The organism is Streptomyces sp. NPDC027189, assembly GCF_055566975.1.
Genome location: NZ_JBVHRI010000011.1, coordinates 1 through 55806, shown reverse-complemented (window position 1 = coordinate 55806; position 55806 = coordinate 1). Strand labels below are relative to the sequence as shown.

General features: G+C 68.9%; 55 protein-coding genes, 1 tRNA gene and 3 pseudogenes (1 of these 59 only partly in view). 32 read left to right on the top strand and 27 right to left on the bottom strand.

Going from position 1 to position 55806, the window contains the following annotated elements; all coding sequences use genetic code 11:
- The 4 genes from ACZ4RZ_RS25680 to mscL all read left to right on the top strand — a co-directional run.
- Window positions 1-2, top strand: partial view of an FmdB family zinc ribbon protein gene (locus tag ACZ4RZ_RS25680; RefSeq protein ID WP_467747926.1) — a 2-nt sliver only. The gene continues 304 nt to the left of window position 1, outside the view; only 2 of the gene's 306 nt are visible here; its start codon lies off the left edge, out of view; only part of the stop codon is in view: it crosses the left edge, with 2 bases visible at window positions 1-2.
- Window positions 3-111: 109 nt separating this feature from the next.
- Window positions 112-990 carry an S-methyl-5'-thioadenosine phosphorylase gene (locus ACZ4RZ_RS25675; protein ID WP_467747925.1) on the top strand — a complete coding sequence of 293 codons (879 nt, stop codon included), beginning with the start codon at window positions 112-114 and terminating at the stop codon, window positions 988-990.
- Between the two features lie 144 nt (window positions 991-1134).
- Window positions 1135-1662 carry a hypothetical protein gene (locus ACZ4RZ_RS25670; protein ID WP_467747924.1) on the top strand — a complete coding sequence of 176 codons (528 nt, stop codon included), beginning with the start codon at window positions 1135-1137 and terminating at the stop codon, window positions 1660-1662.
- A gap of 114 nt (window positions 1663-1776) precedes the next feature.
- Window positions 1777-2247: a large conductance mechanosensitive channel protein MscL gene (mscL, locus tag ACZ4RZ_RS25665; RefSeq protein ID WP_467747923.1), complete on the top strand. Its 471-nt coding sequence runs from the start codon at window positions 1777-1779 to the stop codon at window positions 2245-2247.
- 112 nt (window positions 2248-2359) lie between these two features.
- On the opposite strand, the gene ACZ4RZ_RS25660 is transcribed toward mscL, so the two are convergent.
- Complete coding sequence (locus ACZ4RZ_RS25660) at window positions 2360-2542, bottom strand: hypothetical protein (RefSeq protein WP_467747922.1); 183 nt, start codon at window positions 2540-2542, stop codon at window positions 2360-2362.
- Window positions 2543-2769: 227 nt separating this feature from the next.
- Between ACZ4RZ_RS25660 and ACZ4RZ_RS25655 the strand changes: the two genes are divergently transcribed.
- The 4 genes from ACZ4RZ_RS25655 to ACZ4RZ_RS25640 all read left to right on the top strand — a co-directional run bounded on the left by ACZ4RZ_RS25655 (window position 2770) and on the right by ACZ4RZ_RS25640 (window position 7450).
- Complete coding sequence (locus tag ACZ4RZ_RS25655) at window positions 2770-3993, top strand: low temperature requirement protein A (protein WP_467747920.1); 1224 nt, start codon at window positions 2770-2772, stop codon at window positions 3991-3993.
- A 119-nt stretch (window positions 3994-4112) separates the two neighbouring features.
- Window positions 4113-5141, top strand: coding sequence for a P1 family peptidase (locus ACZ4RZ_RS25650; RefSeq protein ID WP_467747919.1), 1029 nt, complete (start codon window positions 4113-4115; stop codon window positions 5139-5141).
- Between the two features lie 181 nt (window positions 5142-5322).
- A complete protein-coding gene (locus ACZ4RZ_RS25645) occupies window positions 5323-6543 on the top strand; it encodes a L,D-transpeptidase (protein WP_467747917.1) in 1221 nt (406 codons plus the stop codon).
- A 157-nt stretch (window positions 6544-6700) separates the two neighbouring features.
- A complete protein-coding gene (locus ACZ4RZ_RS25640; RefSeq protein ID WP_467747915.1) occupies window positions 6701-7450 on the top strand; it encodes a DUF6227 family protein in 750 nt (249 codons plus the stop codon).
- Between the two features lie 114 nt (window positions 7451-7564).
- On the opposite strand, the gene ACZ4RZ_RS25635 is transcribed toward ACZ4RZ_RS25640, so the two are convergent.
- From ACZ4RZ_RS25635 to ACZ4RZ_RS25615, 5 genes are all read right to left on the bottom strand, one after another.
- Window positions 7565-7825: a hypothetical protein gene (locus ACZ4RZ_RS25635; RefSeq protein WP_467747914.1), complete on the bottom strand. Its 261-nt coding sequence runs from the start codon at window positions 7823-7825 to the stop codon at window positions 7565-7567.
- Window positions 7826-7951: 126 nt separating this feature from the next.
- Window positions 7952-10051, bottom strand: a complete 2100-nt coding sequence (locus ACZ4RZ_RS25630; protein WP_467747913.1) for a PTS fructose transporter subunit IIABC — start codon at window positions 10049-10051, stop codon at window positions 7952-7954.
- Between the two features lie 550 nt (window positions 10052-10601).
- Window positions 10602-11555, bottom strand: a complete 954-nt coding sequence (gene pfkB, locus ACZ4RZ_RS25625; RefSeq protein WP_467747911.1) for a 1-phosphofructokinase — start codon at window positions 11553-11555, stop codon at window positions 10602-10604.
- Between the two features lie 73 nt (window positions 11556-11628).
- On the bottom strand, window positions 11629-12390 hold the full coding sequence (locus ACZ4RZ_RS25620; RefSeq protein WP_467747909.1) for a DeoR/GlpR family DNA-binding transcription regulator: 762 nt from the start codon (window positions 12388-12390) through the stop codon (window positions 11629-11631).
- Between the two features lie 217 nt (window positions 12391-12607).
- A complete protein-coding gene (locus ACZ4RZ_RS25615; protein ID WP_467747907.1) occupies window positions 12608-14128 on the bottom strand; it encodes an MFS transporter in 1521 nt (506 codons plus the stop codon).
- A 62-nt stretch (window positions 14129-14190) separates the two neighbouring features.
- Here ACZ4RZ_RS25615 and ACZ4RZ_RS25610 point away from each other — a divergent pair, with 62 nt between their 5' ends.
- Window positions 14191-15186, top strand: a complete 996-nt coding sequence (locus tag ACZ4RZ_RS25610) for a helix-turn-helix transcriptional regulator (RefSeq protein ID WP_467747905.1) — start codon at window positions 14191-14193, stop codon at window positions 15184-15186.
- Between the two features lie 34 nt (window positions 15187-15220).
- Here the strand turns inward: ACZ4RZ_RS25610 and ACZ4RZ_RS25605 are convergent, their stop codons facing one another.
- Window positions 15221-16012, bottom strand: a complete 792-nt coding sequence (locus tag ACZ4RZ_RS25605; RefSeq protein ID WP_467747904.1) for a TetR family transcriptional regulator — start codon at window positions 16010-16012, stop codon at window positions 15221-15223.
- Between the two features lie 679 nt (window positions 16013-16691).
- Window positions 16692-17690, bottom strand: coding sequence for a sigma-70 family RNA polymerase sigma factor (locus ACZ4RZ_RS25600; RefSeq protein WP_467747902.1), 999 nt, complete (start codon window positions 17688-17690; stop codon window positions 16692-16694).
- Between the two features lie 169 nt (window positions 17691-17859).
- Here ACZ4RZ_RS25600 and ACZ4RZ_RS25595 point away from each other — a divergent pair, with 169 nt between their 5' ends.
- Complete coding sequence (locus ACZ4RZ_RS25595; RefSeq protein ID WP_467747900.1) at window positions 17860-18387, top strand: GNAT family N-acetyltransferase; 528 nt, start codon at window positions 17860-17862, stop codon at window positions 18385-18387.
- 17 nt (window positions 18388-18404) lie between these two features.
- Here the strand turns inward: ACZ4RZ_RS25595 and ACZ4RZ_RS25590 are convergent, their stop codons facing one another.
- Complete coding sequence (locus tag ACZ4RZ_RS25590) at window positions 18405-19211, bottom strand: dioxygenase family protein (RefSeq protein ID WP_467747899.1); 807 nt, start codon at window positions 19209-19211, stop codon at window positions 18405-18407.
- 109 nt (window positions 19212-19320) lie between these two features.
- Here ACZ4RZ_RS25590 and ACZ4RZ_RS25585 point away from each other — a divergent pair, with 109 nt between their 5' ends.
- Window positions 19321-19833 (top strand): MarR family winged helix-turn-helix transcriptional regulator, encoded by a 513-nt coding sequence (locus ACZ4RZ_RS25585; RefSeq protein ID WP_467747897.1) that lies wholly within the window; start codon window positions 19321-19323, stop codon window positions 19831-19833.
- A 181-nt stretch (window positions 19834-20014) separates the two neighbouring features.
- On the opposite strand, the gene ACZ4RZ_RS25580 is transcribed toward ACZ4RZ_RS25585, so the two are convergent.
- Together ACZ4RZ_RS25580 and ACZ4RZ_RS25575 are read right to left on the bottom strand one after the other, a co-directional pair.
- Window positions 20015-21562, bottom strand: coding sequence for an MFS transporter (locus ACZ4RZ_RS25580; protein WP_467747895.1), 1548 nt, complete (start codon window positions 21560-21562; stop codon window positions 20015-20017).
- Window positions 21563-21702: 140 nt separating this feature from the next.
- On the bottom strand, window positions 21703-22347 hold the full coding sequence (locus tag ACZ4RZ_RS25575; RefSeq protein WP_467747894.1) for a TetR/AcrR family transcriptional regulator: 645 nt from the start codon (window positions 22345-22347) through the stop codon (window positions 21703-21705).
- 361 nt (window positions 22348-22708) lie between these two features.
- Here ACZ4RZ_RS25575 and ACZ4RZ_RS25570 point away from each other — a divergent pair, with 361 nt between their 5' ends.
- The 4 genes from ACZ4RZ_RS25570 (at window position 22709) to ACZ4RZ_RS25555 (ending at window position 26769) form a co-directional block, all read left to right on the top strand.
- Complete coding sequence (locus tag ACZ4RZ_RS25570; RefSeq protein WP_467747892.1) at window positions 22709-23986, top strand: M6 family metalloprotease domain-containing protein; 1278 nt, start codon at window positions 22709-22711, stop codon at window positions 23984-23986.
- A gap of 184 nt (window positions 23987-24170) precedes the next feature.
- Window positions 24171-25886, top strand: a complete 1716-nt coding sequence (locus ACZ4RZ_RS25565) for an IclR family transcriptional regulator domain-containing protein (protein WP_467747890.1) — start codon at window positions 24171-24173, stop codon at window positions 25884-25886.
- 174 nt (window positions 25887-26060) lie between these two features.
- Window positions 26061-26408: a TetR family transcriptional regulator gene (locus ACZ4RZ_RS25560; RefSeq protein WP_467747888.1), complete on the top strand. Its 348-nt coding sequence runs from the start codon at window positions 26061-26063 to the stop codon at window positions 26406-26408.
- The gene (locus ACZ4RZ_RS25555; protein ID WP_467747887.1) at window positions 26323-26769 is read left to right on the top strand and encodes a hypothetical protein; all 447 of its coding nucleotides are present in this window, start codon (window positions 26323-26325) and stop codon (window positions 26767-26769) included. The genes ACZ4RZ_RS25560 and ACZ4RZ_RS25555 overlap by 86 nt, the downstream gene beginning before the upstream one ends.
- A 169-nt stretch (window positions 26770-26938) precedes the next feature.
- On the opposite strand, the pseudogene ACZ4RZ_RS25550 reads toward ACZ4RZ_RS25555, so the two are convergent.
- The 4 genes and pseudogenes from ACZ4RZ_RS25550 to ACZ4RZ_RS25535 form a co-directional block, all read right to left on the bottom strand.
- Window positions 26939-27406: pseudogene (locus ACZ4RZ_RS25550) on the bottom strand (NADP-dependent oxidoreductase); the annotation flags it as partial.
- A gap of 218 nt (window positions 27407-27624) precedes the next feature.
- Entirely contained in the window at window positions 27625-28131 is a 507-nt protein-coding gene (locus ACZ4RZ_RS25545; protein ID WP_467747885.1) for a GNAT family N-acetyltransferase, read from the bottom strand.
- 37 nt (window positions 28132-28168) lie between these two features.
- Entirely contained in the window at window positions 28169-28627 is a 459-nt protein-coding gene (locus ACZ4RZ_RS25540; protein ID WP_467747883.1) for a GNAT family N-acetyltransferase, read from the bottom strand.
- Between the two features lie 817 nt (window positions 28628-29444).
- A complete protein-coding gene (locus ACZ4RZ_RS25535; RefSeq protein WP_467747881.1) occupies window positions 29445-29693 on the bottom strand; it encodes a TetR/AcrR family transcriptional regulator in 249 nt (82 codons plus the stop codon).
- 135 nt (window positions 29694-29828) lie between these two features.
- On the opposite strand from ACZ4RZ_RS25535, the gene ACZ4RZ_RS25530 reads away from it, so the two are divergent.
- The 3 genes from ACZ4RZ_RS25530 to ACZ4RZ_RS25520 all read left to right on the top strand — a co-directional run bounded on the left by ACZ4RZ_RS25530 (window position 29829) and on the right by ACZ4RZ_RS25520 (window position 31668).
- Window positions 29829-30362 carry a carboxymuconolactone decarboxylase family protein gene (locus ACZ4RZ_RS25530; protein WP_467747879.1) on the top strand — a complete coding sequence of 178 codons (534 nt, stop codon included), beginning with the start codon at window positions 29829-29831 and terminating at the stop codon, window positions 30360-30362.
- A 136-nt stretch (window positions 30363-30498) separates the two neighbouring features.
- A complete protein-coding gene (locus ACZ4RZ_RS25525; RefSeq protein ID WP_467747877.1) occupies window positions 30499-31149 on the top strand; it encodes a nitroreductase family protein in 651 nt (216 codons plus the stop codon).
- Window positions 31150-31161: 12 nt separating this feature from the next.
- Window positions 31162-31668 (top strand): MmcQ/YjbR family DNA-binding protein, encoded by a 507-nt coding sequence (locus tag ACZ4RZ_RS25520; RefSeq protein ID WP_467747875.1) that lies wholly within the window; start codon window positions 31162-31164, stop codon window positions 31666-31668.
- 84 nt (window positions 31669-31752) lie between these two features.
- On the opposite strand, the pseudogene ACZ4RZ_RS25515 reads toward ACZ4RZ_RS25520, so the two are convergent.
- Window positions 31753-31932 (bottom strand): annotated as a pseudogene (locus tag ACZ4RZ_RS25515) (TetR/AcrR family transcriptional regulator); the annotation flags it as partial.
- 256 nt (window positions 31933-32188) lie between these two features.
- Between ACZ4RZ_RS25515 and ACZ4RZ_RS25510 the strand changes: the two are divergent.
- Entirely contained in the window at window positions 32189-33331 is a 1143-nt protein-coding gene (locus ACZ4RZ_RS25510) for an MFS transporter (protein ID WP_467747874.1), read from the top strand.
- Between the two features lie 193 nt (window positions 33332-33524).
- On the opposite strand, the gene ACZ4RZ_RS25505 is transcribed toward ACZ4RZ_RS25510, so the two are convergent.
- On the bottom strand, window positions 33525-33674 hold the full coding sequence (locus ACZ4RZ_RS25505) for a hypothetical protein (protein WP_467747872.1): 150 nt from the start codon (window positions 33672-33674) through the stop codon (window positions 33525-33527).
- 99 nt (window positions 33675-33773) lie between these two features.
- Window positions 33774-34127 (bottom strand): cupin domain-containing protein, encoded by a 354-nt coding sequence (locus ACZ4RZ_RS25500; protein WP_467747870.1) that lies wholly within the window; start codon window positions 34125-34127, stop codon window positions 33774-33776.
- Between ACZ4RZ_RS25500 and ACZ4RZ_RS25495 the strand changes: the two genes are divergently transcribed.
- Window positions 34126-34284, top strand: coding sequence for a hypothetical protein (locus ACZ4RZ_RS25495; protein ID WP_467747868.1), 159 nt, complete (start codon window positions 34126-34128; stop codon window positions 34282-34284). The genes ACZ4RZ_RS25500 and ACZ4RZ_RS25495 overlap by 2 nt on opposite strands.
- A 322-nt stretch (window positions 34285-34606) precedes the next feature.
- Here the strand turns inward: ACZ4RZ_RS25495 and ACZ4RZ_RS25490 are convergent, their stop codons facing one another.
- Together ACZ4RZ_RS25490 and ACZ4RZ_RS25485 are read right to left on the bottom strand one after the other, a co-directional pair.
- On the bottom strand, window positions 34607-35884 hold the full coding sequence (locus tag ACZ4RZ_RS25490; RefSeq protein WP_467747866.1) for an MFS transporter: 1278 nt from the start codon (window positions 35882-35884) through the stop codon (window positions 34607-34609).
- A 397-nt stretch (window positions 35885-36281) separates the two neighbouring features.
- The gene (locus ACZ4RZ_RS25485; RefSeq protein ID WP_467748227.1) at window positions 36282-37058 is read right to left on the bottom strand and encodes an alpha/beta fold hydrolase; all 777 of its coding nucleotides are present in this window, start codon (window positions 37056-37058) and stop codon (window positions 36282-36284) included.
- A 929-nt stretch (window positions 37059-37987) separates the two neighbouring features.
- Between ACZ4RZ_RS25485 and ACZ4RZ_RS25480 the strand changes: the two genes are divergently transcribed.
- Complete coding sequence (locus tag ACZ4RZ_RS25480) at window positions 37988-38485, top strand: DUF417 family protein (RefSeq protein ID WP_467747864.1); 498 nt, start codon at window positions 37988-37990, stop codon at window positions 38483-38485.
- 50 nt (window positions 38486-38535) lie between these two features.
- Window positions 38536-38919, top strand: a complete 384-nt coding sequence (locus ACZ4RZ_RS25475) for a nuclear transport factor 2 family protein (protein ID WP_467747862.1) — start codon at window positions 38536-38538, stop codon at window positions 38917-38919.
- Between the two features lie 655 nt (window positions 38920-39574).
- On the opposite strand, the gene pdxR is transcribed toward ACZ4RZ_RS25475, so the two are convergent.
- The 5 genes from pdxR to ACZ4RZ_RS25450 form a co-directional block, all read right to left on the bottom strand.
- Window positions 39575-41302: a MocR-like pyridoxine biosynthesis transcription factor PdxR gene (pdxR, locus tag ACZ4RZ_RS25470; RefSeq protein ID WP_467747860.1), complete on the bottom strand. Its 1728-nt coding sequence runs from the start codon at window positions 41300-41302 to the stop codon at window positions 39575-39577.
- A 98-nt stretch (window positions 41303-41400) separates the two neighbouring features.
- The gene (locus ACZ4RZ_RS25465; protein ID WP_467747858.1) at window positions 41401-42288 is read right to left on the bottom strand and encodes an SDR family oxidoreductase; all 888 of its coding nucleotides are present in this window, start codon (window positions 42286-42288) and stop codon (window positions 41401-41403) included.
- A gap of 55 nt (window positions 42289-42343) precedes the next feature.
- The gene (locus ACZ4RZ_RS25460) at window positions 42344-42727 is read right to left on the bottom strand and encodes an MmcQ/YjbR family DNA-binding protein (protein ID WP_467747856.1); all 384 of its coding nucleotides are present in this window, start codon (window positions 42725-42727) and stop codon (window positions 42344-42346) included.
- A gap of 158 nt (window positions 42728-42885) precedes the next feature.
- Window positions 42886-43803, bottom strand: coding sequence for an NADP-dependent oxidoreductase (locus ACZ4RZ_RS25455; protein ID WP_467747855.1), 918 nt, complete (start codon window positions 43801-43803; stop codon window positions 42886-42888).
- A 52-nt stretch (window positions 43804-43855) separates the two neighbouring features.
- Window positions 43856-44173, bottom strand: coding sequence for a nitroreductase family protein (locus ACZ4RZ_RS25450; protein ID WP_467747853.1), 318 nt, complete (start codon window positions 44171-44173; stop codon window positions 43856-43858).
- Between the two features lie 61 nt (window positions 44174-44234).
- On the opposite strand from ACZ4RZ_RS25450, the gene ACZ4RZ_RS25445 reads away from it, so the two are divergent.
- Together ACZ4RZ_RS25445 and nhaA are read left to right on the top strand one after the other, a co-directional pair.
- Window positions 44235-44894, top strand: coding sequence for a TetR/AcrR family transcriptional regulator (locus ACZ4RZ_RS25445; RefSeq protein WP_467747851.1), 660 nt, complete (start codon window positions 44235-44237; stop codon window positions 44892-44894).
- A gap of 179 nt (window positions 44895-45073) precedes the next feature.
- Window positions 45074-46957, top strand: a complete 1884-nt coding sequence (gene nhaA, locus ACZ4RZ_RS25440) for a Na+/H+ antiporter NhaA (protein WP_467747849.1) — start codon at window positions 45074-45076, stop codon at window positions 46955-46957.
- Between the two features lie 1072 nt (window positions 46958-48029).
- Here nhaA and ACZ4RZ_RS25435 read toward each other — a convergent pair.
- The gene (locus ACZ4RZ_RS25435) at window positions 48030-48311 is read right to left on the bottom strand and encodes a hypothetical protein (RefSeq protein ID WP_467747848.1); all 282 of its coding nucleotides are present in this window, start codon (window positions 48309-48311) and stop codon (window positions 48030-48032) included.
- 275 nt (window positions 48312-48586) lie between these two features.
- Window positions 48587-48910, bottom strand: coding sequence for a helix-turn-helix domain-containing protein (locus ACZ4RZ_RS25430; RefSeq protein WP_467747846.1), 324 nt, complete (start codon window positions 48908-48910; stop codon window positions 48587-48589).
- A 515-nt stretch (window positions 48911-49425) separates the two neighbouring features.
- On the opposite strand from ACZ4RZ_RS25430, the gene ACZ4RZ_RS25425 reads away from it, so the two are divergent.
- From ACZ4RZ_RS25425 to ACZ4RZ_RS25390, 8 genes and pseudogenes are all read left to right on the top strand, one after another.
- Entirely contained in the window at window positions 49426-49956 is a 531-nt protein-coding gene (locus ACZ4RZ_RS25425; protein WP_467747845.1) for a hypothetical protein, read from the top strand.
- A 183-nt stretch (window positions 49957-50139) separates the two neighbouring features.
- Complete coding sequence (locus ACZ4RZ_RS25420) at window positions 50140-50976, top strand: hypothetical protein (RefSeq protein WP_467747843.1); 837 nt, start codon at window positions 50140-50142, stop codon at window positions 50974-50976.
- Window positions 50977-51379: 403 nt separating this feature from the next.
- Complete coding sequence (locus tag ACZ4RZ_RS25415) at window positions 51380-52348, top strand: hypothetical protein (protein WP_467747842.1); 969 nt, start codon at window positions 51380-51382, stop codon at window positions 52346-52348.
- Window positions 52341-53924, top strand: a complete 1584-nt coding sequence (locus ACZ4RZ_RS25410; protein WP_467747841.1) for a hypothetical protein — start codon at window positions 52341-52343, stop codon at window positions 53922-53924. The genes ACZ4RZ_RS25415 and ACZ4RZ_RS25410 overlap by 8 nt, the downstream gene beginning before the upstream one ends.
- Window positions 53925-54071: 147 nt before the next feature.
- Window positions 54072-54144 (top strand) — tRNA-Arg (locus tag ACZ4RZ_RS25405).
- A 240-nt stretch (window positions 54145-54384) separates the two neighbouring features.
- Complete coding sequence (locus tag ACZ4RZ_RS25400; RefSeq protein ID WP_467747840.1) at window positions 54385-54684, top strand: transposase; 300 nt, start codon at window positions 54385-54387, stop codon at window positions 54682-54684.
- Window positions 54681-55568 (top strand): IS3 family transposase, encoded by an 888-nt coding sequence (locus tag ACZ4RZ_RS25395; RefSeq protein WP_467747838.1) that lies wholly within the window; start codon window positions 54681-54683, stop codon window positions 55566-55568. The genes ACZ4RZ_RS25400 and ACZ4RZ_RS25395 overlap by 4 nt, the downstream gene beginning before the upstream one ends.
- 30 nt (window positions 55569-55598) lie before the next feature.
- Window positions 55599-55806 (top strand): annotated as a pseudogene (locus ACZ4RZ_RS25390) (transposase); the annotation flags it as partial.

The window sequence follows — 55806 nt, the reverse complement described above, 5'->3', positions numbered from 1 at the left end:
AACACTTCGTAAGGCTTGCCCTCAGCTTTCGCGGGGCCAGTTCTTACAGGACCCTGTCGTCGTCCGACGGCAGGGTCTTCGGCGTTCCCCGGCCCGGTTAGGGTGCGGTCCATGGCGAACACGGAGAACGCACAGAGCCCGGACGGGGAGCAGGCGACGGCCGGGGCCGAGATCGGTGTCATCGGCGGCTCGGGCTTCTACTCCTTCCTGGACGACGTCACAGAGATACAAGTCGACACCCCCTACGGACCGCCCAGCGACTCCCTGTTCCTCGGCGAGATCGCCGGGCGACGGGTCGCCTTCCTCCCCCGCCACGGGCGGGGCCATCATCTGCCGCCGCACCGCATCAACTACCGGGCCAACCTGTGGGCGCTGCGCTCCCTCGGCGCACGCCAGATCCTCGGACCCTGCGCGGTGGGCGGACTGCGGCCGGAGTACGGGCCGGGGACGCTGCTCGTGCCGGACCAGGTGGTGGACCGTACGAAGTCGCGGACGCAGTCGTACTTCGACGGGATGCCGCTGCCGGACGGCACCATGCCGAACGTGGTGCATGTTTCGCTGGCCGACCCGTACTGCCCCGTCGGGCGCAAGGCCGCCCTCGAGGCGGCGCGCGGGCGGGACTGGGAGCCGGTGGACGGCGGCGCGCTCGTGGTGATCGAGGGGCCGCGGTTCTCCACCCGTGCCGAATCGCTCTGGCACCAGGCACAGGGCTGGTCGGTGGTCGGCATGACCGGCCACCCCGAGGCCGCGCTCGCTCGCGAACTGGAGCTGTGCTACACGTCGTTGACCCTCGTCACCGACCTCGACGCGGGCGCCGAGACCGGTGAGGGCGTCTCGCACGACGAGGTGCTGAAGGTGTTCGCGGCCAATGTGGACCGGCTGCGGGGCGTGCTCTTCGACGCGGTCGCGGGATTGCCGGCGAACGAGACGCGGGACTGTCTGTGCACGACGGCGCTGGGCGGGATGGATCCGGGGTTCGCGCTGCCGTAGCACCGCTCGCAGGGGCGCGGAACTTCCCGTTCGAGTGAGGGAGTTGTCCACAACCCGCCGGTAATACACGGGCTCCGACGGGCTTCGCCGCGAGGCCTCATCGTGGGATCGCAAGCCGATCTCTCGTCGCAGGTGGTGGTCACCATGGCACAGCTCTCCCCTCTCGTGCGCCCGCCCGGCACGGACGCGCCTCCGACCTGCGAAGTGCCGCACTTCGCTCCCGTCCGCGTACGCGGCGGGCGATATCAGCTGCGGCGCCTCGCACGGCACAGGCGGCGCGCCGTGGCCGCGGGGCTCGCGGTCACGGCGGCGGCCCTCGTGGCGGCGGGCCCTCGTGACACCGAGCGGACGCGGGGGCATCCGGCGGCCGCCTCCGCCACCGCGTCCTCTCCCGTACGCGAGCGGCGGGCGGTCGAGACCGTGACCGCGCCCGTGCGGATCTCCGACGGTGCCACGGTGCGGCTGTTGCGGCCGGGCGACCGGGTCGATGTCGTCGCGGCGGACAGCGGCGGCGAGGCCCGGGTGGTCGCGGCCGGGGCGCGGGTGACCGAGGTGCCGGACGTCGGCGCCACCGAGACCGGGGCGCTGGTCGTCCTCTCCGTCCCGCGGTCGACGGCGGCGCGGCTGGCCGGCGCGAGCGCCACCGCACGGCTGGCGGTGACGCTGTGCTGAGTGACGAATCGGTGTCAAGTCGCTCGTCTCAGCCATCGAATTGGACAGGTCCGGCGGGCCCTGACGTAGGTTGCGGAGCTGTTTGTTCCACAACTTGTGCGGAGGGGGCTCTTTGTGAGCGAGAAGAAGCAACCCGGTGTCTGGGACGGCTTCAAGGCCTTTCTGATGCGCGGCAACGTCGTCGATCTGGCCGTCGCGGTGGTCATCGGCGCGGCCTTCACCAACATCGTCAACTCGGTGGTGAAGGGCGTCATCAACCCGCTGGTGGGTGCGATCGGCACGAAGAACCTCGACAGCTACAGCTCCTGCCTCAAGAGCCCGTGCACCGGCAGCGGGGACAACGCGACGGGCATCCGGATCCTGTGGGGCTCGGTACTGGGCTCGACGCTCAGCTTCGTGATCACCGCGGCCGTCGTGTACTTCCTGATGGTCCTGCCGATGGCCAAGTACCTGGCACGGGTGGAAGCCCGCCGCAAGGCGAAGGAGGGCACGCAGGAGGTCATCGAGGTGACCGAGCTGGAGGTGCTGAAGGAGATCCGCGACGCCCTGGTGGCACAGCGCGGTTCGGGACACACCCAGGACTGACGGCGAGGATCCGGGCCTGGGCCGAGCATCTCGCGGGCCGGGCTCGGAACCTCGCGGGCCGGGCACAGAACACCGCCGGCCGGGCTCCGACGCGGATTCCCAAGGGTCGGGCTCAGATGTGGTGGGGCGGCTTCTCGTCGAGGAAGCGCTTCAGGTCGGCGGCGCTGTCGCCGCCGGTGTCGGCACGCTCGCCCCACCCACGGTCCGTGTCGTCCGAGGACTGCTGGCTCAGCGGGTCGTCGAAGACCAGCGCCGGCTTCGGATCGCGCGGTTCGGGGGCGGGGGCGGTACTCATGCGTCCAGAGTACGCCGAGGGGGTGCCGGCCCACCCCGGCCCGGCCGGGGGCCGTGACGCCCGGGCGGGCGCGACGCCGTCGGCGGGCGGCGGGGCGGGCTGCCCGGACGGCGGGACAGGCGGCGAAGGTCGCAGGGCAGGCGGTGCAGACGGCCGGGCAGGCGGTGCAGCAACCGGTGCACAGCCACAGCAGGAGTTCCCAGGAGTTTTCTGCTGTGCTTGGCCGTATGACGTCCAGTACCGCACCCGATTCCGCTCCCCCGCCCCGGCCGACCCAGCGGGGGCCACTGCGCAGAATGACCGCCCGGGAGCGGGACGAGGCGCACCGTGTCGCGTCGCCGCTGGAACTCTTCTTCGACCTGTGCTTCGTCGTGGCCATTGCCCAGGCAGGTGTCCAGCTGGTGCACTCCGTCGCCGGGGGACACGCGGGCGAGGGCATCCTCAACTACGCGATGATCTTCTTCGCGATCTGGTGGGCCTGGATGAACTTCACCTGGTTCGCCTCGGCATACGACAACGACGACGCGCTCTACCGGGTCGTCACGCTGGTGCAGATCGCCGGTGTCCTGGTGCTCGCGGCCGGGGTGTCGCGGGCGTTCGAGGATCACCAGTTCCTGCTCGTCTGGCTCGGCTACGCGATCATGCGGTTCGCGATGATCGCGCAGTGGCTGCGGGTGGCGCTGTCCGCCGAGGGAGCCGAGAGAACCATGGCGCTGCGGTACGCGGGCGGCGTGCTGCTGTGCCTGATCGGCTGGCTGGGGCTGCTGATCCTGCCGGAGTCCGGCCGCCCCTGGGTGTTCCTGGTCATGGCGATCTTCGAGCTGTGCGTCCCGGTGTACGCGGAGAAGGACGTCACCACGTCCTGGCATCCGCATCACATCTCCGAGCGGTACGGCCTGTTCACCATCATCGTGCTGGGCGAGACGATCGCCGCGGCCACGGTCGCCGTGAAGTCGGGCGTGGACGAGCACGACGCGCTGGGGGAGCTGCTGCCGATCGCCGCGGGTGGACTGCTGATCGTCTTCTCCGCATGGTGGATCTACTTCGTGGTGCCGATCCATGCGCATCTGCGATCCAACACACAGGCGTTCCTGTGGGGGTACGGGCACTACCTGATCTTCGCGTCGGCCGCCGCGATCGGTGCGGGCCTGGAGGTCGCGGTCGAGCAGGCGGTCGGCAAGGCGCACATCTCGACGCTCGCGGCGTCCGCCGCGGTGACGCTGCCGACGGCGCTGTACCTGCTCACGGTGTGGGTGCTGCACTCCCGCCACTTCAAGGTGGGCATCGCGCAGCAGCTCGTCCTGCCGTCCACCGCGTTGCTGGTCATCCTGTGCACCTTCCTCGGCCACGGGGCGGTGCTCGCGGCGGGCATCGTCTCGGCGCTGGCCGTGGCGGTCGGGGTGACACTGACGGCACGGACGGTCGTGCGGGAAGGGACGAGGACCGCTTAGGAAGGGCGAGTCGCGCTCCCCCGGAGCCGTGCCGCGGGTGAGCCGTGCGGCCCGTGTGCCCGCCGGGGCCGTGCAACACGTGCCACCACTGAGCCGTGCGGCCGAGGAACACTGGCGGCATGACAGTTGACGCTCTGACAGATGTGGCGGGCCTGCGGGTGGGGCACGCGACGCGCATCGGCGACGGTTGGCTCACCGGCACCACGGTGGTGCTCGCCCCTGAGGGCGGTGCGATCGCGGCCGTGGACGTACGCGGCGGCGGCCCCGGCACCAAGGAGACGGACGCGCTGGATCCGCGCAACCTCGTGCAGAAGGTCGAGGCGGTCGTGCTGACCGGCGGCAGCGCGTACGGGCTGGACTCGGCGTCGGGCGTGATGGCCTGGCTGGAGGAGCGGGGGCGGGGGGTGCGGGTGGGTCCCGACCCGGCGCACGTCGTGCCGGTCGTACCCGCAGCCTGTGTCTTCGACCTGGGCCGTGGTGGCGACTTCCGGGCCAGGCCGGACGCGTCCACGGGGAGGGCCGCGGTCGAGGCGGCGGCCGCGAGCGAGCCGGGCGCGCCCGTGCGTGAGGGGTGTGTGGGCGCCGGCACAGGGGCGGCGGTCGGGCGGATCAAGGGCGGGGTCGGAACGGCGAGCGCCGTGCTCGAGTCCGGGATCACGGTGGCGGCGCTGGTGGTGGCCAACGCGGCGGGTTCGGCGATGGAACCGGAAACGGGGGCGCTGTACGGGGAGTTGCTGCGGGGGCGCACAACGCTCCCGTCGGTGGAGGTGCACGAGGCGGCCCGGCGGCGGCTTGCCGAGGCGGCCGCGAGGAACGCTCCTCCCCCGCTGAACACCACGCTCGCCGTCGTCGCCACCGACGCCGAACTGACACGCGCGCAGGCGCAGAAGCTTGCGGGCACTGCGCACGACGGGATCGCGCGCGCTGTGCGGCCGGTGCATCTTCTGAACGACGGGGACACGGTGTTCGCGTTGGCGACGGGCGCCCGGCCGCTCGCCGCCGAGAACCCCCTCGCGCTCAACGAGGTCCTCGCGGCGGGCGCGGACCTGGTGACGCGCGCGATCGTCCGGGCGGTGCGGGCGGCCGAGTCGGTGGACGGGCCGGGCGGGATGTGGCCGTCGTACGGGGAGCTCTACGGGGGCGTCTAGTTGGGGGCGGGGAGGGTGGGTCGGGGGAGGGGGGAGGGGGAGGCCCCCCAAGGGGCGATTGTCCCGGTTCTGTCACGTGATGGTCTGCGGAGCGGGTCGAGGGGAACCCATCCCGCCTCGGCTGGCTCTTTCTCCACGCACTGGAGCGGATCACGCACATCACGAGAACTGGGAGCAGCCCGTGACAACGCCGGACATAACAGCGCGGCGCGCACTGGGGGCCTGTGCCGCCCTGATGATCGGCGCCCTCACCCTCACCGCCTGCGGCGGCAACGCCAACGCCGACAGCAAGAGCGGCAAGGACGGCCAGAGCTCGGCCAAGACGTCCACGGCGAAGATCGCCATCTCGGCCAAGGACGGTTCGACGGGCGCGTCCATCAACGCGACCGGGGTGAAGGTCAGCGACGGCAGGCTGACCGACGTGAAGATGACGGTGGCCGGGGCCGGGACGGCCGTACCCGGGGCGATTTCCGCGAACGGCAGCTCCTGGAAGCCGAAGGAGCAGCTGGAGCGGGGGACGAAGTATCAGATCTCGGCGACGGCGAAGGACGCGAATGGGCGGACCTCTGCCGCCAACTCCATCTTCACGACGGTCTCTTCGAGCAACAGCTTCATCGGTACGTACACACCCGACAACGGCGCCACGGTCGGCGTCGGAATGCCGGTCTCCTTCAACTTCGACAAGGCGATCAGCGACAAGAAGGCCGTGCAGTCGCACATCACGGTCAGCTCCAGCAGCGGACAGCAGGTGGTGGGGCACTGGTTCGGGGCGGACCGGCTCGACTTCCGGCCCGAGGAGTACTGGAAGGCCGGATCCAAGGTCACGATGAAGATCGACCTGGACGGCGTCGAGGGCGCGAACGGCGTCTACGGCGTGCAGAAGAAGACGGTCACCTTCACCATCGGGCGCTCCCAGGTCTCCACGGTCGACGTGAACGCACAGACCATGACAGTGGTGCGGGACGGCAAGACCCTCAAGACGGTTCCGATCTCGGCGGGCAGCCCGCAGCACACCACGTACAACGGGCAGATGGTGATCTCGGAGAAGTTCGTCCAGACACGGATGAACGGCTCGACGGTCGGATACGGCGGCGAGTACGACATCCCGGACGTGCCGCACGCGATGCGTCTGACGTCGTCGGGGACTTTCATCCACGGCAACTACTGGTACAACAAGGGCAATCCGCCCTTCGGTCGGCAGGGCACCAGCCACGGCTGTGTGGGTCTCGCCGATGTGCAGGGCGCTCAAGGGGACACGACCGCCAAGTGGTTCTACGACAACTCCCTCATCGGGGACGTCGTGACGGTCAAGAACTCGCCCGACAAGACGGTCGCGCCGGAGAACGGGCTCAACGGATGGAACATGTCGTGGAGCGCGTGGACCGCCGGAAGTGCCGTCTGACGAGCGCCTTTTGACGCCCGGGCGGGCCGCGTGGGAACTTGCCGCGCGGCCCGCCCGTTTTCCGTCCGTACGTTTTCTCGGTTCGCGGACATGATGTCCGACCGAGGGGCTACGGTATGCACCCACAAGGTGACATGCAGCAACGCCGGGAGAAACCTTGAGCGTTCCGTACGAGACAGCAGCGTACGAACCACCCGAGTCGCCCGAGTCTCCGGAGGAGCATCTCGCGCGACTCCTCGGTCGCGCCCTGAACTCCTTCGAGCTGCCCGACGAGACGATACGGCGGCTCGACTGCGCGCTGGCGCACGACAGTTCGCTGCACTCCGCGCACCACAGCGCGGGGCTGCACCGGGAGACGTACCGGCACACCTGGCTGCTCGCCGACGGCTCGGCGGTCACGCTGTGGGAGCTCGTACACAACACGGCGCCGGGCAGCGATCCGCAGCATGAGGTGTACGTCGACGAGGAGGAGTTGCGCGCCGCCACGGCCCGGCTCCCGCTGCCCCCGGACGCCCCGGACTTCGAACTGCCCGTGCTGGTGCAACTGTCGCCGATCCCCGAGCCGCGTCACGCGTACGTGCCCGACGACTCGGCCGACCACGCGCGCCGACTGCTGCGACGGGCGGAGAACCCGGACCGGCCGGGGGCCGACGTCACGTCGCTCCTGCTGCGCGAGGCGTCCGCGCATCAGATCACCCAGGCCTTCGGGCGCCCGTGCCGCGCGGGACAGGCGGGGCTGTGCTTCTCGCTCTACGAGCACGCGTTCCTGCTGCGTGACGGGCGGGAGATCTCCCTGTGGGAGGTCGAGCACACGGCGACGCCGGACCGACGTCATATGTGCGAGGTGTACGCGACGGAGGAAGCGGCGCGGGACGCGATGGAACGGCGCGCGGCACGGCTCGGCTGACACCGCCGCGCACCCCCGCACTGCACTGCCGTGCGCCCCAGACATCGCGGCGCGTCGAGCCCCGCGGCCGGCATGCCGCATGCCGCCCATGCGGGCGCCCTGCGCCACCGCCCGCTACGGGCGGCGGCTGTCGCTGAACCGGCGTACCAGGCCCGCGAAGGCGGCGTGCTCCTCCGGGGTCAGTTCCACGGACTCCGTGGCAGGGCCGGACCGGCGCTGGTCGGGCATCGCCCGGAGCGTGTCATGGTGGCGCCGCGCGGCGGCCTCGAAGCGGTGCCGACGCCGGAGGCGTCCCAGGCCGACGAGGCAGATGGCGCTCACCAGGGCGAGGACGGGCAGGCCCACCAACTGGAACATCGACACGTGCTCAGGCATACGCCCCAGTAGACACCACGGTCCGGGACTTTGGTCCCGGACCGTGATGCATCTCGCAGATGCGGTGAACACCTCACAGGCGCCCTAAAGGGGCAGGCGGTCAAAGGGGCGCAGCTGGTCGGCCGTTCAGGCCGCGACCGGCTCCTTCGAGTTGGCCTTGGCCGGTATCGCGGCGTCGGCGACCTCCGTGGCGGCGCCCGCCGGGGCCGGCTTCCGCATGCCCTTCAGGACGACCACCAGGGCGGTGGTGACACAGACACCGGCCGCGATGGCGATCAGGTAGAGGAAGGGGTTGCCGATCAGCGGGACCACGAAGATGCCGCCGTGCGGGGCGCGCAGCGTGGCGCCGAAGGCCATCGACAGGGCGCCGGTGACCGCGCCGCCCACCATGGCGGAGGGGATGACGCGCAGCGGGTCGGCGGCCGCGAACGGGATCGCGCCCTCCGAGATGAAGGAGGCGCCGAGGACCCAGGCCGCCTTGCCGTTCTCGCGCTCGGTCTGGGTGAAGAGCTTGCCGCGCACGGTCGTCGCCAGCGCCATGGCAAGCGGCGGGACCATACCGGCCGCCATCACCGCGGCCATGATCTTCATTGCCGAGTCGCTGGGGCTCGCGACCGCGATACCGGCGGTGGCGAAGGTGTACGCGACCTTGTTGACGGGGCCGCCGAGGTCGAAGCACATCATCAGGCCGAGCAGCATGCCGAGCAGGACGGCGTTGGTGCCGGTGAGGCCGTTCAGCCAGTCGGTCATGCCCTTCTGGGCGGAGGCGATGGGCTTGCCGATCACCACGAACATCAGGAATCCGACGATCGCCGCGGAGATCAGTGGGATCACCACCACCGGCATGATGCCGCGCAACGCCGCCGGGATCTTGACCTTCTGGATCCCGATCACCACACCACCGGCGATGAGACCGGCGGCCAGACCGCCGAGGAAGCCCGCGTTGATGGTGAGGGAGATCGCGCCGCCGACGAAGCCGGGCACGAGGCCTGGCCGGTCCGCCATGCCGTAGGCGATGTAGCCGGCCAGGACCGGGACGAGGAAGCCGAAGGAGACGACGCCGATCTGGAAGAACAGCGCGCCCCAGCTGTCCGCCTGGGTCCACAGGAAGTGGTCCATGACCGACGGCGCCTTGTTGATCTTGTAGCCGCCGATCGCGAAGCCGAGGGCGATCAGCAGACCGCCCGCCGCGACGAACGGGACCATGTAACTCACGCCGGACATCAGCCACTTGCGGAGCTTGGTGCCGTAGCCCTCGCCGGACTCACCGGCGCGCTCCACAGGTGTGCCGGGGGCGGAGCCCGCGGTCACCTCACCGCGTGCGGCCTTGTCCCGCACCTCGGAGATCAGTTCGGCGGGCTTGTTGATGCCCGCCTTCACACCGACGTCGACCGTCGGCTTGCCGGCGAAGCGGTCCTTGTCCCGAACCGGTACGTCGTGCGCGAAGATCACGCCGTCCGCGGCGGCGATGACCGCCGGGTCGAGCCGGGTGAATCCGGCCGAGCCCTGCGTCTCGACGGCCACCTCGACACCCGCCTCGCGGCCCGCGTTCTCCAGCGACTCGGCCGCCATGTAGGTGTGCGCGATGCCGGTGGGGCAGGAAGTGACGGCGACGATACGGAACGGCTGCGCGCCCTCCGTGTCGGTGGCGCCCGGCGCCGGGGCGGTTCCGTCCTCGACGGTCGCACCCGGCACCGGGGCCTTGCCGTCCGTGACGGTGCCGGCGGAGGCCGCCGCATTCGACACCGTCGCGGAGTCCTCGGAGGCGGCCGGGGCCGCCGGGGGCTCGTCCCCGCGGATGAGCGCTGCCGCGGCCGCCGCGTCGTCCACGGCCCGCAGCGCGGAGGTGAACTCGGCGTTCATCAGCTGACGGGCGAGGGACGACAGGATCGTGAGGTGGGCGTCGTCCGCGCCGGCCGGGGCGGCGATCAGGAAGATCAGGTCGGCGGGCCCGTCCGGCGCGCCGAAGTCGATCCCGGCCGCGCTGCGTCCGAAGGCGAGCGTCGGCTCGGTGACGTGTTCGCTCCGGCAGTGCGGGATGCCGATGCCGCCGTCCAGGCCGGTCGGCATCTGGGCCTCGCGGGCGGCCACGTCGGCGAGGAAGCCGTCGAGGTCGGTGACCCGACCCTTGGCGACCATGCGCTCGGCGAGGGCCCGCGCCGCCGCTTCCTTCGTATCGGCGGACAGGTCGAGATCGACCAGGTCCGCGGTGATCATCTCGCTCATCGCGGGCTCCTTCGCACGCGTATCGCCCGTGGGGAGGTGTGGGCGGGGGTGGGGACGGGGGTGTTGCGCTCAGTGGGGACAGAGGTGACGGGGGAGAGAGGGGTGAGAGAAGTGGTGCGGTGAGTGGAAGAGGCGGGGCCGGGGAAACCCCGCCTCTCCTCGGCGGCGGGACCGGGGGGATCCCACCTCCGTATGGCTGCGGCGGGGAAGGGGAGACCTCGCCGCTTCAGGGCCGGTTCAGGGGGCGTACGGGACGGGCGTGCCGCCGGGCTCACCAGACCCGTAAGCGATCCGGCGTGCGTGGCGCGCACACCGTGGGGAAGCGCCCCCCGCACACCGTGGGGAACCGATCCGTGCTCGCCGCAGCAAGATGAGCCGTGCTCGCCGTAGCGCGGCCAGCCGTACTTGCCGTGGGGAACCGATCCGCACGCACCGTGGGGAAGCGACCCGCACGCACCGCGGGGAAGCGACCCGCGCGCGCCGAGGGGTAGCGACCCGCGCGCGCCGAGGGGTAGCGACCCGCGCGCGCCGAGGCAAAGCGATCCGGTGTTCATGACACGGGCTCCGTGAGTACGAGGTCTACCGGGACCCCCGACGTGACGGTCACGGCGGAGGGGTCGAGATCGGCCGGGCCCGGCATCACGCTGCCGGGGAGTTGGACGGCCGCGGCGCCGTGGGCGACGGCGGAGGCGAGGGCCTCGGGGCCATTGCCACCGGCGATCAGGAAGCCGGCGAGCGAGGAGTCGCCGGCGCCCACGTTGCTGCGTACGACATCCACGCGTGCGCTGCCGAACCAGGCACCCGTCGCGTCGACGAGCAACTGCCCGTCCGCGCCGAGGCTCGCGAGCACGGCGCGCGCGCCCAGCTCGCGCAACTCCTCGGCCGCCTTCACCGCGTCTCCCACCGTCGCGAGGGGGCGCCCGACGGCTTCCGCGAGCTCTTCCGCGTTGGGCTTCACCACGTCGGGCCGCTCGCGCAACGCCGCGAGCAGCGCCGGGCCCGAGGTGTCCAGCGCGATCCGGGCGCCCGCCGCGTGCGCGCGGGCGACGAGGTCGGCGTACCAGGACGGGGCGAGCCCGCGCGGCAGGCTGCCGCAGCAGGTGATCCAGTCGGTGTCGCCGGCGCGGTACTGCTGCCGGACGGTCTCCAGGAGGAGTTCGGCCTCGGTGGCGGAGAGTTCGGGACCGGGGGCGTTGATCTTCGTCAGCGTGCCGTCGGGCTCGGCGACCGAGATGTTCGAGCGGGTGGCCCCGGCCACCGGGACCGGGGCGACCTCGATGCCCTGCGCGTCGAGCAGGTCGGCGACCAGTGCGCCGGGCGCACCACCCAGGGGCAGTACGGCGACCGTGCGCTGTCCGGCGGCCGCGACCGCCCGTGAGACGTTCACGCCCTTGCCGCCCGGGTCCATGCGTTCGCCGGTGGCCCGGATGACCTCGCCGCGGTCGAGCGACGGGACCTCGTACGTACGGTCCAGGGACGGATTGGGGGTGACGGTGAGGATCATGCGCACTCGTTTCTCAACACACGGCAGTGTCGTACCGCTTGGACAAGGTGGCGCTTTCGCGCCGCTTGCCGCTCTACACACACAGCACTTCGGTGCCACCGCGTTCGATGGTGGCGGCGTCTTCGGGGCTCAGCCCCCGGTCGGTGATCAGCAGGTCCACATCGCTCAGGTCGCCGAAGCGGGCGAAGTGCTCCTGGCCGCTCTTGGAGGAGTCGGCGAGCAGCACCACGCGGCGCGCGGCGCGCATGGTCGCGCGCTTGACGGCGGCCTCGGCGAGGTCGGGGGTGGTCAGTCCGTAGTCGGCGGAGAAGCCGTTGGCGGCGACGAACAGCACATCGGCACGGATCTCGCCGTACGCACGCAGCGCCCAGGCGTCCACGGCGGCGCGCGTACGGTGCCGTACGCGCCCTCCGACGAGATGGAGCTGGATGCCGGGGTGGTCCGCGAGGCGGGCCGCGATCGGCAGGCTGTGGGTGACTACGGTGAGCGTCGCCTCCAGGGGCAGCGCCCCGGCGAGGCGGGCAATGGTCGAACCCGCGTCCAGGATCACCGTGCCCTCGGTCGGCAGCTCGGCGACCGCGGCCTCGGCGATGCGGTCCTTCTGGTCGGCCGCGGTGGACTCGCGCTCGGCGAGGTCGGGCTCGAAGTCCAGGCGCCCGGCCGGTATGGCACCACCGTGCACACGGCGTACGAGACCCGCGCGGTCCAGGGCCTTCAGGTCCCGGCGGATGGTCTCCGCGGTGACCTGGAACTCCTCCGCCAGGGACAGCACGTCCACCCGGCCGCCGTCACGGGCGAGCCGGAGGATCTCCTGCTGCCGCTCCGGTGCGTACATGTCCGTTCGCCTCCGCCTGATGCCCGAACCTGTGGTTTCAGTCGGAGGCTACGCCCGGATTTCCGGAAAGTAAACAGGTTCGGGCGTGATTCGGGCATGAACGGACTTCGAAAGGGCCAGGCAACTAAAACGGACTGTGCAGGGCGACGAAAAAACGGGGCCCGGCACCTGAGGTGCCGGGCCCTTCAGCGACGGCGCACAGAACGTCGGCCGTGGCTCACGGGACGAGCACCGGCTCCTTCTTGTCCTCGACCGCCTCGGGCCCGGCCGCCGCGCCCTCCACGTGCTGCGCCGGCTTCCTCGGCAGAGCGAACATCAGCAGGAAGATGACCGCCATCACCGCCGCGACCCAGCCCAGCGCGTACTGGAAGGCGTGCACGAAGGCGGGGCCCACCTGCGCCCGGGTCAGCCGGTCGCCGATCTCGCCGAAGAAGAGCACCGACACCAGCCCGAGTCCCAGCGCGTTGCCCATCTGCTGCACTGTGTTGATGAGTCCGGAGGCGGAACCGGAGTGCTCGCGCGGGACCTCCGACAGCACCGCGTCCGTCAGCGGGGCCACGATGAAGCCCATGCCCGCGCCCATGACCACCAGCGGAAGCGCCATCTGCCAGGAGGCGATGGACATGCCGTACCGGTCGGACTCCCAGATGTAGAGGAGCACGCCGAGCGCCATGATCAGCGCGCCCGCCTGGAGCACCTTGCGCCCGAAGCGCGGCACGAGCAGCTGCACCGACATGCCCGCCGCCGCCGAGACCGCGAGGGAGAACGGCACCCCGGTCAGACCCGCCCGCAGCAGGCTCCACCCGAGCCCGGTCTGCAAGTACAGCGTCCAGACCAGGAAGAAGATGCCGAGCGCGACACCGAAGACGGTCTGTACGGCGATGCCCGCCGCGAAGCTCGTCACCTTGAACAGCGACAGCTCGACCAGCGGCGAACCGTCCCGTGCCGTCTTCCGCTTCTCGTACGCCACCAGCGCCGCGAAGACGACGAGGGAGCCGACCATCGACACGTACCCCCACAGCGGCCAGCCCAGCTCACGGCCGCGGGTCAGCGGGTAGAGCAGCATCAGCAGGCCGAGGATGACGAGGGCGACGCCGACGAGGTCGAGCTTGAGGGCCTGCGGGGCCTTGGACTCGCCGATGAAGCGGCGGCCCAGGATCAGCGCGGCCACACCCACCGGCAGGTTGATGAGGAAGATCGGCCGCCACTCCAGACCGAACAGATTCCACTCGGTGAGCAGCGCGCCGAGCAGCGGACCGGACACGGCCCCCAGTCCCACGATCGCGCCGAAGAGGCCGAAGACCTTGCCCCGCTCGTGCGCCGGGAAGGTGGCGTGCACGATCGACAGGACCTGCGGCACCATCATCGCGGCCATTCCGCCCTGCAGGATGCGGGAGGCGACGAGCATCTCCGGGTTCGCGGCGAAGCCGCACAGGGCCGAGGCGATGGTGAAGCCGCCTATGCCGAGGAGGAAGAGCCGCTTGCGGCCGTGGATGTCGCCGAGCCGCCCACCGGTGATGAGCCCGGCGGCGAAGGCCAGCGCGTAGCCCGCCGTAATCCACTGGATCTGGCTGAACGAGGCGCCCGCGTCCTTCTGGATCGAGGGGATCGCGATGTTGACGATCGTGACGTCGACCAGGTCCATGAAGGCCGCGGTCATCACGATGGCGAGGGCGAACCAGCGCCGTCGGTCGGCCACATCGGCCGTGCTGCTGAGAGTGGTCTCGGTGGAGGTCATGTCTTGAAGCTACGGTCCCAATAGGTCAGATCGTGTCCTAGTTCTGCGGCATCCTCGAACTCATGACAACGGACACACCGGCCCGGCTGCTCCAGCTCCTCTCCCTCCTCCAGACGCCCCGCGAGTGGCCCGGCGGCGAGCTCTCCGAGCGGCTCGGGGTGTCCCGTCGTACCGTCCGGCGGGACATCGACCGGCTCCGGGAACTGGGGTATCCGGTGCAGGCGACCAAGGGGGCCGACGGCGGATACCGGCTCGTGGCGGGGAAGGCGATGCCGCCGCTCGTGCTCGACGACGAGGAGGCGGTGGCCATCGCGGTGGGGCTGCGGGCCGGCGCCGGGCACGCCGTCGAGGGCGTGGACGAGGCCTCAGTGCGGGCGCTGGCCAAACTGGAACAGGTGCTGCCGTCCCGGCTGCGCCACCGCGTCGCCACACTCCAGGCCGCGACCACGCCGCTGACCAGCGGAGACGGGGCGAGTATCGCGCCCGAGACGTTGACCGTAATGGCGTCGTGCGTCGCCGGACGGGAACGGCTGCGGTTCGCGTACCGCTCCGGGGACGGGACGCCGTCGCGGCGGCTGGCCGAGCCGTACCGGCTCGTCTCCACCGGCCGTCGCTGGTACCTCGTCGCATACGACCTCGATCGCGAGGACTGGCGTACGTTCCGCGTCGACCGGGTCGCCGAGCCCTTCGCGACGGGGGCGCGGTTCACGCCACGCGAGCTGCCGACGGGGAGTGCGGCGGAGTATCTGCGGCAGTCGATGTTCCGCCGGCAGCAGACGTACGTGTTCGAGGTCACCTTCGCCGCGCCTGCCGAGTTCGTCGCGGCCCGCCTGCCCGCGTGGCTCGGCGCGCCCGAGCCGATCGACGACCACAGCTGCCGGCTGCGGTCCTCCGCGGGCGACTCCGTCGAGTGGCTGGCGGTGCGGCTGGCGATGGTCGACTGCGAGTTCGAGGTGCGGGAGCCGCCGGAACTGGTGGGCTTTCTACGGGACTTGGGCGAGCGCCTCACCCGGGCCGCAGACGGCCCGGACCAGGAACCCGACCTCGCCACGCGGTGACGCACACGGGCTGCGGTTTTCGCCCCCTCCGCTCCTACTCCTGGGCGGAGCCGGCGCTCCAGGGAAAGTCACGAAGGGCCGCGAGATTGCGCAGCGCGAGGGCGACGGGACCGTTGGGTCCGTCGGCCGCGTCGTCGCCGGCGGCCCAGGCCTCCACCGCGACCCGGACGGCCGCGCTGGCCACGGCGGCGCTGAGGCGGAGTTCGGGGGAAGCCCCGGACTCCGGCCGCCCGCCGGCCAACTCTCCGGTACCACCGGCACCTCTGGCACCATCAGCACTCTCGGTACCACCAGCACCTCTGACACCATCAGCGCCCCCGGTACCATCAGCGCCCCCGGTACCACCGGCACCCCCGGTACCACCGGCACACCTGGCACCATCAGCACCCCCGGCGCCCCCGTCATCCCCAGCACCCCCATCACCCCCGGAAACCCTCGCCGCCAGCACCCCCGCCAGCGTCCGCTCCGCCCTCTGGCACGCCTCGCCCCACACCCGCAGCAGGGCCGGGTTCCCCTCGGCCAGGCGAAGGAGGGAGCGGACCCAGTCCAGGAACTCGAGCCGGACACCGACGCCCGGGGTCAAGGTGGAAACGACGGCGTGGTGGAGGGCCTCGGGAACCGGCAGCCGGGCCGGTGCGTCGCGGACCGCCTCGGCCCACTTCTGGGCGCCGGCGGCGAAGAGGGGGCCGAGGGACTCCTCCTTGCTCGCGAAGTACCGGTAGAAAGTGCGCGGCGCGACCCCGGCCGCTCGGGCGATGTCCTCGGCGCGGGTGGCCCGCAGACCGTTGCGCATGAAGAGCCCCGCCGCGGCCCGGGCGATCTCCATCCGGGTGGCCGCCTTGCGCCGCTCGGTCAGCGAGGGACCGGCGCCGGCCGCACGGTCGGCAGAGCCAGAGCCAGAGCCAGAGCCAGAGGCAGAGGCATCGGCAGAAGCCGAGGCGGAGGCCGGGACCGGTCGACCAGAGGAGGCGGAGGCAGAGGCTGAAGCCGGGACCGGTCGCACGGAGGAGCCGGAGGAGGCAGAGGCGGAGACGGAGGTCGCTCGGCCGGCGGAGGTGCGCACCACGCGTTCGGTACCGGTCACGGACGGCAGGTTATGCCCCTGTGGCAGAATCTGCCATCCGGGTCACCCCGGGGTTCAGGTTCGGGGTGGCCCGGCCACGACCTGCCCTGAAACAGGGCCGCGGGCCGCGATGTGTCCTTGAGAACAGCACCCTGCACCCGAAGCCCCCCGAACGCAAAGTGGAGCCGAGCCCCGGCGCCAGGGGGGGGGAAGGCGCCGGAGCTCGGCCCGGAAGAGTCCCGGCGCGGGGGGGATGCGTCGGGACTCGGTTCTGGGCGGGGCGGGTGGATACGCCCCGGATGGAACCCTGAACCCTGGGCCCTGAAGTCTTGTGCCCAGAGCCCAGCAGGTTGAAGCGGCTTTACATGGCCATGTCTGGTCGACTTGTGGCCAACGTGGCCGCGGGTCCGTACGGTTCGCGCGGGGCAGACCCGTACGAGCCTTACGCCGCCGCGTCGAACCCCGTGTCGCGGGCCAGCTTCTTCAGCTCCAGAAGCGCGTGCTTCTCGATCTGACGGATCCGCTCGCGGGTGAGACCGTGTTCCTTGCCGACCTCCGTGAGCGTGCGCTCCCGGCCGTCCTCGATGCCGTACCGCATCTTGATGATGGAGGCCGTGCGCTGGTCGAGGCGGCCGATCAGGTCGTCCAGCCCCTCGCTGCGCAGGAGGGTCATGACGGACTGCTCGGGCGATACCGCGGAGGTGTCCTCCAGCAGGTCGCCGAACTGGGTCTCGCCCTCGTCGTCCACCGCCATGTTCAGCGAGACCGGGTCGCGGGCCCAGTCCAGGACGTCGCCCACGCGCTCCGGCGTCGAACCGAGCTCGGCGGCGATCTCCGCGTGCTCCGGCTCGCGCCCGTGCTCACGGTTGAACTCGCGCTGTACGCGCCGGATCCGGCCAAGCTCCTCGACCAGGTGGACGGGGAGGCGGATCGTGCGCGACTGGTCGGCGATGGAGCGGGTGATGGCCTGGCGGATCCACCACGTCGCGTACGTCGAGAACTTGAAGCCCTTGCGATAGTCGAACTTCTCGACCGCGCGGACCAGGCCCGCGTTGCCCTCCTGGATCAGGTCGAGCAGGGGCAGGCCGCTGCGCGGATAGCGTCGGGCGACAGCGACGACCAGCCGGAGGTTCGAGCGGATGAAGATGTCCTTCGCTCGCTCGCCCTCGGCGATCAGCGCCTCGAGCTCCTCGCGGGACGCGTCCGCCCTGGCCTCCTCCTCACCGTCGAGGATCTGCCGCGCGAACACACCCGCCTCGATGATCTGGGACAGCTCGACTTCCTTGGCGGCGTCGAGCAGTGGCGTACGCGCGATCTCGTCGAGGTACATGCCGACCAGGTCGCGGTCGGCGATCTCGCCGCCTACGACGCGAACACTGCGTGCCGCGTCGGTGGTCTCGCCGGTGGCGGACTGACGACGGGCGACGGCACGGGTTGCCATGCGTGCTCCCTTGCGATGGTGGCTTGCGGGGTGGTCCTGGACTTGGGGCTCACCCTCCCGGGTCCCCGGCATCCGAAGGAAACAACGACTGGAATCCGGACAGAATTCCCAAGCCGCCCCTCGATTTTTCTGATCATGCAGTACCCTGTCCGGCCACAGGGGAGGACGGATGCCGTCGGAACGTACAGAGGTGCAGGTCAGGCCAGGAGTCGAGAGCGATCTCGACGCCCTCACGGACATCTACAACCACTACGTACGCGAGACGCCCATCACGTTCGATACCGCGGTCTTCACGCCGGAAGAGCGTCGCTCGTGGCTGCTCTCCCACCCTGAAGACGGACCGCACCGTCTGATGGTTGCCACGGACGCGGACTCACAGGGGATTCTTGGGTACGCCACATCCAGCGCCTTCCGGGTGAAGCCCGCGTACGACACCTCCGTAGAGGTCACCATCTATCTCGCCCCGGATGCCGGTGGCCGCGGCGTCGGCACCCGCCTCTACGAGGCCCTTTTCGATGCTCTCGCCGACGAGGACCTGCACCGCGCCTACGCCGGCATCGCCCAGCCCGAGAGGAACGAAGCGTCCGTGCGGCTGCACGAACGCTTCGGGTTCCGGCACGTGGGCACGTACCGCGAGGTGGGCCGCAAGTTCGGCCGCTACTGGGATGTGGCCTGGTACGAGAAGGAACTCTCGTAGCTCCCGTAGGGCGCGGGTCAGCCGAACTGCACCGACCGCTTCGCCATCCCCATCCAGAAGCCGTCGATCACGGACTTCTGCCCGGCCGGCTCACCGACCGCGTCCGCCGCGCCCATGGTCACGAAGAGGGGGGCGAAGTGCTCGGTGCGCGGGTGGGCGAGACGGCCCGCCGGGGACTTTCGCTCGAAGTCGAGCAGCGCGTCCACGTCACCGGCGTCCAGGGCACGGTGGCCCCAGTCGTCGAACTCGCTCGACCAGGACGGCACTCCCCCGCCGGCGTGCCGCAGGGCCGCGAGATTGTGGGTGAAGAAGCCGGAGCCGACGATCAGCACGCCCTCGTCGCGCAGCGGCGCCAGCTTGCGGCCGATCCCGAAGAGGCGGACCGGGTCGAGGGTCGGCATGGAGATCTGCAGGACCGGGATGTCCGCCTCGGGGAACATCTCCACCAGCGGGACGTACGCGCCGTGGTCGAGCCCGCGGTCCGGGATGTCCTGCACCGGCGTACCGGGCGCGCGCAGCAACTTCCGTACGGACTCGGCGAGTTCGGGGGCGCCGGGAGCCGCGTACCTCACCTGGTAGTAGTGCTCGGGGAAGCCCCAGAAGTCGTACACGAGCGGCACGGTCTCCACCGCGCCGAGGGCGAGCGGGGCCTCTTCCCAGTGCGCGGAGACCATGAGGATCGCCTTGGGGCGCGGCAGGTCCGCGGACCAGGCGGCGAGCTGGCCGGGCCAGATCGGGTCGTCGGCGAGCGGCGGGGCACCATGGCTCAGATAGAGGGCGGGCATGCGCTCCCGCGAGGCACGCTCCTCGATGGCGGCGGACATGGCGGCTCCCTCCGGAGGGTTCAATCACATAGGGCTTGTATTTGAACTTTAAAGCTCTATGGTGGAGCTTAGCTCGCTTTTGTTTAACATTCAAGAAGGGGCTCGTACAGTGGAGTACATGAACACGGCACCCGCTGAAGAGCCGCGCTGGCTCACCGACGAGGAACAGCGCATCTGGCGTGCGTACATGCACGCCACCACCCTCCTTGAGGACCACCTCGACCGCCAGCTCCAGCGTGACGCGGGCATGCCGCACATCTACTACGGCCTGCTCGTCCAGCTCGCGGAAACACCGCGCAGACGGCTGCGGATGACCGAGCTGGCCATGAACGCGAAGATCACCCGATCCCGGCTCTCCCACGCGATCGCGCGTCTGGAGAAGAACGGCTGGGTGCGGCGCGAGGACTGTCCCTCCGACAAGCGGGGACAGTTCGCGGTCCTCACCGACGACGGCTACGAGATGCTGAGCCGCGCCGCGCCGGGCCATGTGGCCGCCGTACGCCAGGCGCTGTTCGACCGGCTCACCGCGGACCAGCAGAAGGCCTTCGGCGAGGCCATGCGCGTCATCGCCGAGGGGCTCCAGCCGAAGGACGCGGGCGCGGACCTCCCCTGGCTGCGCTAGGGCGTCGAGAGCTCACTCGTGGGGAGCAGCTCCGGCACGCCTGGCGGACGGGAGCCCGGACAGGGGTCCGCCCCGGCTCCGTCGAGTGCGGAGCCGGGGCGGACCCTGGGATTCGTACGGACGAGGCGTCCCCACCCCGCGTCCGTACGCGAAGTGCCCGAAGTATCGGCGGTGCGGGAGATCAGTGGGCGATCACCGGCACCTTCACCTCGTCCTCGATGCCGTCGCCCGCACCCGCGCCAGAGGCCGAAGTGACGTCCGGGCGGCCGGTGTTGATGAAGGTCGCGGCGACCGTCGCGGCGATCACGAGGATGCCGACGGCGAACCAGATCGCGTTGGTGTAGCCGTGCACCTGGCCCTGCAGCTGGACCAGCTGCTGCTGGGGCTTGGAGGCGGCACCGGCGATGTGGTCCTTGATGTACGAGGTGGTCGCCGAGGCGGCGATCGTGTTCAGCAGGGCCGTACCGATCGCACCGCCCACCTGCTGCGAGGTGTTCACCATCGCGGAGGCGACACCGGCGTCACGCGGCTCGACGCCCAGCGTGGCCAGCGACATGGCGGGCATGAACGCCGTACCCATGCCGAGGCCGAGCAGCACCATCGACGGCAGGATCACACCGGCGTACGAGGAGCCGATCTCCAGCTGGGTGAGGAGCAGCATGCCGACCGCGGCGACCAGGAAGCCCGGAGCCATCAGCAGGCGCGGAGCGACCCGGGTCATCAGGCGGGTGCCGATCTGCGTGGAGCCCACCATCATGCCGCCGATCATCGGCAGGAAGGCGAAGCCGGTCTTGACCGGCGAGTAGCCCTTCACGATCTGCAGGTAGTAGGTCAGGAAGAGGAACAGGCCGAACATCGCGATGATCGCGAGACCGAGGGAGAGGTAGACGCCTCCGCGGTTGCGCTCGGTGATGACGCGCAGCGGCAGCAGCGGGGCCTTGACCCTGGACTCGGTGAGGATGAACGCCGCGAGCAGGACCGCCGAGGCGATGAACAGGCCGACCGTCACGGAGTCGCCCCAGCCGTCGGACTCGGCGCGGGTGAAGCCGTAGACGAGGGAGACCAGACCGAGGGTGGACAGGACGACACCCGGGATGTCGAGCGGCGAACGGTTGCGGCCGCCGGCCGGCTCACGGATGACGAAGTACGCGCCCGCGGCCGCGATGATCGCGAACGGGATGTTCACGAAGAACGTCCAGCGCCAGTCGAGGTACTCGGTGAGGACACCGCCGAGGATGAAGCCCACGGCGCCGCCGCCACCGGCGATCGCGCCGTAGATGCCGAACGCCTTGGCGCGCTCCTTGGGCTCCGTGAACATCACGGCGAGCAACGAGAGCGCGGCGGGCGCGAGCAGCGCGCCGAACGCACCCTGCAGGGCGCGGGCGCCGAACATCATCGCCTCGTTCGTGGCCGCGCCGCCGATCGCGGACGCACCGGCGAAGCCGATCAGACCGGCGACAAAGGTGCGCTTGCGGCCCCACAGGTCGGCGATCCGGCCGCCGAAGAGCAGCAGACCACCGAAGGCCAGGGCGTAGGCCGTGACGACCCACTGGCGGTTGCCGTCCGAGATACCCAGGTCCTGCTGGGCGGACGGCAGCGCGATATTCACGATGGTCGCGTCGAGGACGACCATCAGCTGGGCGAGCGCGATGAAGGTGAGCGCTTTCCAGCGGTTGGAATGAGCGTCGGCCTCTGCCGCTTTCGCGGTGGCCTTGGCTGTTTCAGACATGGGGATACCCACTTCGGTACTTCGTAGCGAAAAAGGATCAGGAAAGGGACGGCTCGTCGCCGGTGACGGCCGGAAGCGTTGTGCCAGTTCTGACTGGTGCTGTGCGCTGAACTAATCGGTCAGGTGGACGGCGTGGTCGGTCACGCCCGTCGCATGTCCTCCACGGTGGCGGCCACTCCGGGCAGTTCGGAACGGGCCGGGGCCCGCAATCCGTCCAGGAACAGCTGCAGATGACGGTGCACGAAACGGTCGATGCCCTGGCACGCGGTGCCGGGCAGCGGCCGGGTGAGCTGGCTGACGGCGATCATCAGGTCGCCGAACTCGACGTCGGGGCGCAGCTGTCCGGCCTCGCGGGCGCGGGCCATCAGCTGCTCGATCAGGTCGGTGATCCGGTCGCGCGCGGCCACCAGATCGGGGTGGTTCTGGTCGAAGGCCTCGGAGAGCATCGGGCACAGGGCGCCGATCCGCTCGTCGGCGGCGAAGTGCACGAAGCCGCTCAGCGTCTCGAAGGCGTCGCCACCCCCGGCGATCGCCTCCTCGACCCACTCCGACGTGCGGTCCATGACCGAGCAGACGACCTCCCGCGCCAACGCGTCCCGGTCCGGGAAGTTGCGGTACACCGTGGCGTTGCCCACCCCGGCCCGGCGAGCGATCTCGTCGAACGGCACCTCGGGGCCGAACTCGACGAACATCTCGCGGGCCGCTGCGACGATCCGCTCCCGGTTGCGCAGGGCATCGGCGCGCGGCCGGACCACTCGACGCTGCACGGGGGTGGCGGTTTCCACGGCGTACTCCTCGTCTTCCTTGCGGTGCGTGACGGCTGTGAGGCCGGTGCTCGAAGGCTGTGATGCGATCCGGGGATTCGCTCCCCGTTTCGCGCGGACGTATGGCTAAACGGGGAAACGATCCCCGGTTATTTCCCGTCTGCCAGATTCTTTTCTGTGACCCGCGTCACATATCCGTCCGGTCCTCCGAAGGGCCTCCGAAGCGCCTCCGGAGGGCCTCCAGCGGGCCTCCAGCGGGCCTTGGCGGGCGAGAAACCCACGATCGGGCTCCTCCAGCGCGCGCCCGCCCCGCCGTCGACACAGGGTGATCGCAAGGGTGCAGCCGGAGACCGGTGGCTGCCGTGGAGCGAAGGGCCCCCGCATGCAGCCGACCAGCCGCCGTCGGATACGCCGGCGCCGCGTGGCAGCGCTCGCCACGGTGACCCTCCTGACGCTGACGGTCAGCACCTCCGCCGGCACCGGGCACCTCACGGCGGGCTCCACGGCGGCGGGCTCCATCGCGCTGGCCCATTCCACGGCGCTCGGTCCCTGCATGATCAATGGCTCCATGGGCGTACAGATGGGGGAAGGCATCCCCACCGCGCCCGGCTACGCCCGTTCCACCGGCACCGTCCGTGCCCTCACCCTGATGGTCGACTTCTCCGACGCGCCCGGGAAGGGCAGCGCGCTCGACCGCTACGACGAGTTCTTCCCGCAGACCCAGCGATGGTTCCGCACCGCCTCGTACGGCCGCCTCGACTACCGCCCCGCGACGCCCATCAAGCACTGGCTGCGGATGCCCAAGACCTTCAAGGCGTACGGCATAGAGCGCGGTGCGCCCTTCGACCCCGGGTACCGCGAGCTGGTCCAGGACATCGTGGCCGCGGCCGACCCCATCGTGGACTTCCACTCGTACGACATCCTGAACATCCTGGTGACGCCGAATGCCGGGCCCTCCGCGCTGGACACCGTGCTGTCCGTGACCTTCGCCGGCAATACGGAGGCGCCGGTCGCCGACGGCGTCCCGGTCTCCAACGCGTCCTTCGTCTACAGCCGCCAGGACGACGGCTCCGGCTCCTACGCCGACACCGGCTACCGGGTGCTCCCGCACGAGAACAGCCACACCTTCGGCCTGCCCGACCTCTACACCCAGGACGGCGGGGGCGCGGTCGGCCACTGGGACATCATGAGCGAGGACTGGGGGGCCGACAACGATCTGTTCGGCTGGCACAAGTGGAAGCTCGGCTGGCTCGACGATTCCCAGGTCCGCTGCGCCGCCGGCCCCGGCACCGCCGAGTACACGCTCACCCCGCTGGCCCGGCCCGGCGGCAACAAACTCGTCTTCGTGCCCACCAGCACCAAGACCGGATACGCGCTCGAACTGCGCACCCGTGAGGGCAACGACGCGGCGGTCTGCCGTCCCGGCATCCTCATCTACCGGGTCGACGCGGACGTCGACACCGGCAACGGGCCCATCACCGTGTACGACTCCCAGCGGGACAGCGGCGGCTGCACCCGCTCCCCCAACGTGCACGCGGAACTCTCCGACGCGCCCTTCGAGCCCGGCGAGACCTTCAAGGACCCCAAGACGGGCGTCACGGTCCATGTCGCCGAGGTGGACCCCGCGGGGAACTACCGGGTGTCCGTGACGCGGCGCTGAGCGCCCGCGGGTGTGCGCGCCGACTGCCGCCGATCGCCACCTACCGCTGCTGACCGCCACCTACCGCTGCCGACCGCCGCTGACCTGCTGGAGTGGCCGGGCACGTGTGCCGGGCAAAGCATTACGGTGTCTCTTCCGAGATCCGCACCACGGTGTCTCTTCTGAGAGCCGCAACGGAGAGCCCATGCCATCGAATGTCGTGCCGGCCCCCGGGGCTGGGACCGGAACCGAGGACGCGGTGCCCGCCGAGGCCGTCACCCCGCTCATCCGCGGTCTCGCCGTGCTGCGGCGGCTGACCGAGGCCGACGGGGTGTCCAGCCTGAGCGGGCTCGAACGGGCCACCGGGCTCGCGCGTTCCACCGTCGACCGGATCACGGCGACCCTCGCGCGCATGGGGTACGTACGCCTCGACGGCCGGGACGCCGTACTGGCCCCCCGTCTGATGGAACTCGGCAATGCCTACCTCGCGGCCCTGCGGCTCCCCCACCTTCTGGACGCGCACGCCGACGCGCTCGCCGACGAACTGGACGAGTCGGTGTCCCTGGCCGTCGGTGACCGGGACGGGATCCGCTTCATCCACCAGGCGACCCGGCGCCGCGCCATGTCCCTGAGCTTCCGCATCGGCGACCTGCTGCCCGCCGAACGCACCGCGCCGGGACCGCTGTTCGCCGCCGAGTGGGGCGAGGAGGAGTGGACGCAATGGCGCGAACGCCGGGCGGCCGATCCGGAGGACCGCGGTTTTCCGGCCGTACCGGCTCGCAGTCGGCCGTACGAAGCCGAGGACGCGGCGGACTCCGTGGCAGCCGCACCTGCCCGACTCCCCATCGTCGGGGACGACTTCGAGCAGCGTACGGCCGAGGCGAGGGAGGCCGGGTGGGCGCTGGACGACCAGTTGATCGAGCCGGGGCTCGTCGCCGTGGCCATGCCCGTACGGGAGGCGGGGCGGGTCGCGTGTGTGGTGAGCGTGGTGAGTCACACCAGCAGGCACACCGCGGCCGACCTGCGGGACACCCTGCTGCCGCGGCTGCGGACGGCCGTGGCGGCGATGGAGCGGGAGTTGCGACAGGCGCCGCCTGCCGAACCGGGGGCCGCGTCCGGGCTCGCCGCCTGGACCGGTGCCTCCAAGCAGGAGCTGGGGCGGGAGTTCGTCGAGTCGCTGGCCCGCGGGCTGACCGTGATCACCGCCTTCGGCGAGGGCCGCGCCGAACTGACCCTCACCGAGGTCGCCCAGGCCACCGGGCTCGCCCGCGCGACGGCCCGCCGCGCCCTGATCACCCTGGAACACCTCGGATACGTCACCACACACGACCGCGTCTTCCGGCTCACGCCGCGCGTCCTGGGCCTCGGCTTCCCTCCGCTGTCGCGGACCTCGCTCTCCGAGATCGCGGCCCCGCACCTCACCGAACTCTCGCAGCGGCTGCACGACTCGGTGTCGCTCGCGATCCTGACCGGCGACGAGATCCAGTACATGGCCCGTGTCTCCACCAGCCGCATCATGAGCGTCAACATCACCGTCGGCTCCAGGCTGCCCGCGTACGCGACCTCGCTGGGCCGCGTCCTGCTGGCCGGCCTGCCGGAGCCCCGGCTGCCCGAACTGCTCCCGCGGACCCCTCGCACCATCACCGACCCGGAGCGGCTCAGGGCCGAACTGGACCGCGTACGGGACGCCGGATACGCCTTGACCGACGAGGAGTTGGAGGAGGGGCTGCGGTCCGTCGCCGTACCGGTGCGCGAGCGCGGCGGACGCGTCGTCGCCGCGGTGAACGTCGCCATGCACAGCAGCCGCCGCACCCTTGAGGAGTGCGTCCGCGACGTGCTGCCCGAACTCCATGCCACGGCCGGCCGCATCGAGGCGGATCTGCGGGTCGCGGGCCGCTTCAGGCGCGTGCCGCTCAGCTGAACTCGGCTCTGTCCGCAGGCAGTTCGCGGCAGCTCGCGGGCAGTTCGTGGGACGGTCTTCGGCCTATGGCCTCGTTGACGAACGGGAGAGTTGGTTCCTGGCGTCGCTTGCGCCAAAAGCCAGCCGAGTGGCAAGGAGCTTCCGAGCGGTTGCGGCGGTCACGGTGGTCGCGTCGTGGTGAAGCAGGAGAGGTCCGAGCGCACCAGGAGCAACCTGATCCGAGCGGCCTCCACCGTGTTCGACCAGTTCGGCTACGAGCGCGCCACCCTGCTGGTGATCAGCGAACTCGCCCAGGTCACCAAGGGCGCGCTGTCCTTCCACTTCGCCGCCAAGTCCGATCTCGCCCAGCGTCCAGGCCGAGGCCTGCACCGCGTCGGCCGTCGTCCTCGCGAAGTTGGCGGCGCGCGAGGGACCGGCCTTCGAGATCGCGGTCGACATGGCCCACGCCCTCGTACGACTCCTCGAAACCGAGGTCGTCGTCCGCGCGGGCGTCCGCCTCGCCCAAGAGATCGAAACCCCTGACGACCCGTCGCTCCACTGCCGCCTCAGCTGGCTCGGCACCCTCTACCGGACCCTTCCCCGAGCGAAGACCGACGGCTCCCTGCTGCCCGGCGTCAACGTCCACCCGGCCGCCGCCCTCATCATGTCCCTGATCACCGGGACCACCACGACGACCCGCACCCACCCCCACCTCCACGAGACCTACGCCGACCAACGCGACAAGGACCCCCGCGCCACCCGCGAAGCCGACTTCGCCTACGGCCTGGCCCGAGTCCTGGACGGCCTCCAAACCCGCATCGCCCACCACCTCTCCCGACCCCCGCCTCCCCTCCCCCACCTGCGCAAACCGAAACCCTCCCAGCCGCCGCCCGCCATCGGCTAGGCTAGCCACCGGATCCCACCGGGATCCGCACGCCTTCGTGGGCCTTGCGGAAAATTACTGAGCCGCAGGTCAGTGGCTTCTCTCAAGAGTCTCTGGGAACGCCCCTCCTCGCCGTTGGGAACGCACGGAGCAACGTCGCAGGACACCGCCTGTTTCTCGGAGTGACTGACGCCAGCTGACGATGGGCGGCGCGTCCGGTACCGATGACGTAGGCGCCGGCCTCACGTGCGAGCTGTGTCGCCATCGAGCCGACCGCGCCGGCCGCACCGTGCACAAGGACGCTCTGACCCACCCCGAGGTGGCCGTGCTCGAACAGCCCCTGCCACGCCGTCAGGCCAGTCATCGCGACGCCCGCACCTACCGTGAAGTCAACGTCGCCAGGCAACGGCGCTAGGTTGCGCGCCTCGACGACCACGAACTCTGCCAGGGTGCCGTCGCGGGTCCAGTCGGTGAGGCCGAAAACCCGCTGTCCGACCGACAGCCCCGCCGTTCCATAGCTGCGGGCGGTGACTACGCCGGCCACCTCGTGGCCCGGGATTGACGGCGTGCGGTCACCGCCGAGGCGATCGATCCAGGTCGAGGGCCACTCCAGCTCATCCCCGGTGAATCCTGAGCCATGGACTTCAACGACGACATCGCCGTAGCCCTCGTTTACTTCCTACACGAGATAACGGGGGATCTCTGTCCTCTCCGCGTCCAGATGGACGAACTCGGATGGTTGCCTTTGTCCTCATCCCGCTCGGTCGGGTTGCAAGCGCCGACGGCATCGGCGGGGTCGGGGCGCTGACGATGCTCGTCCGCGTCGGCCATCTCCGGACTCGCCGGACGACTCGAAGCACGTTTGAAGACGGACGGCTACATCCAGTCGTGCTCGAGCGCGGCGATCTGCCTGTCGTCGTCCGGCTCGCCCGCGGGACCGTGCTGGTGGTCTGGCCCGTGTGCGGGTTGGTGCTGTGGGTGGGCGCCGGAGCCCGGATGAACCTTGTCGATGAGATCGAGGTATTGCGGGTGGCGGGCAATAAACTCGCCCACAACCGGGCAGATGATGGTGATCTTCTTTCCGCTCTCGCGGATCTCGTTCAGCACGCGAGCGATGAGCTCCGCGGCTACTCGCTTGTGGCGGTAGGCGGGGTCGACCCAGGTCGTCAACAGTACGACCCGGCCGCCTACGAACCGATATTGGAGTTCTGCGATCGCTTCGGGACCGAGGGATGCGGTCCAGCGACCGCGCTCCGCGTCGTTGGCGATATCGAGCTCCCAGGCGGACTCGGCCTCACGGAGACCGGTCTCGTCCAGAGCAGCGATGAGGGCCGCGTTGTTCTGTTCACGAAAGGCCGCCTCGGCCTCGATGTTGGTCGTCACTGTCGTACACCTTCTGTCGGCGGAGCCCAGGGTTGGTTCAGGACTGGTGCGACCCTGTGGTCGCCCCCGGGTGCTCAGGGTCGATGAGGTCCGCATACTCGGGGTTGTGCTCGATGAAGGTGCGCACGATCGGACACCTGATGGTGACCGTCATTCCTCGCGTGCGCACGTCGTCGAGGACGCGTCGGATCAGCTCGGTGGCGACGCCCTGTCTGCGGTACTCGGGGAGCACTGAGGTGGCCATGAGCACGAGTCGGTCGTCGCCGGCGAGGTTGTAGGGCAGGCCGGCGATCTCGGTGTCGCCGACGATGGCCTCGTAGATTCCGGATTTCTCGTCGTTGACGACGTCGAAGTCGAACGCGGGGACGTGGGGGTGATCGATCACCTCGTCGACAGGTACGACCTGGTCCTGACCGAGGGCGCCTTTCCCGTCGGGGTGTCCGGCCTCGTCGGGGGACTCGATGGCGTAGCGGGGCCGTTCGGTTGGCTCGGTCATGGGGGTGTTCCTTCGTTGCTTGCTGATTCGGGGACATTCGTGTCCTGCAACCGCTGCTCGTCGCCGCGCGCTCCACCCTGTGGCCCCGATGGGTGCGCCACTGCTTGGGGCGACTGAACAGGACGATTACGTCCACACCAGGAGGGCGGAGCACCGTTCGACAAGCATCAGCGGTGATCCCGTGCTGCGGCGCTGGTCGGCAGGGTTCGACAGTGCGAGCAGCGCGAAGCCCTGGGTCTGACGTGGTCAACGTGCCCGTGCCTGGGCGACACACCTCCCGATCGGCCTGTCATGCCTAGGACCGAGGGGCCTGCAGTAGCCCACGGCGACCGCATCAACGCAGCCGACATCGCCGAAGCGGCGACGAGGGCACCCGTCACCTACACCGACGGGGCAACACAGGTGTTCACTCACGACGGGCGCACCACCTACGTCGAGAAAGGGAGCCAATCGTCCTGAGAGGGGGGAGCAGACGATCAAGGGCGGTTTTGGTCTTTCTGGCCACCCACCTACCGTGCCACCTACGACGTCTCGTGGATCACAGGTGCCGGTGGCGATGTCGCCAGCGGTGAAACGCGGGGGGACGTTCGAGGGACGGTAGCTCCGAGTTCGCCTGATTCCCGGGACGAGGCCTACCCTCGCGCTCTTCTTGCGAGAGATCGCCGTAGAGGCTGTATCCGTTGTATTCCCAGAATAGGCGCTCCGGTCCCAGAAGCCCCGAGGCTGCAGCCGTTCTCGAACGGGCTACCGGAGACGACGAAGAAGTTCGCCACTCCTGGTACGCCTCGATCGTGTCGAAGCCGGCGAACCGTTCGCTTCAGTGGAAGCCGAGCACGCTCTCGGCCTGCCAGTCGATGACGGCGCGCACCAGGCTCTCCTTGTTCGCGAAGTAGTGGCTCAGCTGCGAGCCGCTGACCCCCGCTGCTCTTCGCACCAGCTCGTTGTTCGTCGCGTGGACCCCCCGCGTGTAGATCAAGTCCGCAGCGTGCTCGAGGATGCGACCTCGCGTCGCCAGCCCCTTGCCCGTGCGCCCGCGAAGATCACGCGATCCATCGTTCATCTGCATGTCACCACCCTATCCCGCAGATTGGGCTCAGCGGCCCAACACGAACACGGATTGGGCTTGACAGCCCAATCAGCGTCGCGTTCACTGTGAGTGGGCCAAACAGCCCAGACTGATACCGACCCGAGGACCACCACCATGTCTCGTCTCACCACGCCCGAGCTCACCGACATCGACGCCAAGACGCAGGGCACGCTCGACGCCATCGCCAAGCAGTTCGGCTTCACTCCGGGCATGTTCACCACGCTCGCCGCCAACCCGACCGTCCTCGAGATCGTGATGGGCCTGCAGGGCAGCATCGCGAAGCTCCTCGACGCGAAGACCCGCCACACGATCGCGCTGGCCACGTCCCACTCCAACGACTGCGACTACTGCTCGGCGCTGCACGGATACATCTCCGCGAACCTCGGAGGCATGTCCACCGAGGAGATCGAGCTGGCCCGCACCGGCCGCTCCACCGATCCCAAGCGTGCCGCCGTCGCCCGCTTCTCCCAGCAGGTGATCGAAACCCGCGGTCAGGTGGGCGACGAGGACATCGCCGCGGTCCGCGAGGCCGGGTACACGGACCCCGAGATCCAGGCGATCGTCACCGTCGTGGTCGTCACGCTGCTCACGAACTACCTCAACAACGTCAACGACACCGTCGTCGACATCCCCGGTGCGGGCGCGTAACCAACGACGTCGCGGCCGCGTCGACCGGCACGGAGGTCGCCCCAATGAAGGCGATGTTCACCACGTACTGACGTGACTCCGACGCCCAGAAGCCGCCTCCTGACCCGATCTCTCTGAAACGAAACGAAAGCCAACCATGGATCTCAACAATCTGATCACCAAGCACCTCACCCGCTACTTCGACCCGAACAAGAAGATCCCGGAGGAGACCTTCCAGTTCCTGCTGCGCTACCTACGCACGTCGCCGACGACGATCAACATCCAGCCCAACCACTTTCATGTGCTGGAGACGCAGGCCGGCAAGGACAAGCTTGCGGACGCTCTCGTCGGCCGCTTCGCGGACAACGCGGAGAAGGTGCGGAACGCGTCGCACGCAATCGTGTTCACGACCCGCAAGACGATTCCCGACGAGCACTTGCAGGAGATCTTCGCGAAGGAGCGCGCGGACGGTCGCTTCGCGGACCCGGAGACCCAGGCGGGATGGGAGGCTGGAGCGTCCAACTTCGTGAAGATCCAGTCGGAGAACTATGGCGGCGACGTGCTCCACTGGCTGGAGAAGAACACGTATCTCGTGGTCGGCGCGACCATGATGGCCGCCGCTTCTCTCGGAGTCGACGCCACCCCGCTGGAAGGGTTCGACCGCGCGACGATCGACGAAGCGTTCGGCCTCACCGACACCGACTTCACCACGACGCTGCTCGTCGTGCTCGGCTACCCGGACGAGACGCGCGTCTCTCGCCAGCCGGTCTCGCGCTTCGACGCCGAGAAGATCTTCACCCACATGTGACGAACTGAGCGGGTGCGCGATCGGCGCGCCTGCTCGGTTCTGCGCAACTCGACTGTCCGGCGCCCGCACCTCTCCTCGACGGACGCCGGGCAGTCGACCTCCACCGACCTCGAGGAGGCCAAGACGGACGCAGACAGGACAGTTCAGAACCGGGCGGCCGCGCGCGCCGCAGAGCTCCCGCGTTCAGAGCACACGCACCAGTTCACCGGCGACTGGGAGGTGTGGAAAGTCGGTGGCAAGGTGTTCATGCTGCAGACATCGATGCCTGGGGAGCCGGTCGTGATCCTCAAAGCCGATCCCTCAGATGCGGACACGCTCCGCGCGTCGCACACGAGCATTTCTCGCGGCTACCACATGGACAAGAGGCACTGGATCACCATCAGACCTGGTGCGGATATCGAGCAGGCGTTGGTGGACAACCTCGTGACCGAGTCGTACCTGCTCGTCGTCGCGGGCCTTCCCAGACACAACCGCCCGGTCGACCCCGACACTTTCAGCTTTCTGCCGTCCGCCGACTGACCGACGCGGCGCCAGGCAAAAACAAAACCGGCTCTTCGCCGATCCGGTGGCGATCACGACCAGGACCGGACTCTCCCTCGTCGGGAAGTAGTGCTTCAGCTGCGACCCGCTGACGCCGGCCGCGCGACGGAGCTGCTCGTTGTTCGTCGCGTGGACACCCTTCGTGTAGATGAGTGCCGCGGCATGATCCAGGATCCGGGCGCGCGTCGCCTGATCCTTGTCCGTGAGCTTGCGAGGAACCCCTGTTCCCGTCGTGGCTTCCATACGTCACACGACACCGCAGATTGGGCTTGACAGCCCAGTCTTGGATGGTGTTACCTCTAAGAACTGGGTTGCCAAGCCCAAAAATGTTCGGCCCGGCCTGGGCCCGGCGACTACTCGCACAGCTACCGGAGGTTGATCCGTTATGTCGCGACTGAATGCGCCCCCTCTCGACGACGCAGATGTGTCACCAGTGATCAACCGGCCTCGCCAGGGCAGAACGCTCCGGCTGGCATTCTCATCTGGGATCGTCTCCCTGGTGGCCTCGTTTGCCGCGTCGGCCGCACCGATCCCCCTGTTCAACACCTACCGGGCCGAGGACGGGTTCACTAACGCCGGCATCTCGCTGGCCTTCGTCACCTACTCCGTCGGCATTATCGCCGCACTGTTGGTGCTGGGACGGCTGTCCAATCATCTGGGCCGACGGCGCACCGCGATCGCCAGCCTCGGCCTGCTCCTGCTGGGCTGTCTGCTGCTGCTGAACGTGCACGACATCGGCACTCTGCTGGCCGGTCGGCTCCTGATGGGCGTCGGTACGGGGTTGGCCAGCAGCAGCCTCACCTCCTACATCGTCGACGCCGCGCCCACCAGGCCGGCATGGCTGGCCTCCGTCGCGTCCAGCCAGGGACCCATGCTCGGCCTCACCCTCGGCGCCATCGCCGCCGGCGCCCTGGTCCAGTTCGCCCCCTGGCCACGCGAGCTCATCTACCTGGTTTGCGCCGGTCTCCTCGTACTGTCTGCCGCACTCATCGTCATCAGCCCGGAGACCGCGAAGCCGACGCCGGGCGCTTGGCGATCACTGCGGCCCCGGGTCCGCGTATCGGCTCGGGTCAGGCATCTGCTCCCTGTCGCGGCCGTGGTGTTCGTGACCGCATATGCGACCGGGGCCTTCTACCAGTCCTTCATGCCCGCACTGGTCGAAGATCAACTCCATACCCGCAGCCCGCTCATCCTCGGACTGGCGTTTGCCTGCTACATGGCCCCCAGCGTTCTCGGCGCTCCCATCGGCGGCCGGTTCACACCAGCGGCAGCCCAACGCATCGGCATGATCATCGTCCTGATCGGATGGATCGGCATCATTACAGCCATCGCCATAGGCACACTGCCGTTGTTCATCGCTGCAACCATCGTCACCGGCGCCGGTCAAGGCATCGCCGTCAGCGCCGCCACCCGCGGCCTGCTGCACGGCAGCGCCCTGGCCGACCGGGCACCGATCTTCAGCGCGGTCTACCTCCTCTGCTACAGCGGCGCCGCCTTGATCAGCCTCATCTTCGGCCAGCTCTCGAACGCCTTTTCACTACCACAGATCGCGCTCGGATACGGCGCCCTTGCCGTTATCGCCACCCTGTTCACGGTCCTCGCCGCACGCAACCCGCATACGGAACCGACCAGTCAACGGTGAGTAATCACATGACGAACCTCACCGTCAGAGCATTGCCGACGTGCCGTGCCATAGCTAGAAGGATATTCCGGACGATTCACCGCTAGGACGACAAGGGCGAACCTCTCACCGGGACGGCGAGGAGATCCGCCGTGTGTGAGCCGGGCAGCTCGCACAAACTGCCCGACTGACTCCATCGTTCCCCTTCACCAGGTCAACTGCCGACGGGGCACCGACTGGTGATCGCGACACGGATGAAGGCGTTCATCACGGTTACCAGCCAGGCGATCGCCGAGACCTGGTCTGCGGTGAGTACGGCCGCGGCTGCGTTGAAGTCCTCGTCGCTGACGTGTCCGTGCGGCACGCGTGTGATCGAATCGGTCAGGCGGATGGCGGCACGGTCGGTCTCGGAGAAGTAGCCGGTGTTGCGCGCCGCGGTGCCGCCGGCTGCACGCCCACCGGCCTACGACGCCGGGTCGTCGACCTTGAGTTTCTCTCCGGTGTTGGAGACGAAGACGACCAGGAGCTTGGCCCGTGTCGTCGGGCTGGTGTTCTCGGTGAGGACGTGGTGGGCACCTGGCGGCTCGACCCAGTTGTCGCCCTGGTGGTAGGTACGCACGGGCTTGCCCTCGAGCTGGCTGCGCACGGTGCCTTCGAGGACGTAGGCGTAGACGAAGGCCTGGCCGTGCCGGTGCGGCAGCGCGCGTGCGTCGGGCGGGAAGTCGACGATCGCCGAGGTGAACGTCTTGCCCTTCACGTTCGGCAGGACCTGCTGGAGCAGCGGCTTGAGGGTTTCGGTGGGGCGTGTCGATGACATGGCCGCAGGCGATGCCTCGGCTGCGGTCGTCGCCTTGGCGTGGGCGGGCTGGTCCGAGGCCGAACAAGCCGTGGCCGCAGTCAGCGCGGCGACGGCCAGCAAGCCACCGGCGATCCGCATTCTCATCATGATCGGTCTCCTGTTCAGTCTTCCGTGACGCGCGTGATCGTCTGCCTTCGCCCCGGGCGAGCGCGCCCCGGGCGGAGGGTGCTTCGGCAAGCGGCCGCACAGCGCCGACGAGCGGCTTGAGGCTGCCGATGCTGTCGGCCCCGGCGAGCATCGCCGCGACCAGCGAGATCACCTTCGCGTCCGCGGCGGCCCCGGCCCCGTTCGCGGCCCCGGCCAGGCGGACCTTCTCGCGGACCAGGCCGGTCAGGCCGCATCGCTCGGCCTAGCAGGATCTGACCGGGCCACGGAGACGGCGGCTCGGTGCTTACCTCCGGCCCCGGGGGCTCGACCCATGGCTCGTTCCGGTCTCCTCATTCCCGAGCGGCGAGTGTCACGAACCGTCCCGCTACCGCGGCGAGCGCGCCGGAGCCGAGGACGGTGAGGCCTGCGGCGAAGAACACCGTCTGCAGGGTTGTCGTTGACACGAGAATCGCGCCGAACGCAGACCCCAACGCCAGGGCCACCTGCAGGTTTGTGACATTCACTGCCGATGCACCCTCCTGGTTCTCAGGCGCCGCGTCGAGCAGCCAGACCAAGGTTGCCGGGTTCGCGATTCCCCAGATCAGGCCCCACAGCGCGATCAACAGGCCGGCCAGAATTGGCAGGGTTCCCGCGCTCGCTAGCCCAATGAGCAGTGCCGCCACCGCCGTCGTGGATCCGACGAAGGTGCCGATCACCCCGCGCTTGAACAGTGATCCGGCGACGAGTGAACCGACGATGCCACCGCAGCCGTAGATGACGAACAGTATGGTGATCACGCCGGCGGGCAAGTGGGTGTGGTCTGCCAGGAACGGGGTGATGTACGTCCAAGCGGCGAACTGCCCAATGAACATCACAGCGCCTGCCGCCATCCCAAACTGAACGGCCCGTCGTGACACTGTCTGCACAAGATCACCTACGTGTGTGCTCTTGTCCGGTGGAATGCTCGGAAGCAGGACCGTCTGCGCAACCACGACAAGCAGTGTGGCCGCCGCAGCTGTGGCGAAGGTGAAACGCCAGCCGATGAGATTGCCGAGGGTGTGTCCGACAGGCAGTCCCACTACCGTGCCACCCGAGATACCCGCCGCGATGATGGTGATGGCGCGAGTGCCGCTGGCCGGCCCCACCAGCTTGGGTCCAACCGGTGAGACCACGGTCCAGAAGGCTCCGATGGTGGCACCGAGGAGCATACGAGCGATCAGCACCACGGCGAAGTTCGGCGCCACCGCGACGACTGCGTTCGACACCAGTACCGTCAGACCCAGGATGAGGATGACCGGGCGCCGGTTGAGGCGGCCAGAGCTAAGGAAGAACAGCGGCGCCGACACGGCAGCGCTGAGACCCGGCACAAGCACCATCAGCCCGGCCAGACCAAGCGAGACATGCAGACCCGCGACGATCTTTGGCAGCAGCCCTACAGGCAGCGTCTCCGTCATGACGACGACGAACGCGCCGAGCGCGACGGCCCCAACGGATGCCCAGCAGCGCCTGGTGGGCTCCGCGACAAGGCTGGGACAGTGGGTCGGGACGGCCGCGGAACACGACGATGCAGTGAGCACGCGCACCTGCGGTGCACGGTCTGTGGGCGTACTGTATTCGGTTCCAGTCATGTGCTCTCCCCGCTCATCGCGCTGACTAGGACGTTGACCGGCTGGGGAGGCGAGAATCCTGATAACTGCGCTAACGGAGCCCATGCCTGGCCAGTTAGGTGGGTAAAGGCCATCCGTTCCTTTCTCCGCGTGAGGCGAAAACGTGTCTCGGTTCTCTGGTGCGACTGGAGAAAGACTGGAGTTCCGTCGGACCGCGGTATGAGCACGCCGTCAGCTTCTCCGACGACCTGAAGCACCTCTATCTCATGCCGGACCAGCGGAAACCGGATGTGAGGTGCGGAGGAGCACGACCACTTAGGCGCCGCTTCTGAGCGAACCGTTGGCCGCTCGAAGCGGAGGTCTGCCTTGGGCTGTTCAGTACGGTGGCTCGGTGTGCTTCTACGCCACGGCCTACACGCTACTTCTGCAGGAAGGACTGCAGCATGGCCGTTACTTCCTGGGGCTTCTCCTCATTTACGAAGTGGCCCGAACCCTTCACGACACGCCCCTGAACGTTCACGGCGTAGGCATGCCACTGGTCGGGAATCATTGGGCCGAAAGAACCATCGCCGCCGATGGCGAGGATCGGCATCTTCAGTTTGCCCTGAGCCAGGAACTCCTTGTTCTGCTGCACGTTCGCCCGGAGTTGACGGTATACGTTCATCCAGGCTGTCGTGCGGCCGGGCTCCTTTAGATAGTGGGCGTAGAAGTCGTAGTCCGACGCTGTGAATGGCGACGGGTTGCCCGCCAAGTACTCGGTGATCATGTCCTCGACCAGGACACGCTCGTGACCAGCGATGAGGTGCTCGGCGAGAGGCAGCTGGAACAGACCGAAGTGCCAGGCCGCGGGCTTTTTCGGGTCCGCGTTGAGAACGGGGTAGCTGTACACGCTGGCATCCGGGATGGGAGCTTCCATCACGGCCATGCGTCGCACCTCCGTGCGCCATTGCGCAGCGTACGCGTAGGCGACCCATACACCAATGTCGTGGGCGACTACCTGGACGCCGTTGTTGAGCTTCAGCTGCACCAACAACTGATGCACATCCCGGGCCAACTGTGCAGCCGAATAACCGCTTTTAGTGACCTGCGAGTTTCCAGTGCCACGCATGTCGACGGCGATCACAGTGTGTGTCTTGGAGAGCGGGACCATTTGCTGCCGCCACTCAGCCCAAGACTGAGGGAACCCGTGGATCATTACCACAGGTGAACCCTGGCCCCCCTGCATGTAGTGCATGCGAAAGCCGTTTACTTCCGCATACTTGGACTGAAAACCAGCGGGTGGCTCAGACTGTGGGTAAGGCGTGGGGGAGTTCGACTGCGGCGCTATGAAGCCATGATCCCGACTCTCACTCCACGCCCCGGAGCTCAAAGTCACGGAGACCATGAGCAGCACCAAAGCCGCGATAAGCACAGAGAGCCCGTTGTGTTTGCGTATTCCGATACCCATTGCTTTCCTACCTGGAGTCGGAATCTGTTATGCGCAAGAGACGCGAGTACGGTGAAGCGATGCCACCCACTCGGTCGTTACATTTCCGAAAACCCGGAACGTACTGGATAGCAAAGTACCGTCGGACCTTGCTCCCACTAGCCAACCCGCTGCAACCACAACGGGTTACAACCTCTGCGGGCCCCTTCGTCGTTAAACGCCCGGGAGGAGCGAAGTTTTCCACCGTGCTACGAAGCTACCCTCCGACGCAGTCGGGCGCCACCGTGTCTTGTTTGGATACCACAGCCCGGCGCGACCAGCACCTCGGGCGAAGCCAGCGCTGGGATGGTGCGGCCGACGTCCTGCCCCTCGCGGGGACCGCGACCCACTCTGCAGCGGAGCCGGCGATCCCTACTCTGAGATGCCACCGGCGCCGGCCCTTGACATGATGGAAGAGTGCAAAGGGGAAATGCCCCTCCCGCTCAGTCGAGTTGGAGAGACGCGGGTTAAGACGGGTGCACACACGATAGTCGGGCAGAGTCCGCCTCGGCCTGGGGTTGCGCCGGGAATCGCAGACGCCACCCACCGTTGGGCACCGCGGCACCCATCGTGCGAAGACAGGAGAGTGCCATGGTCGCGCACACCTCTGTCGGCAGGTTGCGCTCTGGAGGGATTACGACGAGCCGGCTCGGGCTCGCGTGAATCTCGCCAGCATCGGACGCCTCAAGTTCGAGGATTACGAGGTGGAGAACTTCCGTCCTGCGGTCGTCTCGAGCCTCCTGATGCGGCTGCCATTGAGAAGGCTCGGGGAGACGAGACTGGCCAGGGCCATCGGGCTCACCGAGATCGCGATTGCCGCGATGATCTCCACCGGACGGTGGGCCCCGAGAATCTCGGCAGCCGGCCGCAGCCTTGCGGCCGGGATGTTCGCCGTCACGCTCAGTTTCCTGGTCACCACTCCGGCGGCGTGGCACCAGCGGGGCCCAGAGCCGAAGCTCTCGCCGGCCGGCCAATTCCTGATTAAGGACGTGGTGCTGCTGGGCGCTTCCCTCATCACAGCTGCGGAGTCGCTCAGTAGTACCCGACGACGATATCCGTCCGTGGCTCTGCCTGCACCAATCCGTCCGGCATTCATCTTTGCGGTGATCTCCCTGATGGCCTCGATTGCCGCGTCGACCGCATCGGTCATCACCTGATTGGCAGACCACAGCCTTGCACGCCGCCCACACAGGGAAGGAACAAGAAAATGAGCGACACCAAGCAGTCCGCCGAAGATCTGAAGATCCTCGAGCAGCTCAACAATGACTACGTCCACTCCGACCAGTTCAACGATGTCAAGCGCTTCAGCGAGTTTCTCGCCGAAGACTTCATCGCGCAGACTCCCGGCTTCACCCGCAACCGTGCCGAGTTCCTCGAATACATCGCTAAGCCGCGGCCCTTCAAGGATCTCGCTGTGCACGACGTCAATATCCGCACCCTCACCAGTGACGTTGCTCTGATCCACGGCCGTGCCACTTACACCCTGCTCGCCAATGGAGCGGAGCAGGAAGCTCTGTACACGGACACGTACCAGAAGCGCAATGGCACCTGGGTCTGTGTCTCGGCCTGTGCAATCGCTCCGGGCACCTGACCGACCACCCCCGCCAGGCTGCCGTTCGCGAGGCACACCTCGCCCCCAGGTAAGGGACCGACCCCCCAAGAACCATTCGGAGACGGCAACAATCCGACACCGGCTCGCGGCCACGCTTCAGGGCTTACCCCAGACGAGAAAGGACAGGAACAAGACCAGCGGAATCAGCGCCGGTGTTAGCCTCCCAACATCCTCGGCTAACACTGGCACTGTTCACATTCCAGCAGACCTACGATCCGTTGATACGCGCACCGGGGTCCTGGGTGGATGAGACGGCGGGTGTGGGCCGTGTGGGCGGCCACATGCTGCACGGACAGCATGTTAATTGAGTAGAAGACGGGCATCACGAGCCTTGGCGGACTTGGCCGTACCGTCAGAGTTACGGCGCAGGGACCGGCCAACGTTCTGCCCATCTGGCCTCGCTTCCGCGAGGGTTGGCGAAACATCCCCCTCAACGCCCCGCTCGCCACGATGCAAAGACCCCAGATGCGGGCGAGGGAGGCCCGATGTACGCAGTCAACTCGCCCTGTCCGGTCCCAGCGGTATCCCGGGCTTTCAGCCCAGGGCGGGATAGGCGGTGTTCGCGAAGGAGAGGGCCGACGGCCGGTTCCCCGACCCGGCAAAGCTGTCCGGGTCCGCGGCTACTCGGGGTGCGTCAGGAAAGGATCCGCACGAGTGCGGAGAGCGCCTCGGGCCATTCAGCGTCGGAGGGCACCCCGTATCCAACGACGAGGGCATCGGCCATGGCGTTCAGGGACCGTGCATGGCGGTATCGAGACAGGCTGGCTACTTTGAGGCCCTCGCGGGTGGCCGAGTGAAGGACCTGCTGCTCGGTCCCGGGCGGCAAACCGAGCACGGTGTGCAGGCCTGCCGGTGTCCCGGCGACGCACACCTTCGGGGCGTGCTGGGCGAGGGTTGTGACCAGGGCGTCTCGTCGATCGCGGTAGCGCCGGCGGGCAGCACGTATGTGACGGTCGTAGGCGCCGGAGGTGATGAATTCCGCCATCGTCAGCTGGCTGAATACCTCGCTCGAGTCGATCTGCCCCTTGGCCGCCATGGCCTCCTCGGCGAGCCGGGGAGGCAGCGCCATCCAGGCGAGCCGCAGGCCTGGAGCAAGGGTCTGGCTGGCGGTACCCAGGTAGACCACGCAGTCGGGGTCGAGTCCTTGGAGCGCCCCGACGGACTGGCGGTCGAACCGGAACTCACCGTCGTAGTCATCCTCCAGGATCAGCCCGCCGGTCCGTCTGGCCCAGTCCACGATGGCCGTGCGGCGATCACGCTGCAGTGCCGTGCCCAGAGGGAACTGGTGAGCCGGTGTGAGGAGGACTGCATCGGTGCCGACGGGCGGCGCCGGCACGGTCCCGTGGGCATCCAACGGAAGCGGGAAGGTCTGCAGCCCAGCAGTCTCCAGCAGGCTGCAGTGGCTGTTCAGGCCGTAGGACTCGACGGCGACGTTCCTCGCCCCACGCCTGGCCAGGACTGCGCTTAGGACCTGCAGGCCGTGGAAGACGCCGGCGCAGATCAGTATGTGCTCCGGACTCACGTACACGCCCCGGGCTCGAGCGAGATGGTCTGCGAGTGCGGCCCGTAGCTCCGGCCGGCCGCGGGGGTCGCCGTAGCCGAGCGCGTCGTCGGGGGCTGTGGCCAGGGCACTGCGTGCGGCTTTCAGCCAAGCTGCACGGGGAAAGGTGGTGAGGTCGGGGTTGCCTGGGATCAGGTCGTAGCAAGGGCCGGCGGACGGCTCGGCGGACGGGCGCGCCAGAATCGGCTGAGTGATCATTCTGTCTGCCACGAGGGTGCCCGAGCCTCTGCGGGCGGTCAGCCATCCCTCGGCAACGAGGTCGGCATAGGCGTCAGCCACGGTGTTGCGGGCAAGGCGGAGCTCGGCGGCGAGCCGGCGGGAGGAAGGCAGCCGTGTTCCTTGGGCCAGGTGGCCGGTGCGGACAGCTTCGCGCAGGGCTTCGGCCAGCGCACGGCGCACACCTCGTCCAGCTTGTGGCAAATCATTCCCAAAGGCATGCCGTAGTTGCGCTGGACTGATCACGGCGCAGGCGCCGGGGGGCTCGGCAGAGGCCGCATTGTTGACAGGAACATCGACCGGGCCGCCGGACAGCAGGTCGTCGATGGCAGTGGTGCGTTGGTTGTCGTTGATCAGATCAGTAGTCACGATGCGAACCTCAAGACTCGACGCACTTGCTCTGCCGACGTTGGCGGTTTCGGCGAGTTGGTCGGCGGGGCGGGCGAGAAGGATGACATCGACTCGGGCCTGGGCAACCCCAGACGAGAAGGGCCTCGCCTGGCCGTAGGAAGACGGGCACGAGGGTTCCGCCGTTCTGGCCGCACCTTCGCGGTTCGGGCGCAGGGGCCGGTCAATGTTCTGCACGATCTCGACCTGGGAGCCGAGGGTGTCGGCGAAATACGCCGCCTCAACGCCGCGCTCGTCGGCGATGCTGGCCGGCTCGCGGCGGCATCCCGAGGATTTCAGCCCAGGCCGGGGTAGCCGCCGGCAGCGAGGTCGTCGACCAGGCTCGGGCGGGTGGGCTGCCAGCCGAACCGTTCCCGGGTCAGCGCACTCGACGATGGCATGTCGAGGGCGAACACACGGCCGATGACGCCGAAGCGCTCGGGCGGCACCGAATCGACCGGCACCGCGAGGACACCGCCGATTGTCTCGGCCAGTGTCTTCATGGTGTCGCCCTCGTCGGCTACTGCGTGCAGGACTGTGCCCGGCGCGGCGTCCTCGAGTGCGGTGCGGAACAGCCGGGCGGCGTCGAGCCGGTTGACTGCTGGCCATCGCTGTGTGCCGTCGCCGACGTAGGCTGACACGCCGGTTTTCTGCGCGGCGGCGATGAGCACTGAGCAGAAGCCGTATTGCGACCCGCGTTGGTGCACGGAGCGCGGCAGCCGCACGACACAGGAGCGGATGCCCTGGTCGGCCAGGGCCAGCACCATCTGGGAAGTGCGGCCGCGGCCGCCGACCGGACCGTCGGTGGTGTCGGGGTCGTCCTCGGTGGAGATGTGGCCTGGCATCATCGGCGTGAGGCCGGCATGCACGAACGGCTTCCCGCTGCCTGCGAGTGCGCCGGCGAGGGTCTGCACGGCGCGCGCTTCCTCGTCGATGCCCGCTTCCAGGTTGTTCCAGTCGTTGCTGAAGGCCAGGTTGATGACGCCGTCGGCCTGTGCGGCACCGGCGCGGAGGCTGTCGAGGTCGCTGAGGTCGCCGCGGAGCGGCGTCCCGCCCGCGGCGGTGACGGCCGTCGCCGCGGCATCGGAGCGGACGAGGCCGAGGACCTCGTGACCAGCGGCGATGAGCTCGGGAACGACAACCGAGCCGATGCTGCCGCTGGCGCCGGTGACGAACACGCGCATGAAAGGCTCCAGATGAATGCTGCGACGCTGCGCCGCAGGACGGGCATGGCGAGGATCAGGCGTGGCGGTTGTGGGTGTGGGGATCCACGGGCTGCTTGGACTTGGGAAGCCCGCCGACCACGAGACGGTAGGAGTCGGTCACGAGCTCCTTGACCAGCTTGGCGTCGATGGTGTCTCCGCCTTCCATTGTGATCCAGTGTCTTTTGTTCATGTGGTAGCCGGGGCTGATGTCTGCGTACTGCTTGCGCAGGGCTGTGGCGTCGTCCGGGTCGGCTTTGAGGATCACGACAGGGCGTCCCGGCATGTCGGTCATGAGCATGAAGACCTTGCCGCCCACCTTGTGGAGCTCCCAGTCGGGGTCGAAACGATGCTCCTGGTGGGTGCCGGGCAGTTCCGCGGTGTGGTCGCGCGCGATCTTCTGCAGTTCCTGTCCGTCCATGGTGATCATCTCCTGGGTCGGTTCGCGTGCCTGGCGCGTGTCGGTCCGGGTCCTTGGCACCGGTAGGCGGCCGATGGCGGTGGCGTGGATCAGGACCAGGACCCGCCGGTCGGACGGTGGCCGTCCGACCGGCGAGTCCAACGGTGGCCGTCCACTGCCTACGGCAGGACGCGGATGATCGTCTTGCCGCGACGCCGCGTGGTCGGGTTGAGGGCACCGATGGCGTCATCGAGGCTGGCGATGTCACCGATGTTGGTCCGCAGCCGTCCGTCGCGCACCCGCTGCACGATCTCACCGAGCTGGGCGCGGTCGGTTTCGACGACGAAGTCGATGGCCAGGCCGTCAGCGGGCCGTGCTTCGACCGGGCCGACGACGGACACCAGGGTTCCTCCCGGCTTGATCAGGGCGGCGGACTGCTGTTGAACGTCGCCGCCGATGACATCGAAGACCAGATCGACACTCCCGACGTCTTTCAGGGTGGCGTTCTCGAGGTCGACGAACTCGTGCGCGCCGAAGTCGAGTGCCTTCTCGCGGTCGGCGGCGCGTCCGGTGCCGATGACGTAAGCGCCGGCTTCCCGTGCGAGCTGGGTGACCATCGTCCCGACTGCCCCGGCTGCGCCGTGGGCGAGGACGGTCTGGCCGGCCTGGAGGCGCCCGTGCTGGAACAGCCCCTGCCACGCGGTCAGACCTGAGATGGGCAGGGACGCGCCTACCGTGAAGTCGACGTCGCCGGGAAGCGGTGCGAGGTTGCGTGCTTCGATCGCCACGTACTGGGCGAGGGTGCCGTCGCGGTGCCAGTCGGCGAGGCCGAACACCCGCTGCCCGACCGAGAGCCCCGTCGTGCCGTAGCCGAGGGCGGTGACCACTCCGGCCAGCTCGTGGCCGGGGATCGACGGTGTCTTGTCACGGCCGGCGCGATCGGCCCAGGTCGAGGGCCACTCCATCTCTGTGGGGACGAAGCCCGATGCATGGATCTGCACGATGACGTCGTTGATCGCTGCGAGCGGCTCGGGGCGCTCCGTCAGCATCATCCCGGCCATTCCCGCGGCCTGGTCGGTGACCACAATGGCTTTCATCGAAATGCTTCTTCCTTGGATATGTAGTGGTTTTTCGGTTTCCGGATGGGTTTTACACGAAGGTGAACAGCTGGTCGGTGTCGAAACGCGAGATCGGGGTGGTGTACACCCTTGCCGGGTCGGGGTAGCCAAGGGCCAGCAGCACCGTCGTGGTGTGTCCGCTCTCGCGGATCTTGAAGGCCTTGTCGACACTGGTCGGGTCGAACCCCTCCAGCGGCGTGGCGTCGACGCCGAGCTCGGCGGCCGCCATCATGGTCAGGCCCATCGCCATGTAGGTCTGCTTCTCCATCCAGTGGCTGAGGTCCTTGTAGCCGTAGGTGCGCAGGCTGAGGAAGTCCCGGGTGAGGCATTTTTGGGCTGTCCGGCCCACTTCTCAGAGTGAACACCCTCAGGTCTGGGCTGTCAAGCCCAATCCGGGGTATCGTTGAGACATGACCACCTCTACGGCAGCTCCGGCGCCCCACAAGCTCACGTCAAAGGGGCAGGCCACGCGGGCCCGCATCCTTGAGCACGCCGCCGAACTGATCTACACAAACGGAGTCCACGCGACGAACAACGAGCATCTCCGTCGCGCTGCCGGCGTCAGCGGATCGCAGCTCAACCACTACTTCCCGAGCAAGGAGAGCCTCGTCCTGGCCGTGATCGCATGGCAGGCCGAACGCGTCCTGACCTTCCACCGCGACGAGCGATTCGCCGGCTTCGACACCCTCGACGCGCTCCGGGCGTGGGCGGATTTCTACGTCGGCTACGAGCGCGCCTACCAGGAGGGCTGCACCCTGGGCTCCCTGGCGAGCGAGATCATCAAGACCGACCTCGACGTCCACGACGAGCTCGCCAGTGCGTTCGACCAGTGGCGGGGGATCTTCCGCGAGGGAATCGAGCGCATGCAGCAACTCGGCCGCATCAGCGCTGAGGCAGATCCCACGCAACTGGCCAATCTCCTCCTTTCCGCCTTCCAGGGCGGCATGCTCCTCGCCCAGGTCGCGCGGGACATCGCTCCACTGAAAGACGCGTTGCATGCAGCCATCGACCACCTGCAGACCTTCGCGACGTCTCCCGACGCCGACGTACTCAAAGCTCGGGGAGCGTGACGTACGGCGCATGTGGGGCCGCGTGCTCCAGCGCCCAGACCCAGCCGACGAGGCCCCCGTGAACCCGGCCGTTGCCGCCGCCATGACTCACGAGCCCACCTGTCTGCGAAACGACCCACTGCCAACGCACCGGCTTTCCGTCCGCACGCCGGCCCGCCAGGCGAACGAGAATCTGACCCATGTCCCGTGAACCAGAGGCCTACACCGGTCAGACGCTGTGCAGCAGCGGAGGTTCTCCGCTGCGTGCCTTCTTGCGTACCGAGACCGGTGGTGCCGCCGTTCTGGTCGCTGCCGCGCTCGCCGCACTCCTCTGGGCCAACGCGGCACCCTCGGCCTACACGTCGTTCTGGGACACCCGCCTGTCCGTCCGCTTCGGCACGTACGGGATCTCGCTCGGCCTGCGGGAGTGGGTCAACAGCGGCCTGATGACGCTCTTCTTCTTCGTCGTCGGCCTGGAGGCGCGCCGCGAGTTCGACATGGGCGAGCTGCGTGAGCGCAAGCGGCTCACGCTGCCGCTTGTCGCGGGGCTCGGCGGCATGATCGTGCCCATCGCCCTCTACCTCGGCATCAACGCCGGCCACGGCAGCGAGCAGGGCTGGGGTGCGGCGATGTCCACCGACACCGCGTTCGCCCTGGGCGTGCTGGCCGTCGCCGGCCGCGGCATGCCGCCCGGACTGCGGGTCTTCATTCTCCTGCTGAGCGTGGTCGATGACTTCCTCTCCCTCGGCGTCATCGCCTTCGCCTACAGCAACCGCATCGCCGTACCCGCACTCGTCATCGCCATCGCCATCGCAACCCTCGCACTCGTCCTGCTCACCCGGCGACTCGGCGTACGCCACGGCAGCGTGTACGCGCTGCTGGGCGTCGTCGCATGGGTCGCCCTGCTCGAGTCGGGCGTGGACCCGGTCGTGATCGGTCTCGCCCTGGGGCTGCTCACCTACGCCTACCCTGCCTCGCGCGCCGACCTGGAACACGCGAGCGGCCTGTTCCGCCTGTTCCGCGAGCAGCCCACCCCGCAACTGGAGCGGTACGTCCGTGCCGGCATCGCCTCGGCGATCTCCCCCAACGACCGCCTGCAACGCATCTACCACCCCTGGACCAGCTACATGGTGGTCCCGCTGTTCGCCCTCGCCAACGCCGGCATCGAGATCAGCAGCGACCAACTGGCACGAGCCCTCACCTCGCCCGTCACCCTGGGCATCCTCATCGCCTACGTCCTGGGCAAGCCACTGGGCATCGTCGGCGCCTGCGCGCTCACCACGCTCACCTCCCGCGGGCGGCTGCGCCTCCCGGTCGGCTGGGGCGCCGCAACCGCCGGCGGCGCACTGTGCGGGGTCGGGTTCACCGTCTCCCTGCTCATCGCAACCCTCGCCTTCCACGGCACACGCCTGAACGAGGCCAAGCTCGGCATCCTCGCCACACTCGTCTGCTCCTTCCTGACAGCCCGGCTCGTCACCGCAGCGATCGGCCTTCTGCCACCTGCTCCGCGCCTCAGGGCCCTGCTCGGGAAGGCGGAGACGATCGTCGACCTGGCCGTGCCCGTCGACCCCGACCACGATCACATCCGAGGGCCTCACCACGCCGCCGTCACCGTCGTGGAATACGGCGACTACGAATGCCCCTACTGCGGGCAGGCCGAGCCCGTCGTCCGCGAACTCCTCGCCGACTTCGGAGACCTGCGCTACGTATGGCGCCACCTCCCCCTCACCGACGTGCACATCCACGCCCAACTCGCCGCCGAAGCCTCCGAAGCAGCAGCACGCCAGGGCCGCTTCTGGGACATGCACGACCTGCTCCTCAGCCACCAACAAGCCCTCCGCATCGAGGACCTGCACGCTCACGCGGCCGCTATCGGCCTGGACACCGAGCGCTTCGAGCGAGACATGCGCGCTCACACCGGCGCAGCCCGCATCGCCGAGCACGTCGAGTCAGCCGATCTCAGCAGCGTGGCCGGCACCCCCACCTTCTTCATCAACGGCCGCAGACACCACGGCGCCTACGACCTCACCAGCCTCACCGCCGCCGTCCGCGCCGCCCGCGAACGCGCCGCCGTCGCCACGTAACGGACCAACAAACGGATCTCTCCGTAACTCAAACCCGGAGCCCAGCGCGACCGAGTTCTCTACCTGACCTGGATCGCGACCGCACAGGCTCGCCGCCACGACCTCGACGCCGCCGCGACCACCGCCACCAAGGCAACGGACATCGAAGGGAGCTCGTCGAGTCCGGACGCTGTACGGGCTTGCTCACCGACCTCGCCGACGCGCTGGCACCCCACCGTGCCGCTCGTCCGGTCAGTGTTCACGCAGGAAGTGCCTTCCTGCTGGTACGACTGGGACCTTAGACAAGCCTCATCGTTGCAGCTCAGAAGGCACTTTCGCTTTTCCGATCATGATCCGGACGCGACCCCGGATGAAACGCGCAGGCTAGGGCCGCCGCCCGCCCAGGCCACGCTGCGGGAGTGTCGCCACAGCGCTGGCCCCTGCAGCGCCGGACGGCCCCTCTGCCGCTGCACGCACGCTCGGACCCGCTTGGCCTCAACGGTCCTTCGCCACCCCCGGAGCGGGGCGCCACTGAGCAGCCCCGTGACGTCCATGCGCACCCGGAGCTTCAAGCGCGCCACGCGCTGAGCGCCCGAATCAGCTCACGATTGGCTTCGGGCCAGCCTGACTCTCCTCCAGGGCCTCGGTCAGCTCGTCGTTGCGCTGCTCGAGCCGGTTGATCGTTGTTTGGAGCTCCTCGACGTCGACGGGCGGGCCGAGGGCGGACTCGCGCCACGCCTGGTCGCCCAGCTCGCCGAACAGGCGGTTCTTCAGCTACCAGATCCGCGCAGGCAGGCGGACGTTGCGCGCCTGCACGTTCGCGAGATCGCTATGGGACAGGCCCAAGGGCTGTTGTTCGGACGGTTCGAGTTCGGCAGCATGGACCAGTACGAGCACATCCCGGTGCCGACGCAGGACCGTCCGGTCCACTCCAGCCTGGTGGGCGACGCCCGAGACTGTGATGCGGGGTCCGTGCGCAGTCCCCCTTATCGAGGCGGAAGACCGGATGCGGGCCTTCCCCACTCCGGAGGACACCCTCTTCCGTCAGCCGCGAAACCGCACCGGGTGACGGTCCGCCAGCCCGGGGCCGGGCTCATCCCAGTGTGATCCATCCGTCCGGGATCCAGCCCTCCACATAGCCCTCCAGGAAGGCGTCGAGGTCCGTAATCGTCAGGTGTGCGACCTGCGCGGCGGCCTCGTCGTAGGGGAGCCACACCAGGTGCGTGCCGTCGGCCGGGGCATGCAGGTCACCGGGCTCGGGGACGTGCGCGGTGAACAGGCGGCGTTCCCCGCACTGCTGGCCGGCGCTGTCGCGCCCGGCTGCGGGGATGCGGCCGGTGACCTTACCGAAGCGGAGCCTGCCAGAAAGGGCCATGGCCCGAGCGAGGCGGCCTGCCGCCTGCCGGTACGGCTCGCCCGTCCGGCGCCGGATGGCGGGCAAGGCCGGTGGCCGCTTGCCACCCAACCGACCGGGTCGGGTCAGCGCGATGCGGTGCACGGGGTCGAAGCAAGCCAGCAGGACGTCGCAGTCACAGCACCAGATTGGTGCATACATGCACATAACGTGAGCGTAGAGGCGTGCCTGGTGCCGCGCGCGCCCAGGCAGCAGGACAGGGGAAGGGACCACCCTTTCCGGCGGCACGGGCTCGGTCAGTCGGCGGAGGCGGAATGGGGCAGCGCCGCGAGGCCGGGCCAGACCTGGAAGCCGAGGGCGGCCTCCAGGCGGGCGAGAGTGCCGAGGTCGGGCAGAACTCTGCCGTTGACGACCCGGCTGATGGTGGAGTGCGTGATTCCGGTGGCCTCAGCAAGAGTTCGCAGGCTCTGCCCGGTGGAGGTGAGGGCGCGTTCGATGTTACGGGCGAGGGCCTGGCCGTAGTGGGCGCTGACGGGTGCCCCAGGTTCGAGAGCGGCGTGCGGCCAGGTGCCTGAGGCGACGTAGTCGCGCGGCACCTTGTCGTTACTGCTCCGGGGCATGCCCGGATCATCCCACGCGCCTGGGTGCTGACAGTCCTTGCTGCGGGGCGCCGGGGGGACAATCCTTGTCGGTAGGTGCATACATACACCACCTACACCATGCGGGACGGGCTGACACTCCCCCACGCGGGACATCACCTGTACGGCACCTCCGGTCTGGCTCCCGGCACTGCCGAGTTCCCGCATTGAGGTCAGTGCACGAGAGGGCAGCCCCGCCCCCTCTCTGCATGCAGAGGTCTTTCACTCCTGTGCGCCCCCGCCCGCTCCGCACACGGAGTGATGACGGTGGGTAACTGAGGTCTCGACGAGAAAGCACAGGTCAGGGCCACTGCACAGCGGGAGGTATTACTCAGTGATCGCAGCCAGGATCCCGGAAGAGACCCGAGTTCGATTTATTTCCGATTCTCCCACTGCGGCTTTCTCTGCGGCTTTTCGGGAGAGGATCTACCGGGCTGTGGCATCACTCGATACTCTCGTTGAGGATTCCGGCACCGGGAATTGAGGGGAGGTCTTTCATGCAGTCTGGTGGGGCACAGGCCGTTCTGGCCGAGCTGATTTCTTTGGCCCGGGACGACGAGGCGCGGCTTTCCGCCGCGAAGGACCGGCTCGCCCGGGCACAGGAGGAGCTGACGCAGGCGCAGTCGACATACGACTCGGCGAGCGTGCGGGCCGAGGTCTCGCAGCGGGTCGCACGCGGCGCGCAGGAGCTGCTGTCCGGCGATACCGGCAGCGCGGACGGGACCTCTGCCGGCCAGGGCGCCATGGATGACCCCACGCCGGCCAGGGGCAGCAGCCCGAGTCCCGGCAGGGTGCGGCCGACACTCGGCGAGGAGATCCTCGGCTTCGTGCGCGGCCAGCAGCACGCCGTGCGGCGGGCGGAGATCGCGGAGCACCTGCGCCGGACCCGTCCGGATCTCAAGCTCACCGGCCTGGGTCCGGAGCTCACCGAGCGGGTGCGGGCAGGCATGCTGGCGCGGACGGGGCCGGGCATGTACGACCTGCCCGAACGCGTAAGCAAGGGAGGTGACGAGCAGCAGGCGCCGTGACGGGATAAGGAATTACCTGTACACGCGCACGTGCCGCCGAGGCTGACGACCGGTCGGCGGCACACGGACGCGCGTTTTCTTGGGCTCACGCATCACGTTGATTCTAGACGCCTTGCGGCGCGCGTGCGAGAGCCCTACGAGAATTCGGCCCCGTTCTTTCAAGGGCCGGGAAATGGGCTCACCGTGTCTTTCTTTTCCCCATCGGATTCTTCCGCTCCCAAGCCGTCCGCCGCAGCCTCACCCGGCGCGCGGTCCGTCCGGCGCGACACCGACCACCTCGCGGCATCGCGCCGGACGCTGCCCAGCGGCCGCTCCAGCCCGACCCAGCAGATCAACGCCCTCGTCGCGCTGGCCGCCCTCGGAGCCGGCGGTGCCCGCGTCCACCGCGAGGCGCTGGCCGAGCAGGTCGGCAAGAGTCCCGCAACAGTCGCCGACTGCATGGCCTTTCTGGCCGACCTGGGCCTGGTGGAGGGCGGACGAGGCCAGTACGCCGTCACCGAGCAGGGACAGCGTTTCGCCTGGCTGTGGCCGCGGGATTCGGCGCAGGCACGACTGCTGCTGCACCCGCTGGTCACGGCGCACTGGTCGACCGCCGCAGCATCCCGGCACCTGGCCGACGGCCCCCTGCCCCAGGAGCAGCTGGCCGCGCGGCTGCGTTCCGGTCTGCCCGGCGTCCCGTTGCGCGGCATGTACCTGGTGGACTGGCTGGTGATCGGACTGGTCCTGGTGCGCGACGAGCAGCTGAACGTCCATCTGGCCTCTGCTGATCACGTCACGCCCGCAGACCTCGGGACTCCCACGCCGACCCCGCCAGAGCAGCGGGCGAAGACCAACGCCACGCGCCACGACAGCGAGCAGCGAGAGCGGGCGGCTGGCGCAGCGGGCGGCACCGGCCACACTCAGACACTTCTGCTCGGGCTGACCCGCCAGCAGATCCAGGCCCTGCCGGACACCCGCTACGAGGCCTTCCTCAGCGGTGTCCTGCAGTCCCTGCGCGGCGCCCTGGCCCCCGCACCATAAACAGGCACGCCCTACAGCAAGGGGTGCCGGCACAGCACGCACCGGCACCCCGACGAGGGTGGCGGCTGGTGTCCGCGGCCGGCGCTGGAACCTGCCCGCGGAGGGTTCGATCCCCTCGCCATCCACACCCGTGCGACCAGCATGGCACCCCATCCCCGGAAGGAACCAGTACACATGCGCAACACCCCAGATCGCCCAGCACTCTGACCGAACATCAACCCGGCCGCCGAACGGGCGAGTCCTGTACCGGTTGGCCGCCTTGCTGTTGCAGCACCTCTCCCACCTCCTCACCGTGGTGCATGTTCGCACCACCCGCGTGGAGGTCACCTCGTGCCGCAACATGCCTGCTCACTGCCACCGCCGCCGCCATGCACCCGTTGCCCGGCCGCATGGGCGGTGGCTGGTGGACGATGACCTCACCCTGGCCGCCCTCGTCACGGCCGTCCTCGCCGCCTGGCAGGACCTGGTCGCCCGCGGCGAGATGTCCGAGCAGACCCTGAGCCGCTTCAGCCAGCTGCTGCACCGGTTCACCACCTTCTCCGCCGCCCGCGGCGCACCCCTGGTCATGGACGTCACCCCGGAGATCGCCGGGATGTTCGTCGACGCGCACGGCCGCACCCGTCACGGGCGCACCGCCCCCGCCTCGCTGTCCACCCGGCATCTGCGCCGCAGCATGCTGCGGATGTGCTTCACCACCGCCCGCCGTCTCAGCCTGGGCGACACCGACCCCACCCGGGACCTTGACCTCCCACCCCGGGTGACCAGTCAGACCCGCCCCCTCGACGAGGCCGAATCGGTCGAACTGCGCCTGGCAGCGGAGACCACCGACCGCCCAACCCGTCACGCCGCAGCCGCCGCCCTGGCGCTCGCAGGCGGCTTCAGCGGCGAGATCGGCCACATCACCGGCGCCGACCTCGACCTGGCCCGCGCACGCGTGTGGATGCACGGCTCCACCAAGACCCGGCCACGCTGGTGCCCGCTCGACGCCTGGGCCGCCCAGGTACTGGCCGCCCGCGCCGACCAACTCGCAGCCACCGCACCCTCAGGTCACGAGCCCGACCGACTGCCGCTGGCCGTCTCGCCGCGCAACGGCACCGACGAACAGATCCAGGCCCGCGTCTGTGTGGCCCTGCGCGACCTGATCAGACGCATCGGCCTCGGCGCCGACACGGCCGTCCGGCCCGCCTCGATCACCGCCTACGCCGGATGGGAGACCTACCTGCGCACCGGCCGCATCGAGGCAGCAGCCCGCCACCTCGGCATGACTTCCCTCGACAGCACCGCCGCCCTCATCGGACACGACTGGCAGGCCCAGAACGACCGGACAGACGACGACACCCCCGAACGGGACGGAGACACCCCCCATGCCTGACGACCTCTTCGGCGACCGCGTACCGCGCACCCACCGCAAGAAGACCGCCCGCCGCGCCTGCGAGTCCGACCTGCGCACCGTCTCCAGGCGGATCAAGGACGTCGCCCGCTTCGAAGACCTCTACCACCTCGCCGCCCTCCTCGAACCGGAACCCGGCCCCCGCCGCGGCCGCCGCCCCCACTACCCCCCGTACGTCTACGTCGTCTTCCTCGCCCTGCGCGGCATCCACGGCTCAGCCCGCTACTGCGCCGGCGACCTGCAAGACGACGCCGTCTGGAAGAAGATCCGCAAGGGCGTCGCCCACCACCTCGGTGAGGACGAGGCCAAACGCCTCCCCAGGACAGGCCCCTCCCGCCACCACTGGCAGCACGCCCAGCGCACACTCCTCGTCCCGCGCCTGCAGGAACTCAACGCCGCCTTCGCCGACCTCGCCCTGCACCAGGCCCGGCGCCAAGGACTGCTCCCGGCCGACGCCCGCCGCTCCTGGAGCAGCCCCGAACGCCACCAACTCATCGCCGGCGACGGCACCGTCGCAAAATCCCCCACCCTGTCCACCACCCCCTACACCATCGACCAGACCACCGGGGAAATCCGCCGGCATCGCGTCGACCCGGCCTCCTCCTGGCAGAAAGAAGGGGGAGCCGACCGCACCAACACCCCTGCGGAGCCACCCAACCCCACCACCGACAGCAACCAGGAGGACACGACCACCACACCACAGAACGACAGCGAAGGCGACGAAGCGATGGTGCTGGGCACCAAGTTCGTGGTCTTCTCCACCCGCCACCGCGGCTACTTCCGCCGCGTCTTCCTCAGCTACGCCCACGTCCCCCACGACCACCCAGGCGGAGAAGCCGCCGTCGCCCTCGACCTGGCCTGCACCATCCTGGCCGCCGCCGACGGCTGCATGGGCGTCCTCTACGACGGCGCCTTCCGCGGCATGCACCGCGACGTCATCGCCCGCCGCGGCCGCCTCCTGATCAACAAGCAGCACAAAGGCACCAAACCCCGCTACATCCGCACCGTCGGCTACCGCCGCTGCCGCCACGAACTGTGGTCCCAAGGCGGCCGCGTCCACGAGCGCGCCTACCTCGACGACGGCACCACCACCCTCGTCCCCCTGCCCGTCCGCAAACTGGAACGCCGCGCCAGCACCCACACCCACCGCTGGTACCACCTGCTCACCATCCCCTGCCCCCGCGGCCCGCACGAACACCGCGAACCCGTCGGCGTCACCACCACCCCCGGAGAACGCGACGAAGGCCAGAGCGACACCGAGACCGGCTTCCACCGCGCCGAGCACCTCCTGCAGATCCCCGACAACACCGCCGTCCACCAACACCTCTACGGCGGCCGTGAAGACACCGAAGCCGGCTTCTCCCAGTTCGACCGCTCCCTGTGGAACCGCCGCATGATCGCCTTCGGCGCCGAAGCCCAGAGCCTCGTCGTCCTCGGCTTTCTCCTCGCCCAGAACGCCACCAGTGCCGCCCGCTACGAGGAAGACCCCACCTACTCCGACGCAGACGCTGAAGCCACAGACCTCAGCAACAGCAACGAGAGGACCCGCCGATCATGAACCGGGCTGAGGCATCAAGCCTCAGCCCCACCACCCCGGCCTGATCCGCTACCCTGTCAGGGACCGCTCTCACCGGCGGTCCCACCCTTGCTGCAGCGTAGGTGAACGCTCACTCAGAGTATTCACCAACGTTTTCCGCAAGGCCCCGCCTTCGTAGCTCAGGGGATAGAGCACCGCTCTCCTAAAGCGGGTGTCGCAGGTTCGAATCCTGCCGGGGGCACTGTGTCTGACCAGCGCGTTTACCTCTTCCGGGTAGGCGCGCTGTTCGTCGTAGCCATGGCATTAACCATGAATAGGTTCCAAGACCATGGCGACCACGAAGACCAGACGACGTCAGCGCGGCAGCATCCGTCCCAACGGGGCCGGCTTCCAGGTGCGGGTGTACGTCGGGCGTGAACCTTCCCCTTGATCGTGGACACCTGGAGACTGGGACCTGATGTTCCAGAGGAAGTAGCACCAGGTGGGAAGCAAGTACACGAAGCGGTACACCGAGGAGTTCAAGCGGGACGCGGTCGCGCTCGTCGACTCCTCGGGCAAGACGGTCACTGCGGTCGCGAGGGAGCTCGGCATCAGCTCCGAATCCTTGCGCGGCTGGTACCGCAAGGCCAAGACGGACCGGGGCGAGGGCACCCCCGGCGAGTTGACCAGTGTCGAGCGCGAGGAGCTCAAGCGGCTGCGCAAGGAGAACCGCGAACAGCAGCAGACGATCGAGATCCTGAAAAAAGCGACCGCCTTCTTCGTGAAGGAGAACGACCGGTGAGCGAGTTGTACCGGTTCATCCATGCGGAGAAGGCGAACTACCCGATCGTTCTGCTGTGCCGGGTGCTGCATGTGGCCCGCTCCTCCTACTACGCCTGGCGCGAGGGCGAGGCCGCCCGTCGCGCCCGGCAGTCCGCCGACGACGCGCTCGCGCACGAGATCACGGTGCTGCACCTCGCTTCCCGCCGCACCTACGGCGTTCCGCGCATCCACGCCGAGCTGCGGCGCCTGGGGCGGCAGGTGAACCGCAAGCGCATCGCCCGCGTGATGCGCGAGCGCGACATCCGGGGCGTCACCCGGCGCAAGCACCGCTCGCTGACCCGGCCGGACAAGAAGGCGACGCCGGCCCCAGACCTGATCGGCCGCGATTTCCACGCCAAGCGTCCCGGCACCAAGCTGGTCGGCGACATCACCTATCTGCCCACCGACGGGGGCTGGCTCTACCTCGCCTGCTGGCTGGACCTGGCCACCCGCGAGGTCGTCGGCTATGCCATGGCCGATCACCACCGCGCCGAACTCGTCGTGGACGCCCTGGACATGGCCCATGGCCGGGGTGGGCTGGAGCCGGGCTGTGTGATCCACAGCGATCGCGGCAGCGAGTACACATCGACCCAATTCCGCGCCCGAATGCGGGAGTTGGGGCTACGGCAGAGCTGCGGGCGCACAGGATCATGTTTCGACAATGCCGCCGCGGAGAGTTTCTGGGCCCTGCTCAAGGAGGAAATCGGCACCCGGATCTGGCCCGACCGGGCCACCGCCCGCGCCGAGGTCTTCAACTTCATCGAGACCTTCTACAACCGCCGCCGCCTGCGCAAGCACAAGGTCTTCGGCTACCTCACCCCGGCTGAGACCAGGCAGCGGCATCAACACACCCTCGCGGCATAGCCATTACGTGTCCGAGATCACGGGGAAGCTTCACTACGTACGGCCGACGGAGTTGAGACGATCAGGGTGCTGTGTGAGCGCGTCCTGCAGGAACTCATCGAGGCCGAGGCGACCGAGGCCATCGGTGCCGCCCCGGGCGAGCGCTCCGACCAGCGCACCACCTGGCGCAACGGCCACCGCGAGCGGCTGCTGACCACTCAGGCCGGCGACCTCGATCTGAAGATCCCGAAGGTGAGGA

Excerpts from the sequence above, each read along its gene's own strand:
- ACZ4RZ_RS25580 (WP_467747895.1), bottom strand. The coding sequence starts at position 21,562 with ATGTCTGAAACAGCCAAGGCCACCGCGAAAGCGGCAGAGGCCGACGCT.
- ACZ4RZ_RS25490 (WP_467747866.1), bottom strand. The coding sequence starts at position 35,884 with ATGACTGGAACCGAATACAGTACGCCCACAGACCGTGCACCGCAGGTG.
- ACZ4RZ_RS25630 (WP_467747913.1), bottom strand. The coding sequence starts at position 10,051 with ATGAGCGAGATGATCACCGCGGACCTGGTCGATCTCGACCTGTCCGCC.
- ACZ4RZ_RS25650 (WP_467747919.1), top strand. The coding sequence starts at position 4,113 with ATGACAGTTGACGCTCTGACAGATGTGGCGGGCCTGCGGGTGGGGCAC.
- ACZ4RZ_RS25660 (WP_467747922.1), bottom strand. The coding sequence starts at position 2,542 with ATGAGTACCGCCCCCGCCCCCGAACCGCGCGATCCGAAGCCGGCGCTG.
- ACZ4RZ_RS25635 (WP_467747914.1), bottom strand. The coding sequence starts at position 7,825 with ATGCCTGAGCACGTGTCGATGTTCCAGTTGGTGGGCCTGCCCGTCCTC.
- ACZ4RZ_RS25540 (WP_467747883.1), bottom strand. The coding sequence starts at position 28,627 with ATGACCGAGCCAACCGAACGGCCCCGCTACGCCATCGAGTCCCCCGAC.
- ACZ4RZ_RS25495 (WP_467747868.1), top strand. The coding sequence starts at position 34,126 with ATGGCCGCAGGCGATGCCTCGGCTGCGGTCGTCGCCTTGGCGTGGGCG.
- ACZ4RZ_RS25410 (WP_467747841.1), top strand. The coding sequence starts at position 52,341 with ATGCCTGACGACCTCTTCGGCGACCGCGTACCGCGCACCCACCGCAAG.
- ACZ4RZ_RS25555 (WP_467747887.1), top strand. The coding sequence starts at position 26,323 with ATGGCCCACGCCCTCGTACGACTCCTCGAAACCGAGGTCGTCGTCCGC.
- ACZ4RZ_RS25535 (WP_467747881.1), bottom strand. The coding sequence starts at position 29,693 with ATGCAGATGAACGATGGATCGCGTGATCTTCGCGGGCGCACGGGCAAG.
- ACZ4RZ_RS25445 (WP_467747851.1), top strand. The coding sequence starts at position 44,235 with ATGACCACCTCTACGGCAGCTCCGGCGCCCCACAAGCTCACGTCAAAG.
- ACZ4RZ_RS25530 (WP_467747879.1), top strand. The coding sequence starts at position 29,829 with ATGTCTCGTCTCACCACGCCCGAGCTCACCGACATCGACGCCAAGACG.
- ACZ4RZ_RS25670 (WP_467747924.1), top strand. The coding sequence starts at position 1,135 with ATGGCACAGCTCTCCCCTCTCGTGCGCCCGCCCGGCACGGACGCGCCT.
- ACZ4RZ_RS25525 (WP_467747877.1), top strand. The coding sequence starts at position 30,499 with ATGGATCTCAACAATCTGATCACCAAGCACCTCACCCGCTACTTCGAC.
- ACZ4RZ_RS25600 (WP_467747902.1), bottom strand. The coding sequence starts at position 17,690 with ATGGCAACCCGTGCCGTCGCCCGTCGTCAGTCCGCCACCGGCGAGACC.
- ACZ4RZ_RS25655 (WP_467747920.1), top strand. The coding sequence starts at position 2,770 with ATGACGTCCAGTACCGCACCCGATTCCGCTCCCCCGCCCCGGCCGACC.
- ACZ4RZ_RS25425 (WP_467747845.1), top strand. The coding sequence starts at position 49,426 with ATGCAGTCTGGTGGGGCACAGGCCGTTCTGGCCGAGCTGATTTCTTTG.
- ACZ4RZ_RS25565 (WP_467747890.1), top strand. The coding sequence starts at position 24,171 with ATGCCATCGAATGTCGTGCCGGCCCCCGGGGCTGGGACCGGAACCGAG.
- ACZ4RZ_RS25615 (WP_467747907.1), bottom strand. The coding sequence starts at position 14,128 with ATGACCTCCACCGAGACCACTCTCAGCAGCACGGCCGATGTGGCCGAC.
- ACZ4RZ_RS25590 (WP_467747899.1), bottom strand. The coding sequence starts at position 19,211 with ATGTCCGCCGCCATCGAGGAGCGTGCCTCGCGGGAGCGCATGCCCGCC.
- ACZ4RZ_RS25570 (WP_467747892.1), top strand. The coding sequence starts at position 22,709 with ATGCAGCCGACCAGCCGCCGTCGGATACGCCGGCGCCGCGTGGCAGCG.
- nhaA (WP_467747849.1), top strand. The coding sequence starts at position 45,074 with ATGTCCCGTGAACCAGAGGCCTACACCGGTCAGACGCTGTGCAGCAGC.
- pfkB (WP_467747911.1), bottom strand. The coding sequence starts at position 11,555 with ATGATCCTCACCGTCACCCCCAATCCGTCCCTGGACCGTACGTACGAG.
- ACZ4RZ_RS25460 (WP_467747856.1), bottom strand. The coding sequence starts at position 42,727 with ATGGACGGACAGGAACTGCAGAAGATCGCGCGCGACCACACCGCGGAA.
- ACZ4RZ_RS25455 (WP_467747855.1), bottom strand. The coding sequence starts at position 43,803 with ATGAAAGCCATTGTGGTCACCGACCAGGCCGCGGGAATGGCCGGGATG.
- ACZ4RZ_RS25475 (WP_467747862.1), top strand. The coding sequence starts at position 38,536 with ATGAGCGACACCAAGCAGTCCGCCGAAGATCTGAAGATCCTCGAGCAG.
- ACZ4RZ_RS25435 (WP_467747848.1), bottom strand. The coding sequence starts at position 48,311 with ATGGCCCTTTCTGGCAGGCTCCGCTTCGGTAAGGTCACCGGCCGCATC.
- ACZ4RZ_RS25485 (WP_467748227.1), bottom strand. The coding sequence starts at position 37,058 with ATGATCCACGGGTTCCCTCAGTCTTGGGCTGAGTGGCGGCAGCAAATG.
- ACZ4RZ_RS25595 (WP_467747900.1), top strand. The coding sequence starts at position 17,860 with ATGCCGTCGGAACGTACAGAGGTGCAGGTCAGGCCAGGAGTCGAGAGC.
- ACZ4RZ_RS25610 (WP_467747905.1), top strand. The coding sequence starts at position 14,191 with ATGACAACGGACACACCGGCCCGGCTGCTCCAGCTCCTCTCCCTCCTC.
- ACZ4RZ_RS25465 (WP_467747858.1), bottom strand. The coding sequence starts at position 42,288 with ATGCGCGTGTTCGTCACCGGCGCCAGCGGCAGCATCGGCTCGGTTGTC.
- ACZ4RZ_RS25620 (WP_467747909.1), bottom strand. The coding sequence starts at position 12,390 with ATGTACGCACCGGAGCGGCAGCAGGAGATCCTCCGGCTCGCCCGTGAC.
- ACZ4RZ_RS25430 (WP_467747846.1), bottom strand. The coding sequence starts at position 48,910 with ATGCCCCGGAGCAGTAACGACAAGGTGCCGCGCGACTACGTCGCCTCA.
- ACZ4RZ_RS25675 (WP_467747925.1), top strand. The coding sequence starts at position 112 with ATGGCGAACACGGAGAACGCACAGAGCCCGGACGGGGAGCAGGCGACG.
- ACZ4RZ_RS25500 (WP_467747870.1), bottom strand. The coding sequence starts at position 34,127 with ATGTCATCGACACGCCCCACCGAAACCCTCAAGCCGCTGCTCCAGCAG.
- ACZ4RZ_RS25605 (WP_467747904.1), bottom strand. The coding sequence starts at position 16,012 with ATGGAGATCGCCCGGGCCGCGGCGGGGCTCTTCATGCGCAACGGTCTG.